Here is a 57,671-nt window from a genome sequence, read left to right on the forward strand (position 1 = left end):
GTCTGCCGTGTCAGTGAGGGCGCATTATAGGGAGTTCGTTTGGCTTGGCAAGTGCTTTTTATCAAAATATCTTTAAAAAACGCACAAGCGACCAATTATTGAACATCACTGTACGCGTTTTAATCAATCGATGTCTTTTCTCATATAAACGCATAAGCATCGGCGAACATCCGCTCGCTGATTGCTTGTTTATGTTGGGTAAATTGATCTCTCGCTGCACCCGCCATATCAAATCTACCTGCTATATAGATATCAAATTCTGCTAATGAGTCAAAATCTGCCATCACCGCTTGTAATACATTGCCAATTTTGCCTGACCATTCTGCCGGTGCTTTTTCAACAACAGGAACAAAGTGAACATGGGCATATTGATCTGTTATCGTTTGTAGCTCTTGCAAAGCATAGAGCTGCGCTTCATCTCTGGCTCCCCAATAAAGATAAATCGGTGTGATATTGCCCAGTGCTAGACAGCGATCTAAAATCGAGCGAACATAACTAAATCCTGTGCCGCCTGCGATCAAGAGTAATGGTCGTTGCGCATCTTCTTGTAACCATGCCTCTCCGTGAGGCGCATCGATCGTTACTTCGCCTTGCTGTTCAAGTACTTGTTGCATAACCTGCACCACTTCCTGTGCGTAAGCATTATGTTCGGCAGCGCCAATATGAAGTTCCAGCTCTCCATTATCACGGCATGGACTACTGGCTATTGAGAAAGGCCGCTTATCTTTTTCACCCATTACCACCATAAGGTACTGGCCGGCTTTAAAAGCAACTGGTGTAGTCGGTTGCAGTAAAATCTGATAGGTATGATTGGCCAAAGGCTGAATCAACTTCACTTTACATTGAATGGTCATGACTTCCTCTTCCTTACTTAACCAAAGTAAGTGCTATATGACGTAAAAAGACTGAGCCAGTAACCTTTTACCCCAGCGACCTTTTCTTGGTAGGCATCCTTGCTGAGGTGATGACTGACTTCACCGATAAAAATAATGAATGTTTGATAACCAGACCTGACAAATACGCAGGCGATAGGTTAATCGATCTTTAACAAAGGCCACATTTGATCGACTTTAGCAACTAACTGAGGATCCTTCTTAATCGGAGTCCCCCATTCACGCTCGACTTCTCCAGCAAATTTATTAGTGGCATCGAAACCTAACTGACTGACAAAGGTATTGTGATTCTTATCGCTCACCGTATCACGTGCAGGATCCATACGGGTGGTAATCGCCCAGATAACATCATTCCAATCACGAACATTAACATCATCATCACAAAGTACCACAAATTTAACGTGAGCAAACTGAGATAAAAACTGCCATACCGCTTCAAGTATCCGTTGAGATTGTCCAGCTTGGGCTTTTTCCATTGCCACGAGCGCAAATTGATTGTGAGCACTTTCAGGCAAATACAGATCGATCACTTGTGGATACTGCTCTTTGAAGACCGTAATGTCCTGTTCTGTTAACGATGCAAAGGTATTGGATGGATTGGGTTTATCACTGACTGATTCTGCTGGCCATTTACGAGTAGCATCTAAGCCCATTTTAGAACCCAATCCCACCACCGGCGAAGCAAAATCTAGCGAATCGATGGGGGTATTTTCAATCATCAAACTGTCGCGAACCGGATCCATATGCTCACACATCGCTTGAATGACCGACGACCAATTTCGAGCATCAACGCTTTCATCACAGACAATCACAAACTTCGTATACATAAATTGACGGAGAAAGGACCAAACTCCCATCATTACTCGCTTAGCATGACCTGGATATTGTTTTTTAATCGTGACTATCGCCATGCGATACGAGCAACCTTCCGGAGGCAAATAGAAATCAACAATTTCAGGAAACTGTTTTTGTAGTATCGGGACAAACACCTCATTTAATGCAACCCCTAGCACGGCAGGCTCATCAGGTGGGCGCCCGGTGTAAGTACTGTGATAAATCGGTTGTTGGCGCATGGTTACATGAGTAACCGTAAAGACGTGATGACGCTCAACTTCATTGTAATAACCGGTATGGTCACCATAAGGTCCTTCGTCAGCAAACTCATTAGGGTCAATATAACCTTCAAGGACAATTTCAGCACTCGCAGGGACCTCTAAGTCATTACTCACCGATTTAACCACTTCTGTTTTGCTACCACGTAATAAACCAGCAAAAGCATATTCAGATAGCGTATCAGGCACCGGAGTAACCGCACCAAGAATCGTTGCAGGATCAGCGCCAAAAGCGACCGAAATAGGGAAAGGCTCTCCCGGATGTGTTTCCATCCAATCTCGCAGATCGAGTGCACCACCACGATGCGCTAACCAACGCATAATAACTTTATTTTTAGCAATTTTTTGTTGACGGTAAATGCCTAAGTTCTGACGTTTTTTATTGGGGCCACGAGTAATAGTTAACCCCCAAGTTAATAAAGGAGCAACGTCATTAGGCCAACAGCTCATTACCGGAATATTATCTAAATTAACCTGTTCACCCTGCCAGATGATTTGTTGGCATGGTGCTTTTCGTAAACGCTTAACGGGCATATTAAGTACTTGCCGGAAAACGGGCAGCTTATCTAAGGCATCTTTAAAACCACGCGGAGGCTCAGGCTCTTTAAGATAAGCGAGCAATTTACCAACCTCACGCAAATCCTGTACACTTTCTCGGCCCATCCCCATGGCAACACGTTCGGGAGTACCAAATAAATTGGTCAATACTGGCAAGTCATAGCCAATTGGATTTTCAAATAACAGCGCGGGTCCGCCCGCTCGCAGTGTACGGTCACTGATTTCGGTCATTTCATAATGAGGATCAACCGGATGAGCAACGCGTTTTAACTCACCACGCTGTTCAAGATAGTCAATAAAATCACGTAAATCCTTAAAATTCATAAGCTTTCTTGTCGTTGATTACCTTGAACTTAGTATAACAAAAAAGCGCTTTATTTCAGCGCTCTTTCCACCATCTCTTTGTCTATTTAGTTAAAATCAGCTTACGAGGTTGGATTTTTCCAAAAAAAAACACCACGCTAATAGTGTGGTGTTTTAGAGGATTTTACTTCACTTTATTGACGGCGCATCGCATCAAAGAATTCATCGTTGGTTTTGGTCATTGCCAACTTATCAATCAGGAATTCCATCGCATCAGTTTCACCCATTGGATGAACAATCTTACGTAGAATCCACATTTTTTGCAGCTCATCCGTCTTCGTGAGCAACTCTTCGCGGCGCGTACCTGAACGGTTAAAATCTATCGCTGGGAAGACGCGTTTTTCAGCAATTTTACGATTAAGGTGCAGTTCCATGTTACCTGTCCCTTTAAATTCTTCGTAAATCACTTCATCCATTTTTGAGCCTGTATCGACAAGAGCGGTAGCAATAATGGTTAAGCTGCCTCCCTCTTCAACATTACGCGCTGCACCAAAGAAACGTTTAGGACGATGCAAAGCGTTAGCGTCAACACCACCCGTCAGTACTTTACCTGATGAAGGGACAACCGTATTGTAAGCACGAGCTAAACGGGTAATGGAGTCGAGTAAGATAACGACATCTTTTTTATGCTCAACCAAACGCTTGGCTTTTTCGATTACCATATCAGCCACTTGTACGTGACGCGATGCTGGTTCATCAAAGGTAGAAGCAATCACTTCACCTTTAACAAGGCGTTGCATTTCCGTGACTTCTTCTGGGCGTTCATCAATCAGTAATACCATCAAAACACACTCAGGGTGATTGTTAGCAATACTCTGGGCAATATTTTGCAATAACATGGTCTTACCCGCTTTTGGCGGAGCAACAATCAAACCACGTTGTCCTTTACCAATCGGAGCGGCAAGATCAAGAACTCGAGCAGTAATGTCTTCCGTAGAACCATTACCACGTTCCATCACCATGCGTTCATTAGCATGTAAAGGTGTTAAGTTTTCGAAAAGAATTTTGTTGCGGGCGTTGTCAGGTTTGTCGTGGTTAACCGTATTCACTTTAAGCAGTGCGAAGTAACGTTCACCTTCTTTGGGTGGACGGATTTTCCCAGCAATCGAGTCACCCGTGCGCAAGTTAAAGCGACGAATTTGGCTCGGTGACACATAGATGTCGTCAGGGCCAGCCAAGTAGGAGCTGTCTGCACTGCGTAAGAAACCAAAACCGTCTTGAAGAATTTCCAAGACCCCGTCGCCAAAAATATCTTCACCGCCTTTTGCATGTGCTTTAAGGATAGCGAAGATGATGTCTTGTTTTCTTAGACGCGCGAGGTTTTCAAGGCCTAGGCTCTCACCAAGTTTCACAAGATCAGACACAGGTCTGCTCTTCAATTCTGTTAGATTCATTGTGGTGGATACTTGTTTAGTCAAAATAGGATCTATTTTCTAGTTAAGATGGATTTGGTCTCAGGATTGACCAAGAAGTGAACACTTGTTTAATTAACGTGCGATAAACTAACACTAAAAATAAGCGTAGTCTAGAAAATGTTTTTTGCAAAAGAAAACCGCACGTGAGGTGCGGTTTTACACTTTGCGCTACAGATTGGCGTCCAAAAACTCTTTCAATTGAGTTTTAGACAACGCGCCAACTTTAGTTGCTGCAACACTACCATCTTTGAATAAAAGAAGGGTAGGAATACCGCGAATACCGAACTTAGGTGGCGTTCCTGCATTGTGGTCGATATTCAATTTACCGATAGTGAGTTTGCCTTGGTACTCTTCAGCGATTTCATCAAGAATCGGGGCGATCATTTTACATGGTCCGCACCATTCTGCCCAAAAATCGACTAGAACCGGGCCTGCAGCTTTGATCACATCGTTCTCAAAACTTTCATCAGAAAGCTGCAAAATTTTATCACTCATCTTCCACTCCAATGTGTTTTTCTGAACTGATTGCATAACAACCAGTAAATTAGATGCTCTATTGGAATGTATTTACTTCCGTATTGCAAGTGTAAGCTGATATTCTATAGCAATGAAAAAGACACACATCACAGAGCAAAAGTTCGCCGACTTCGGTTTACACCCGCAAGTCATTGAAGGATTGGATAAAAAAGGGTTTGAATATTGTACCCCGATCCAAGCCTTGGCGTTGCCGGTCCTGCTCACCGGCCAAGACATTGCAGGCCAGGCCCAAACGGGCACTGGTAAAACCCTTGCGTTTCTTACTGCTACCTTCAATCACTTACTGACGACCCCTGAAGCGGAAGGACGAAAACCTAACCAGCCTCGCGCCATCATCATGGCCCCGACGCGTGAATTAGCGATTCAAATTTATAACGATGCAGAATCATTAATTGCTACCACGGGCATAAAAACCGCGCTAGCGTATGGTGGTGAAAGCTACGATAAGCAACTGGCTAAAATTCAAGAAGGCGTCGATGTATTAATCGGTACCACCGGACGTATCATCGATTTCTATAAACAAAAAGCGTTCAACCTTAACCATATTCAAGCCGTTGTGTTGGACGAAGCCGATCGGATGTTTGATTTAGGCTTTATTAAAGATATCCGTTTCTTATTCCGCCGTATGCCCGAGCCTAAAGAACGTCTCAATATGCTCTTTTCTGCCACGTTGTCTTATCGTGTTCAGGAACTGGCCTTTGAGCACATGCATAATCCAGAGCATGTGGTCGTGGAAGCGACCCAAAAAACCGGTCACCGCATTAAAGAAGAGCTGTTCTACCCTTCAAATGAACATAAAATGGCCCTTTTACAAACCATTATTGAAGAAGAATGGCCAGATAAAGCGATTGTTTTTGCCAATACTAAACATCGCTGTGAACAGGTTTGGGGAAGTTTAGCCGCTGACGGACATCGAGTGGGTCTACTGACTGGTGATGTACCCCAGAAAAAACGTGAACGTATCTTAGAACAATTTACCCAAGGTGAATTAGACATTTTGGTCGCTACCGATGTTGCTGCTCGTGGATTGCATATTCCTTTAGTAACTCATGTTTTTAACTATGATTTACCTGATGATAGCGAAGATTATGTCCACCGTATTGGCCGGACAGGTCGAGCGGGAGAAAGTGGTTCTTCGATCAGTTTTGCCTGTGAAGAGTACGCCGTCAATCTACCTGCGATTGAAGAGTATATTGAGCACTCGATTCCGATGTCGGATTACGATCCAACCGCGCTATTGACTGATTTACCCAAGCCATTAACTCTGCGTTCTTCATCGCAGCAACGTCGGACTAACACCACAGGATCACGTTCAGGTAACCGAAAGCCACAACGTCGTCCACGTGCACCACGACCGAAAAAGGATTCGTAATTTATCTATGAGTCACCACACTTCTTCACCGCTCTATGCGGCTATCGACCTAGGTTCTAACAGCTTTCATATGTTGGTGGTTCGTCACGTCGATGGCAGTGTGCAAACCCTAGCGAAAATTAAACGCAAGGTTCGCTTAGCTGCTGGATTGGATGAACAGAATGCATTAAGTCAAGAAGCGATGCAGCGTGGCTGGGATTGTTTAAGTTTGTTTGCCGAACGCCTACAAGACATTCCTGCACCACACATTAAGATTGTTGGTACCGCGACGCTACGTACGGCCATCAATGCTGAACAATTCTTGCAAAAAGCAAATGCTATTTTAGGTCATCCTATCGAAGTCATTACCGGGGAAGAAGAAGCGGCAACCATTTATAAAGGTGTAGCTCATACCTCTGGAGGAATGGGTCGGCGATTAGTGGTTGATATTGGTGGTGCTAGCACAGAGTTGATTATTGGTGAAGGGTTTGAAGCTAATGCGTTAACTAGCTTAAAAATGGGCTGTGTCACGTGGCTAGAGCGACATTTTAAAGATCGCCAACTCAATACCAGTAACTTTAACAATGCCATTTATGCGGCAAAGCAAATGCTAGACCCCATATTGGATACTTATCGCCAATTGGGTTGGAATGTCTGCGTCGGAGCCAGCGGTACCGTTCAAGCGCTACAAGAGATCATGTTGGCGCAAGGGATGGATGAGATCATCACCCTCCCGAAACTCAAACGCTTGCAAAAGCAGGCGATGCTAGCGGATCACCTTGAAGAATTGGATATTGAAGGTTTAACTTTAGAACGTGCTTTAGTCTTTCCGAGCGGCTTATCGATCTTAATCGCTATTTTTGAGTCACTCAATATTGAAGCCATGACACTGGCCGGTGGCGCGTTACGTGAAGGGTTAGTCTATGAGATGGTCGAGACTCTTCGTCAAGAGGACATCCGCGCTCGCACCATTCAAAGCATCCAAAAACGCTATCAGATTGACCGTCAATACGCTCAACAGGTGGCCACTCTCGCCAGTCGACTGCTTGCCCAGTGTGGCGGAGAGAGCTGGGCTCCTGAACCACAAGCGGAAATGTTATTACGCAGTGCTGCACAATTGCATGAAATTGGTTTATCGATTGATTTTCGCAAAGGGGGCGAGCACAGCGCGTACTTGCTACAACATCTCGATTTACCCGGTTACACCCGTGCGCAAAAACAATATTTAGCCGAGCTCACCCGTCGTTACCGAGAACAACTGACCTCACTACCCGAGCAGCATGCTCTTTCTGGAACCACGGGAAAACGTTTATTACGTTTGTTGCGTTTGGCGGTGCTGCTCAGCCACCGACGTCATCCGGCCTTAGAGCCTGAAGTGCTGCTTGAGGCGCAAGGCGATAATTTAACGTTAACCATCAATCAACAGTGGTTACAAGACAATCCGCTCACTCGTAGTGAATTGGAACTGGAAGCTAACCGTCAAACCGACATTGGTTGGCCATTAACGATCAATAGCGACCAGTAGCGCGAGCACTCCGTCAACTCATCCTACCCCCGACGACTCAGGGGTAGGATGATTTATCGGCACTGATTCAATAAAGCACGCAATTTCAAAGGTTTGATTGGCTTAGCCATAAAACTAAAACCTCCAGCTTGAATGCCTTCGACAATGTCTGGGTTACGATCAGCACTGATGATCACCCCAAAAAAACAATCGCCTAACCTTAAGCGGCACTGTTGCAAAACTTCTAAGCCGGTTCGGCCATGATCGAGTCGATAGTCGGATAAAATAACATCAGGAACCCATTGCTGTTCTAATGCTTGCAAGCTTGACAACAAATCAACGGCGGTTTTTACCTCACAGCCCCAACGCTCTAATAATTGTCGCATCCCGACTAAAATATCCGGCTCATTATCAACGCATAACACTCGCAGATAGCTCAGATCAGATAACGTTTCCGTCGCTTTCAGCCTAGGCGTTGGTACAGAGATCGCTTGCGAACGAGGTAAAGTAAGCGAGAAAACGCTGCCTTTACCTGGCCAAGAACGCATGGTAATAGCATGATCTAATGCCTGAGCAATGCCTTTTGATATCGCTAAACCTAAGCCGAGACCTTGATCAGAACGAATCTGCCCACCGCGATTAAACTCTTCAAAAATTTCCTGCTGTTTATCTTCAGCAATCCCAAAACCATTATCCCATACTTCAATACGCACCATGGTTTGACTGCGACGCACCCCAAGTACGACTCGCCCTTGCGGACTATAGCGAAAAGCATTAGTGAGAAAATTTTGAATGACGCGACGCAGTAACTTCGGATCCGACTGAACATATAACGAAGACGGCACCATATGAAATTGTACCTGCTGTTGCTTAGCCAACGCACTAAACTCGGCCTGTAAATGAGTTAACATGCTATGGATTGGAAACGTATGCTGATGAATATCTAACTTACCCGACTCCAAACGTGAGATATCCAGTAAATCACCAATTAAATCTTCCGCAGCGCTAAGTGCGCTTTCGATATGATGCGCTAACCGTTGAGACTCTTGCTCTTTAGCCACTTCAGATAAAGACGATGCAAATAAACGAGCCGCATTTAATGGCTGCATTAAATCATGGCTCACCGCGGCTAAGAAACGCGATTTCGATTGTGATTCACGCTCTGCTTTTTGAGTGGCGACAACCAACTGTTGGTTTAGTTTTTCTAACTCTCGCGTCCGCTCAACCACTCGCTCTTCCAAGTGTTCGTTGGCCTCTTTTAAGTTACGTTCAGCATTGCGAAATACCGTGATATCACTAAAGCTCATCACAAACCCACCACCGGGCATCGGATTGCCTTGCACTTCAATCACTCGCCCATCACTGCGCATTCTAGATGAGGTATGTCTTGAACCTTGTTGTAAATACTCGACGCGCTTTCGAACATGATCTTCAGGATCACCCGGCCCACATAATCCCTGTTGAGCATTATGACGAATAATATCGGCAATCGGCCGCCCAACCTGGATTAACCCTGCAGGAAAATGAAACAACTCTAAATAACGTTGGTTCCAAGCCACTAGCCTAAGCTGTTTATCGACTACCGCAATCCCTTGTCCGATATGCTCAATCGCGCCTTGTAGCAAACCCCGACTAAAATCATACAGCTCAGAGGCTTCATCAACGATGGTCGCCACTTCTTCCAACTGCATTTTTCGGCCCTGTAGAGCCGAAGTCAGGACTAACTTAGCCGAAGAAGCACCAAAAACCCCCGCTAGCACACGTTCTGTATGGCGAATCAATCCTGCGGGCGCTTGTTGATTAGGCATTAAACTGACGTTTTGCTGAGCCCAAAACTGAGCAAAAGCACTGCGCACCCGGGAACGTCCGACAAAACGCGCCGCAAGCATTTCTAACTCAGCCACCGTAACCCGACTTTGGTAGAGGCTCATGTTTTCATTTTCAGGCAGTGGCGTGCCAATAAATGAAGCCGCTTGTAAGCGCTCACTTAAGCTTGAGCGAGTCACTAACGATACGACAACATAACACAGCGTATTGAGTGATACGCTGAGTAGCATTCCCCAATCGACGCGACTCATTCCCAGCTCATATAACCATGAAGGCGGAGTGATCAACCATAATAAAACGTTATTTTGCGCATCCCCAGCGAGCATTTGTGTTGCGCTCATGAGAGTGATAAGCCACAAGGTGAACCCAACCGCTAACCCCACATAAACGCCTTTGCGATTGCCATCTCGCCAGTACATTCCCCCAAGCAAAGCTGGGGCAAATTGGGTAATCGCCGAAAAAGAAAGAAAGCCAATCGCAGACAGAGAAGGAATGCTATCGAGGGCAAGATAAAATCCCCACGCGCCCAATAGCAATAATAAAATCAGTGTGCGACGAATAATCACCAATAAACCAGAGAAATGACGGTGGTTGCGATGTGTTAAGCGCATGCGGCGTAACAACAGAGGCATAACAAGATCATTCGAAACCATGATCGCCAACGCTATCGTCGACACAATCACCATCCCCGACGCAGCCGAAGTACCGCCTAAAAAAGCCAATAAGGCAATCTGCTCAGCCCCGACGTGCATCGGAATACTCAGCACTAACATATCAGCAGGAGCATTAGGTAGTAGCGCTTGACCAACCCAAGCTATCGGTAAAACAAATAACCCCATCAACATTAAATACAGAGGAAAAAGCCAGCGGGCGGTGTGCAGATCTTGCGGTCGCTCATTTTCTACCACCATGGTATGAAATTGGCGTGGTAGGCAGATAATCGCCAGCATGGTTAACAGAGTATGGACCAATAATGTGGGCCAATTGGGGGCTTGATACGTTTGCTCGGCAATCGCCAACACGTCGATGCTGTGATCAGCAAAAATCACATAACCAACAAACAACCCCACCGCCAAAAAGGCCACCAATTTCACTATCGATTCAAACGCAATTGCCATCATCATGCCACGATGATGCTCGGTATTATCAATATGGCGCGTACCAAACAACATGGTAAATAACGCCAACGCCAAAACCACAAACCACAAACCAAGAAATATGGTCATCTTGATAGCCAAATTGAGCGTACAAATCCGGAGCAACCACATTCAGTCCCATGGTGATGCCACGTAACTGCAAAGCGATATAAGGCAAGATTCCGGCAACCGCGATTAAGGTCACCGTGACGGCTAACCCTTGCGACTTGCCGTAACGTGCACCGATAAAATCGGCAATCGAGGTAATGTGCTCACGTTTAGCAATCAAGATCAGCCGCGCTAATACCCGCCAACCGAAAATAAACACCAGCATCGGTGCAAGATAGATAGGTAAAAAAGACCAAGGATTGGCGCTGGCTTGACCGACCGTGCCATAAAAGGTCCATGAAGTGCAATACACCGCAATCGATAGACTGTAAATCCAGGGCCGCCAGTGCGCTAACCAACGCGTTTGTCTATCGCCATACCAGGCAATCAAAAATAGTACGCCTAAATACATCAGCGAAACTGGGATTACTATCCATCCATGCATTGGCTACCCTTTTTCCTGCGCCTATAAAAACCTCTCCATAAGGAGAGGTTATTTAACAAAGGATAGACTCACAACTCAATCACTGAGCATCAATTCTGTGCTTCAGGCTCGGCTTTAAGCGTTTGTCCATCTTGTAAGACTGAGCTCGGCAGCTCGACTTTAATCAAGAGTGCTACAGCCCCCATTGCTGCCATTACCCAAAACACTCCCGCTCCAAAGTGATCGTATCCCCAGCCACTGAGCGTGGTTAGCAACGCAATAACCGCACCAAGTGGAATAGCGTTGTACAGCGCTTGTAAAGCAACCATTTTATTTTGAGGCGAATGTTGAATATATTGAATCGCGGCAATATGCGCCATCGCAAACGTGACGCCATGCAGCAACTGAATCGCGACTAACGCGATGATCGCCGTTGTCGACGCGGTCAGTCCCCAACGCAACATGACCCCAAGTGCAGCAACCACGAACAAGGCTCGTAGACTCCATCCGGCAAATAAACGCTTACTTAAGGCGAACACCAGAACCTCAGCGACCACACCCAAGCTCCATAAATAGCCGATGATCGCTTCCGAGTGCCCAGCTTGCTTCCAATGAATAGCACTAAAACTGTAGTAGGCAGCGTGACTACCTTGAATCAAGGCCATTAATAACAAAAACTTAATCACGGGCAATTCACGCAGTAACTGCGTTAATTTAGGGCGCACAGCGTGAGCGTGACTTTCAGTAACAGGCATCACCTGCGGGTTACGTAAACTGAACAGCAAAGTGATTGCCGCACCAAATAAGGCGGTATAGAGGATCATGCTACTGCCGTATAACGCCACCAAATAGCCAACCACCGTGGATCCAGCAATAAAAGCCACCGAGCCCCATAAGCGAGAACGTCCGTAATCGAGCAATTGATGTTTCGCGTAAAAATTAGCCATTGCATCAGAAAGCGGAACAATCGGCCCACAACAGAGGTTAAATAACACCGTTGCTAAGGCCATTAGCCAAAAACTGCCGCCAGTAAAAAAGTGAAACGCGATAAATAGTAACGCTGCCAAACTAAGCCAGCGTAAAGCAGGTAACAAATGTTCGACTTTATGGATCCGCGGAGTAAACAGTAAATTCGCCACACAGCGGGTTGCAAAACCAATCCCGACTAATACGCCAATATCCGTCGCCGACACACCTTGATCGGCAAACCACAATGACCAAAACGGTAAATAAACCCCGTAAGCAAAAAAGAAACCAATAAAGTATTGGGATATCCACCCAAAAGGGGAAGGGTTCAACATAACAGATCCTAAATAATTCATCGCCCAAAGCGCAGGGGCCCTGCCAACGCGTCACTCGCCGCTAACCGCACTGAACATCACCCACAGAGAAAGCACATCGGACACCGATAATAACCGGCGATTATGCAATAAGTCCCTAAAACTAAAAAGGGATCTTTCATCGTCTTGTCGATTTCCCTGTTGTTTGACGAACGCTAAGAGATGAATGATTAGGGTCTCAGAGGAGAAAAAGAGATAACTGTCGATAGTCCATCGATTGTCGCCAATTCGATTGCACTAACATTAGACCAAAGTCGTCTGGAGAGCTTGAGAAAAGCAGCCACACTTATCGATAAGTGCGGCGGATTGATTCGCGTCGTAAAGCAGACAGAACAACGAGCAAGCATCCCACTTATCAAGGTGAGTTAACTATGCCGGACAAATTTAACATGCTCTCGCCTCCCTTTAACAGCTTAACCGAGGCCCAACAACAGCGATTGCGCGCCGCTTTAGATATTGCTTACTATCGTGAGCACGACGTGTTGATCCAACAAGGACAAGCGTGTAATCAACTGTGGATTTTGATCAAAGGCACAGTAGAAGAGCGTTCTGTGGACGGTAAAACGCTCTATGCTCACTACACTAATGAAGATATGTTTGACGTGCGTGCGCTGTTTGAAACCTCCGCCAAACATCAATACATCGCATTAGAAGACACCTTAAGTTATCTGTTGCCAAAAAAAGTTTTTTTGACTCTGTGCCGTGAAAATAGCCAATTTTCGGCGTATTTCGAAACCAACTTGGCCAAACGTCAAGAGCTGATTGAAATCGCTCAGCAGCAGAAAAATCTTGCTGAGTTTATTCTGACCAAAATAGAACCTGAGCTCTACCTTGCGCCAACGTTGGTCAAACCCGAGCAGACCTTAGCTGCAGTCACTCAAGAGATGAAAAGTCGCCGCGTGGATGCGGCCTTAGTCGAATGGCCAAAGGGCGATTCGCGTGCTGAAGCAGCAGACACGCCTCCTTATGGTATCGTCACCCGCAGTAATCTTTTGCATGCGATTATGCTAGAAGGGTACACGCCGGATACGAAAGTCGGCGAAATAGCGGCCTTCCCCGTGCTGCATATCCAACAAGGCGATTTCCTGTTTAACGCAATGATCAGCATGACGAGGCACAAGGTCAAACGCTTGGTGGTCTGTGAAGGACGTAAAGCCGTAGGTATTTTATCGATGGTGCAAATCTTAAGTGCTTTTTCGACCCACTCCCACGTTTTAACGCTCACCATTGCTCGCGCCACGAGCATTGATGAGTTGGCTTTTGCGGCGAACAAGCAGCAGCAACTGGTCGAAAGCCTACTCAACCGAGGAATAAGAACCCGCTTTATCATGGAACTGATCGCGGCAGTTAATGAGCAGATCATCGAAAAAGCCTTCCAACTGATCGTACCCAGTGAAGCGCAACAGCAGTGCTGCTTTGTGGTCTTAGGCTCAGAAGGGCGCGGTGAGCAGATCCTCAAAACCGATCAAGACAATGCATTAATCATCGCCGATGAGGCTCAATGGTCTCACTCTACACCATGGCTAGAAACGCTCACCCACACTTTAGTCCAGCTTGGCTACCCGCTCTGTCCGGGTAAAGTCATGGTCAATAATCCTCACTGGGTACAATCACAAACCGATTGGCAAACGACCATCAGCCATTGGATTCAGACAAGACGACCCGAGCACATGCTCAACCTCGCTATCTTTGCTGATGCCTATCCTGTAGCAGGAAATAAAGCCTTACTCGCACCAGTGAAAGACCATTTACAGACCAGCGTCTACGGACAATATGCAGTGTTGGCTGAGTTTACTCGTCCGGCACTGAATTTTTCGCTACCCCTGACCTTATTTGGCCATCTTAAATCGAGTAAATCCGGCTTGGATATTAAGAAAGGCGGTATTTTTCCTATTGTTCATGGCGTGCGGGCGCTAAGTCTTGAATATCAAATCAGCAGCACGAATACCTTTCAACGCATTGAAGCACTGCAGGCACAACAAGCATTAGAAAAACAGACCGCTGATAACCTAAGAGAAGCGCTAAAACTGTTTTTAAAATTACGTTTAGCGCAACAAATCACTAACCAACATCACGCCAACCACATTCAGCTTGGTCAACTTGAACGCACTGAAAGAGACTTACTGCGTCACAGCCTGCATGTCGTGAAAAAGTTTAAGCAATGGTTGAGTTATCATTACCAAATTAGGGAGTAACGCTGATGAACTGGCTAGCGAGATATTATTGGCACCACAAATTAGCGGGGTCGCCTTATCAAGATCTGTTTACTGCGCCACTCAAAACCGAACTGATCTCTTTGGACTGTGAAACTACCAGCCTTGATCCACAACGTGCAGAGCTAGTCAGTATCGCCGCAACAAAAATCATCGATAATCGAATTCTCACCAGCCAAGCTTTCCATATTCGTCTCGCCGCTCCGCCGTCCTTAGATTCGGGCTCGGTGCGCATTCATCAGCTACGTCATCAAGATCTCGCTTATGGCTTGTCCGAGCCGCAAGCCTTACAGCAGTTGCTCGCGTTTATCGGTAATCGTCCATTGGTCGGTTATCACATTCGTTATGATAAAACGATTCTTGATATCGCCTGTCGTAAACAACTGGGCTTCCCACTACCTAATCCACTGATCGAAGTCAGCCAGCTTTATCATCAACAGTTGGAAAAACAGTTACCCAATGCCTACTTTGATCTGAGCCTCGCGGCAATTTGTCATCATCTCGACTTGCCAATGCAAGACAAGCACGATGCTTTGCAAGATGCGATTACCGCTGCATTAGTCTTTGTTCGCCTCAGTAAAGGCGGATTACCGAAGCTAAAAAGCCCTTATCAGCATAGCCCGGCTCTTAGCTAATCTAGGCCTCATCCTAAAGTCTAATTGTGTAAATCTTGCTGGTGACTAACAGTTAAAGGCATAAAAAGCTTCCCATTAATGATGTTCAACCAGCCAGTTAAAGCGCTTTGATCAAACGACAGCACAGATCCTCAAGTTGGTCTCAGAGCACAAGGGAATTTACCGCTTACACAAGGAGAGTTAGTCATGAGTGATGCCCATATTTATCCGGTCAAAGAGAGTGTCAAAGCGTGTACCCATGCCGACAACGACACTTATCTAGCTATGTATCAACAATCTGTTACCGATCCGGAAGGATTCTGGTGTGAACATGGCAAAATTGTTGATTGGATAAAACCCTTTAGCGTAGTGAAAAACACCTCGTTTGATACCGGACACGTCGACATTCGTTGGTTTGAAGATGGCACCTTGAATGTCTCGGCGAACTGCCTTGACCGTCATTTAGCAGAGCGTGGCGATCAGGTTGCCATTATTTGGGAAGGCGATGATCCAGCAAATGATACAACCCTGACTTATCGCCAGCTCCATCAACAAGTTTGCCGATTTGCTAACGTATTAAAAGCTCAAGGAGTACGTAAAGGCGATGTGGTGTGTTTATACATGCCCATGGTGCCGGAAGCGGCTGTGGCGATGTTAGCCTGTACCCGAATTGGTGCCGTACATACTGTAGTCTTTGGCGGTTTTTCGCCGGAAGCTCTCTCTGGACGGATCATCGACTCCGATGCCACCTTAGTGATCACCGCCGACGAAGGCGTACGAGCTGGCCGCGCTGTCCCCTTGAAGAAAAACGTCGATGAAGCGCTGACTCATCCTGAGATTAAAACCATTAATAAGGTGATTGTTTTCCAACGCACAGGCGGTCAAGTCGACTGGCACGAGCATCGAGATGTCTGGTGGCATGAAGCCATGGCTCACGTCTCTGATCACTGCCCAGCAGAAGAGATGAAAGCCGAAGACCCACTGTTTATTCTCTATACTTCAGGCTCGACAGGAAAACCAAAAGGTGTATTGCATACCACTGGTGGCTATTTGGTGTATGCGGCGATGACCTTTAAATACATCTTTGATTATCAACCCCAAGAAACTTTCTGGTGCACCGCGGATGTGGGTTGGATAACTGGCCACACTTATCTCCTCTATGGTCCATTAGCCAATGGTGCCAAAACCCTTTTATTTGAGGGTGTGCCGAATTATCCCGACACTAATCGTATGAGCCAAGTGGTCGATAAACACCAAGTCAATATCCTCTATACGGCACCAACTGCGATTCGTGCTTTGATGGCAAAAGGTGATGAGGCCATTAAAGGGACGCACCGTAGCAGCTTACGCATCATGGGCTCAGTAGGTGAACCGATTAACCCCGAAGCTTGGCAGTGGTATTACAAAACCATTGGTAACGAGCAATCTCCGATTGTCGATACTTGGTGGCAAACAGAAACAGGTGGCATTTTGATCAGTCCTCTGCCTGGCGCGACCGCTTTAAAACCGGGTTCAGCTACACGTCCCTTCTTTGGTGTTCAACCCGCATTAGTAGACAACATGGGTAACCTTATCGAGGGGGCAAGTGAAGGTAACTTAGTGATCCTCGATTCATGGCCAGGGCAGATGCGCACCGTCTACGGCGATCATGAACGCTTTGAACAAACCTACTTCTCTACTTTCCAAGGTATGTACTTTACTAGTGATGGCGCACGCCGTGACGAGGATGGCTATTATTGGATAACCGGACAAGTCGATGATGTCTTGAACGTCTCTGGCCACCGGATGGGTACCGCAGAAATCGAATCGGCCCTAGTTGCGTTTGATAAAATTGCCGAAGCGGCGATTGTGGGTATCCCGCACGATATTAAAGGACAAGCCATTTACGCTTACATTACCCTTAATCATGGCGTCTACCCTAGCGCTGAGCTACACAAAGAAGTCAAAGATTGGGTGCGTAAAGAGATTGGCCCTATCGCCACGCCCGATGTACTGCATTGGACCGACTCGCTGCCGAAAACTCGTTCAGGTAAAATCATGCGCCGTATTTTGCGTAAAATTGCTACCGGTGATACCAGCAACTTAGGCGATACCTCAACGCTTGCCGATCCAAGCGTGGTCGATAAGTTGATTGCCGAGAAAGCGCAGCTTTAGGTTCTAGGTTCTAGGTTCTAGGTTCTAGGTTCTAGGTCCTAGGTCCTAGGTCCTAGGTTCTTTGGCTCTTTAGGTTTGGAGTTTTGGGTTCTGGTGTTGTTTTTCCCCTAGGATCTAGGACCTGCTCTTCCCTAGAACCTTGATCTTAATCTTTTTTTCCTAGGACCTAGGACCTGCTTTCCCCTAGGACCTAGTTCTTGATTTCCCTAGAACCTGCCTTTCCTAGACCCAGCCCTTTCCAAAGTTCTAAATTCCAGTCTCAGCCAGCAATAGTCGTTCAAAAAAACACCCGCCATAGTCATTAGACCAGTAAATTGCTGCCATTTGCGACGAATTAGCTATAATCGTGGTCAATTTCATAAAAACAGCGAACTTTTGACAAAAAAAGTAGGTCGAAAGTGCCATAATATGAAATTATCAGGTTACATCTCACGATAGAGGACGATAGCTACATAATGACCGCGAAATTACGCATTCTTGTCCTTAATGGTCCAAACTTAAACCTGCTGGGTTTACGTGAACCGGAACATTACGGCGCACAAACACTCAACCAGATCATCGATAAGTTGCGCCAACAAGCGGCACAAGCCGATGTAGCGTTAGATCACCTGCAATCGAACCGTGAGTATGAATTGATTGAAGCGATTCACCAAGCGCACAATAAGGTGGATTTCATCATTATCAATCCAGCCGCTTTTACCCATACCAGTGTGGCACTCCGTGATGCCTTACTGGGTGTTGCTATACCATTTATCGAAGTGCATCTCTCTAACGTGCATGCACGCGAACCGTTTCGTCATCATTCCTATTTGTCTGATAAGGCACAAGGTGTGATCTGTGGTCTAGGTGCACAAGGCTATGAATTTGCTCTGTCGGCAGCGATTCACGCACTGCAAACAAAGTAACGCACAACATTCTACAGTCCTAATAGGGCTGTCTTACTCACAAGATAAAAGAGAAAGAACCAATGGATATTCGCAAAATAAAGAAATTGATTGAATTAGTGGAAGAGTCTGGCATTTCTGAGTTAGAAATCTCTGAAGGCGAAGAGTCGGTACGCATCAGCCGTCACAGCCCAGCCCCAACCACTCAAGTTCATTATGCTGCAGCACCGGCTGCTCCTGTCGCAGCACCAGTAGCGGCTCCCGTTGCAACGGCTGAAGCGGCTCCTGTCGCCAAAGCACCAACGGGTCATCAAGTATTGTCACCAATGGTTGGTACCTTCTACCGCTCACCAAGCCCAGAGTCAAAAAGCTTTATTGAAGTCGGCCAAAGTGTTTCCGCGGGTGATACCTTGTGTATCGTTGAAGCGATGAAAATGATGAACCAAATCGAAGCAGATAAATCTGGCGTCGTTACCGCAATTCTTGTCGAAGATGGTCAACCCGTTGAATTTGATCAACCTCTTGTCGTCATCGAATAATCGAGGCCAATGGTTATGCTAGATAAATTAGTTATCGCGAACCGAGGCGAAATTGCGCTTCGTATTCTTCGCGCTTGTAAAGAATTAGGGATTAAAACGGTCGCGGTTCACTCCACCGCAGACCGTGACCTAAAACACGTTCTCCTTGCGGATGAAACGGTCTGTATCGGCCCAGCAAAAGGCATCGATAGCTACCTCAATATCCCACGCATTATTTCTGCCGCAGAAGTGACGGGGGCGGTTGCCATTCATCCCGGTTACGGATTTCTGTCTGAAAACGCCGACTTTGCTGAGCAAGTCGAGCGCAGTGGTTTTATCTTTGTCGGCCCAAGAGCAGAAACCATCCGTTTAATGGGTGATAAAGTATCAGCCATTAACGCCATGAAAAAAGCAGGGGTACCTTGTGTCCCAGGATCGGATGGTCCTCTCGATGGTGACGAAGCAAAAAATAAAGCCCACGCGAAACGCATCGGCTATCCCGTGATCATCAAAGCCTCTGGCGGCGGCGGCGGTCGAGGCATGCGCGTGGTACGCTCAGAAGCCGAGTTGATCACCGCGATCAACATGACTCGTGCAGAAGCCAAAGGTGCCTTTAATAATGACATGGTTTATATGGAGAAATTCCTCGAAAACCCACGTCATATTGAGGTTCAAGTACTGGCCGATGGTCAAGGTAATGCGATTCATCTTGGTGAACGCGATTGCTCAATGCAACGTCGTCACCAAAAAGTGGTCGAAGAAGCGCCAGCACCGGGCATCAATGAAGAAGTACGTAAATACATTGGTGAACGCTGTACGCGTGCTTGTATTGAAATTGGCTATCGCGGCGCTGGTACTTTTGAATTTCTGTATGAAAACGGCGAGTTCTACTTCATTGAAATGAACACCCGAATTCAGGTTGAACATCCCGTAACCGAAATGATCACTGGGGTTGATTTGATCAAAGAGCAATTACGTATTGCCGCTGGCCAACCACTCTCCTTTACGCAAGACGATATTAAGATCCGCGGCCATGCCGTCGAATGTCGTATTAACGCTGAAGATCCGGAGCGATTCTTGCCTTCTCCGGGCACGATCACTCGTTTCCATTCTCCAGGTGGCATGGGCGTTCGTTGGGAATCGCACATTTACGCAGGTTATACCGTACCGCCTTACTACGATTCGATGGTCGGCAAACTGATCACCTATGGTGAAAACCGTAATGTCGCGCTAGCCCGCATGCGTAATGCGCTCGATGAAATGATTATTGAAGGGATTAAAACCAATATTCCTTTGCAAGAAATCATTATGAATGACGAAAACTTCCAAAATGGTGGCACCAACATCCACTATCTTGAGAAGAAACTCGGTATGAAATAATAGCCTCGCGCCTCAATTGCTATCATGCCCACTTCGGTGGGCATTTTTTTTTGCAGGCTACCACCCTCTTATCTCCCCTCGTAGGATGCTCATCAGTCCCGTCCTTTCCGTCGAGATAACTTCAGGTAGGAAGCGAACCGACAAACCTGCTAAACTCTGCGCCAATAACCGCGAATAAAAGAGAGCCCATGCCATGCCTTGGATTCAAATCAAACTGAATGCCACTAATGAAAATGCTGAAGCGATCAGCGATATGTTAATGGAAGAGACCGGTGCTTTATCGGTGACCTTACTCGATGCAAAAGATACCCCTGTCTTTGAACCGCTACCGGGTGAGACTCGTTTGTGGGGCGATACTGACCTATTAGCCTTGTATGACGCCGAAGTCGATACCCCAAGTATCCTTGCTCAAATCCGTGACAGCCAACTACTTGCCGACGACTTCTCGTACAAAATCGAGCAAATAGAAGACAAAGATTGGGAGCGGGAATGGATGGATAACTTCCATCCGATGAAGTTTGGTGAACGGTTATGGATCTGCCCAAGCTGGCGCGACATCCCCGATCCTAACGCCGTCAATGTCCTACTTGACCCAGGCTTGGCGTTTGGTACCGGTACACACCCAACAACCGCACTGTGTTTACAATGGCTTGATTCACTCGATCTGAGTGGCAAAACCGTGATCGACTTTGGCTGTGGCTCCGGCATTCTTGCGATTGCTGCGATTAAACTCGGTGCCGCGAAAGTGATCGGTATTGATATCGATCCGCAAGCACTGCAAGCATCCAGAGACAACGCCGAGCGCAATGGCGTCGCCGATAAAATTGAGGTTTACCTACCGCAAAATCAACCAGAGAATTTAGTCGCTGATGTCCTAGTTGCCAATATTTTAGCGGGCCCATTACGTGAGCTTTCTGCGGTAATTAAAAGCTTAATTAAACCAGGTGGTCTGTTGGCAATGTCTGGCGTGCTGAATACGCAAGCCGAAGACGTGGCGACCTATTATCGTGATCAATTAGACATAGACCCAATTATTGAGCAAGAAGAGTGGTGTCGGATTACTGGTCGCAAGCAAGATTAATGAAGAGTTTATCAGTTAATTGATTGAAATATGGACAATTTACAAAAACAATTGTCCAATGCTCAAATATTAGTCTTTTCACACCGTGAAAAAATGCGTAAAATGCGCGCCCTTACTGGTATGAAGCTGTGAAGACGTTTTGAAAATCGGAAATCATCAACTTAACAATAACCTCATCGTGGCTCCGATGGCTGGAGTCACCGATAGGCCGTTTCGTGAGTTGTGTCTCCGTTATGGTGCAGGAATGGCCGTCAGTGAAATGATGTCCTCCAATCCCGCACTATGGAAAACCGATAAATCGAAAAACCGCATGGTGCATCAAGGCGAATCGGGCATTCGCTCAGTACAAATTGCAGGTAGCGATCCACAGCAGATGGCAGAAGCCGCTCAGTTCAGTGTTGAAAACGGTGCGCAAATCATCGATATCAATATGGGCTGTCCGGCAAAAAAAGTGAATAAAAAGCTCGCGGGTTCTGCATTACTCCGTTATCCGGATGTGATTGAACACATTCTTAAAGCGGTCGTCGATGCAGTCAAGGTTCCTGTCACCCTCAAAACCCGAACGGGCTGGGACACAGACAATAAAAACTGTGTTTATATCGCTCAATTAGCCGAAAACTGCGGCATACAGGCGTTTGCGCTTCATGGGCGAACTCGTACCTGTATGTACAAAGGAGAGGCAGAATACGACAGCATTAAAGCCGTTAAACAGGCGATCAGCATTCCTGTCATCGCGAACGGAGACATTGATTCTCCGCAAAAAGCGAAACAGGTGTTGGATTATACCGGTGCTGACGCTTTAATGATTGGTCGGCCTGCCCAAGGTCGTCCATGGATTTTTCAGGAAATCCAACACTATTTGGAAAGCGGTACCACCATGCCTGAACTTCCGGCTCAGGAAGTAAAAGACATTTTGCTTGGTCATGTGCACGCTCTCCATCAGTTTTATGGTGAGTATTTAGGGCCTAGAATTGTGCGTAAGCACGTAGGCTGGTACCTAAAAGAACATGAACAAGCCAGTGAGTTTCGCCGTATCTTCAATGCGCTTGAAGCAGCTCCGCTGCAGATAGAAGCACTTGAAGGTTATTTTGATAACGTTGCATCATAATTAAGAGAAGAGCTAGACCGAATATGTTCGAACAAAATCTGACTTCAGAAGCTTTAACCGTAACTACCGTAACTTCACAAGATCAAATCACGCAAAAACCATTGCGCGACTCCGTTAAAGCGTCTCTTAAAAACTATCTTGCCCAGTTAAATGGTCAGGAAGTGACTGAACTCTACGAATTAGTTCTAGCCGAAGTTGAACAGCCACTATTAGACATCATCATGCAATACACTCGCGGTAACCAAACTCGCGCAGCAACCATGATGGGTATCAACCGCGGCACTCTTCGTAAGAAACTGAAAAAATACGGCATGAATTAATTTCAGCATCAGGCTACAAAATTCATCAAGGCTTACCACGGTAAGCCTTTTTTATTGATTCTTCACTTGCTCTGATAAGATAAATATTGTTATAACAATCCCTTATCTATATAACTGAAAAGCATGCCACTAGCTGGCATGTCCGATGATACAGCCGAGTCAACCTCAGGAGATCACCCATGAAATTACAGCAACTGCGCTACATCCGAGAGATACAGCGCAATGGCTATAATATCTCGTTAACCTCAGAAAAACTGTTTACCTCACAGCCGGGGATCAGTAAACAGGTGGCATTACTAGAGGGAGAACTCGGCGTACAAATTTTTGAGCGGCAAGGTAAGCATCTATCAGGCGCAACCGAAATTGGCCAACAAATCATTCAAGAAGCGAGCAAAATGCTCGAAATTGAAGAGAAAATCAAAGCTATCTCTGCTAGCGTTACCGCGCCCGACCGCGGAAGAATGAACATTCATACCACCAACGCTATCGCGAAATTTTTACTGCCCGAAACTGTGCGCTACTTTATGAATAAATATCCTAAAGTCTCGCTGCACATGGGCACCATCGAACCTGATAGCCGTGGTAATACCCTACCAACAGGCCCGTATGACTTCTCTGTCGTTGCCCAAGAAATTGACGAACAAGCCGATTTAACCGTGCTACCCGCCTATAAATGGTCACTGAGCTTAATTTTGCCACTCAACCACCCTCTAGCGAACGTTGAAAACATTACTCTTGAGCAACTGGCTCAAGAAAAATTAATCAGCTACGAATTAAAATCAACCGGCCGTATGGCCATCGATGACGCATTTGCCAAGCGCGGACTGACTCCGACGTACATCGTTACCGCTATGGATGCTGAGGTGATCAAAGAGTACGTTAGACTGGGCGTGGGAGTGGGACTTATCGCCTCTGTTGCCACCCACACGATGAGTGATAGTATTGTCGTTCGCTCTCTCGAAGGCTTAGTACCAGACTGCTATGCTTGGTTGTGCTATAGCAAAAACCTGTTTTTACAGCAATACATGTATGATTTTATTGCTAAATTCGCCCCTCATTTGACTCGAACAATGATCGAGCAAACCGCACACCTTTCCAAAGCTGAGCTGACTAAATGGTTTGAAGATATGAATCTGATGACCTACCGCTAATGTTTATCTGAATAACACCGTTCGGTGGTATCGGCGCAAGATGCCACCGGATGTCGATATCATTGCCGCTTGATCATCACTCCCTCCTTGTCATTCATACATCGCTCGTATCAATTGAGTCGCAAAGATAAATTAACACTTGAAATGTGAATAATAACAATTATTATTCACATCCTTGTTATTAACCCGTTGATCATTACTCTTACACTACGTCGATAACTCATGATGCTAATGGTTAGCGAGTCACCCTCACTAGTCGTCAATGAAGTGGGTAAGAGATAAACAACTTTTTAGTCAGTACTTATATGCATTTTTTCTCTCATCCTCTTCGCCCAAGCTTGCTGTGCCTTGCTATCGTCTCGACGTTCACGCAAGCGGACACTCAACCTGAAACCATAACGATTACCAGTCAAAGTAGTCAACATCCCATAGTATCAACGGCGACGCGTACAGAAACCCCCGCTAAGTTGATACCACAGACCATCAATAGTGTATCTGCCGAGCAACTCACCGCCTTTGCACCCGCCTCGTTAAGTACCGCACTGGTTGGTACTCCTGGTATTGATGCGGTCAACGATACTCGTTTTGATAGCGTAATGATTCGCGGCTTTGGCGCCAGTAACGATTTTTATCTCGATGGTTTTCGTGATGATATGCAATACACCCGAGATTTAGGCAATATTGAAAGTGTGGAAATTCTTAAAGGGCCAGCCGCGGTACTCTATGGTCGAGGCAGTAGTGGCGGCATCATTAATCGGGTCAGTAAAACACCACAAAAAGGCCAAAAGTCCAGTATCCATGCTCGGATCGGTAGCCATGATTATCAACGTTTAGCCGTCGATTTAAACGGTGAGTGGCATGATGACGTACAAGTGCGTTTAAACATGGCGCAAGAAGATAACAACAGCTTTCGTGATGGCGTCAACAGCAAACGCACGCTATTTGCTCCTTCGTTGGCTTGGACCATCAACGACGATCTTAACTGGTTAATCCAATATGAGCGCAACGCTCATGACCGAACGCCAGATCGCGGCATTCCTAGTGTTAATGGTCGCCCAGCAGAGGTCGCTAACAGTGCCGTATACAGTGATACCTCACGTGACTTTATTAACGACGTTAGTGAAGCGACTCGTTCACGTTTAACCTGGCAGATCAACGATAGTTGGCAACTGCGCCAGCAACTCAGTTACATTAAGCTCGATAGTGAATTTGATAACACCTATGTCGTGCAAGTCAAAGGCGATCAAGTGGTGAGAAACCGCTGGCAACAATTTCTCAAGGCGAACACCTTAACCAACCAACTCGAGATGGAAGGCCAATTTACGACAGGGCCAATCCGTCACCGTCTATTAACGGGTATTGAGCACAGTTGGCAAGAACGCACACCGACACTCTATCGTAATAAGCAATCCATTCCCGCTGGCGATCTCTACCAACCGGATCAATTGCCCACTTACCAAGGAGAGATGGCCTTATCGAGTGATGCTAAGCACAAGGTTCGTACCAGTGGCGTGTATGTGCAAGATCAGCTCAGTATCAATGACTGGCACCTATTAATGGGCCTGCGCTACGATGAGTTTTACGTCAATACTCAGCGTATTGACACCAACAAACAAGAGACCCAAACCTCTTATACACTCAGCCCTCGCTTGGGTTTGGTATGGAATCCCGTCGCCGATCACGCCCTGTACGTCTCTTACAGTAAAACCTTCTCACCGGTTGGCGGCGGATTGATTGGTATTACTCCGGGTAACCCAGCCAATGAACTCGATCCAGAGAACAGTCGCTTGTATGAAACGGGAGTAAAAAGTGATTGGCTCAATGGCCGAATCGCCACCACGTTATCGGTATATCGTTTAGAAATGTACAATCGGCGCATGAAAGATCCACTCGATCCTGAAGTGACCATCCTCACCGGTTTACAACGCACTGATGGCGTCGAGTTAGACATCAAAGCTTATCTTAACGACCAATGGTCACTGCGCGGCGGGATCGGTTGGCAAGATGCCAAAATCATCAAATCAGAGGCCAATACCCAAGGTAATCGCCCAAGTGCCGTATCCAAACTTAATGGTCAGCTTTTCCTTGCTTACCAACATGGACAAGGTTGGTTTGGTGAAACGGGCATAACGGCAGTAGGCGATCGTTTTGCCGATAGCAATAACACCACCACGCTGCCCGGTTACGCCCGCCTTGATGCACGCATTGGTTATCAATGGCAAGATTGGAAAACTCAGTTGAGTGTCGAAAACCTATTGGATAAGGACTACTACGTCAGTGCCACCGGAGCAACGCAAATTATGCCCGGCGCGCCACGAGAGTTTTACTTAAGTGCTCAATACACTTTTTAATCACCCGAAATAACGCACTAACTCCGCCCCTATTGCACGGCTAATTATGCAATGGGGGCAACCCAACAAGCCTACGACCACACCATAAAACGGATATGGATAAAGCTGGGGAAGAGCGCAGAAAGCGTTTATGATAAACTCTCCAACCATCACTATTGAGGTAAAGAGAGTGAAGATTATCGCGGTAACCGCATGCCCCACAGGAATAGCTCACACTTACATGGCAGCTGAAGCACTGCATAAAGAAGCCACGAAACGCAACATCACCATCAAAATCGAAACCCAAGGTGCAATGGGCATTGAAAACCCCCTCACCCTTCATGACATCATGCATGCCGATCGTCGACTGATCGTCTCTGATATTGATATTGACGAAAAAGAACGTTTCAAAGGCTGTGAAACCCTGACATTTTCAATTGAAGAAGTGCTGACCAATGTGCAACTTGTTATCGATCAGTGTCTAAAGTCTTAATGATGGTCAGTCGGATTAGTTTCATCCTTGAGGGAAATGGCTTTACGGCTTGGCAGCTCCATCAAATCAAGCAATTAACAAGTTACTTTCGCTCAATATTTGTTTTATACAATATCACTCGCGATCAACAAGCAACGCTGAGTGATACTCTTCATGTATTAAGTATTGGCAGTTGTCGACATGATGTTTGCCAAATTGCGATTGAAGGGTTAGATGCCGAACTGGCTTGTTTAGTTCTCACGGAATATCTCCGCCAACACGCAACGTTATTTGCTAGCTCACATACCAAAAACGCATCGGCAGAAGCCATCTTGGCTAACCATCCGGCCTTTAGCTTACCCTTTACCATACAATGGCACAGCTTATTAAAGGCTGAATTCGCCAATCAAAAAGACTGCTTACACTATATTGCCCAGCAAGCCAATTCTGCCGATGAGCCAGCGCTAATCCGTCAGCTACTTGCCAGAGAAGCAATTGCCGCCACGACACTACCGCCCAGTATTGCGCTACCTCACGTCATTAGCGAACACATATCAACACCTTGCCTTTGTGTACTCACGTTAGCTCAAGCGATTAATTGGGGTAGCACACAGGCAGAGACCCGATTCATTATTGGTTTAATTTTACCGAAGCGGAATCCCATCAAAAAAGAAGAAATCATGGCCGCCACTCGATTAACACGCTGGCTGATTGAGAGTCACCACCAGCAATTGCTTTTTCAGCAACCCAACGAAGCCCATTTAAAAGGTCTTTTATTACATATCATGGCTCATTGAATACGCGCCCGATATTGAGAGGGTGTCATCCCTGTACGCTCTTTAAAGACCCGGAAAAAATAGTTCACATCTTGAAAGCCACACCGAGTGGCAACTTCATTAAGCCGGAAATGATATTTTTTAAGCATAAATTTCGCGCGCTCCATACGTACCCAAGTCAAATAATCCACTAACGTCATATGACCTTGCTGTCGAAAAAGGCGCGATAAATGGTTGGGGGAAATATTAAACCGCAGGGCAATACTATCGCGCGTTATCGTGCGGTGAAAATTCTCTTGGATATAGATGCAGATACCCTGATAAAGATCTTCTCCACGCTTTTTCGGCGCACTTTGTGAAGGCTCAAGAATCCGTAACGTATAGGCAAGCAGAGCACATAACAAATGTTCATCCATCGGCGATTTTTTAGGTTCTCTTGCGATGGCATTTAAGCTTTCTAAAATATTGTCCATCGCATAGCCAGTCCGAGTTTTGATACTGAATTTTTGGACATCGTAAAATCCGCTCTCTCCTTGACGTTTAGCAACAAAGCTAAAGCCTAATTGTCGTCGACCAAATAATAGACTTAACACTGAGCACTCTTCTTGCCAATCGGGTTTATTCCAACAATTGGGCGGAATATAAAGTGCCTCTCCTGTAAAAATATCCACAGAGTCAATACCGTGTACGTCGTCTTCGATCTGATTACGATAACACCCTTTCAGCACGAGCTCTAAGCGAGGGAAATTGACCTGATAGCTAAACGCAGGCGGCGTGTGATGATCGCCAGCAAACCAAATTCTCTGGCCATGCTCCCTCTCCGCTAAAATGGCTTCAATAATGTGACTGAATACCTGACTCATAGGCTACTCGAATAATGAAACAATAATCCTATTGTTTAGTTTGTTCGCTTCGTTGAACGTAGTAAAGATTTTTAAAAATTGAGTAAGAAAACAAATTAAATAACTGTTTTAAAATGAATTTATCTTAATAAATAGTAATCACACCAACACCAATAAATATCGATTTAGATCACACTTAACCGATAAGGTTACAATAATCCAGTAAATGTATTTTTAGGAGACTATGGCTAACGGCTATCTGGGTGCAGAATGTGGATAATAAAACAACACTTAAGTAAGGGAACACCATGATCACTGAACTGATTAATCAACAGTTGATTAAGCTCGACCTTTCTGCCACCGATAAAAATGGCGTGCTAGAAGAGCTGGTCGAGATACTGGCGTCACAAGGACGCCTATCTGATAAACAGCAATTTCTAGCTGATATCCATGCCCGAGAAGCACTCGGTAATACAGGATTTGAAGAAGGCGTGGCTATCCCACACGCGAAAAGTGCAGCAGTAATCCATCCTGCATTAGTGATCGGGGTTAGTCGTCAAGGGATCGATTATGGCGCAGAAGATGGCCTGCCCTCACAATTGTTTTTTATGATTGCCTCCCCTGATGGCGGTGATAATCACCATATTGAGGTGCTCGCTGAACTGTCCTCAAAACTGATTGAAGAGGGATTTATTGAGCGCTTTCTCGATGCTAAAACCGAGCAACAAGCCCTTGAACTGCTACTCGCCAAATCTCAACCTACCACCAGCATAACCGCCGATAAAGGCTTTCTGATTGGAGTCACTGGCTGCCCAGCCGGCGTTGCTCATACCTATTTGGCGGCCGAAGCGTTGGAAAAAGGTGCAGCCGAATTAGGCTATACAATTAAAGTTGAAACCAACGGTTCGATAGGGGTTAAAAATAGCCCATCAGCAGAGGAGATCGCTCGCGCAGAGGCGATCATTGTCGCTTGCGATAAGCAGGTCGATCTTTTGCGTTTTGCTGGTAAAAAACTGATTGAAACCGGTGTAAAAGAGCCGATTCGTAATAGCAAAGCCTTGATTGAGCGAGCCTTAGAAGCCCCTGATTATCAAGCGGATACTCGCAGTAATCCTTCTCAAGACAATAAGAGTAAAGCATCGCAAGCACGCTCCGATCTGTATCGTTATTTAATGAATGGGGTATCACACATGATTCCCTTTGTCGTCACGGGCGGTCTATTGATCGCATTATCGTTAGCGATTGGTGGCCAACCTACCGAAGCTGGCATGGCTATTCCTGCCGATAGCATGTGGAATAAGGTGCTGGATGTCGGCGTTGTCGCCTTCACTTTAATGATCCCTATTTTAGCGGGTTATATCGCCTATGCGATTGCCGATCGCCCTGCGTTAACGCCCGGTTTGATTGGTGGCTGGATCGCCAATAATGGTTCTTTTTATGGCGCAGAAGCGGGTACTGGCTTTATTGGAGCGATTATTGCGGGCTTATTAGTTGGTTACTTTGTGAAATGGCTCACCAGCATTCACTACCATAAGTTTATTCAACCTTTAGTACCCATCATGATCGCCCCCATCGTCGGTTCCTTATTCATTTCGGGTCTATTTATTTTTATCATTGGTGCCCCTATCGCCAGTTTGATGGACAGCTTAACGGCGCTTTTAACCTCCATGAGTACAGGTAACGTCGTATTATTGGGTATTGTTCTTGGCGGCATGGCAGGTTTTGATATGGGTGGGCCTTTTAATAAAGTGGCTTTCCTCTTCTCCGTGGGAATGATCGCCAGTGGTCAAACGCAATTTATGGGCGCAATGGCTTGTGCGATTCCGGTTGCACCACTGGGTATGGGCCTTGCAACCGTATTAGGACGTAAATTGAATCTATTTGAAGCGTCTGAAATTGAAGCCGGAAAAGCGGCAGGCGCAATGGGTTTGGTTGGCATCTCTGAAGGGGCGATTCCTTTTGCTGCGCAAGATCCGATGTCGGTGATCCCAGCCAATGTGATCGGTTCTATGGTTGCTGCCGTGATGGCCTTTTCTTTTGGCATCACCAATAGCGTTGCACATGGTGGCCCCGTTGTTGCGCTACTCGGCGCCATGAATAAGCCACTACTCGCGATCATTTGCATGCTAGCTGGTACACTGGTCACCGCGATTGTCTGCCTTAGCCTGAAAAAAATGCGTCATTCTCAACGCTTAGCAACGGCCTAACGCTTTTGAATACAGCACCAGCATAGCCACTGATCAATGATAGAATGTGGTTATACCCAAACAACTTGGAGCTGCAGGTCAGTGGTCAGTGAGTGACTCTCCATGAACATAGACAGACTATGGGATTGGGGTGAACGAATCTAGCCAACACCCCTGCAGCTTCAAGCAGTAAAGGGGCAATGCGTTTAAGCACTCTCATCGTGATGTAAATGATCAGCAAAGCCACACCATTCGTTGTCCTCCTGCGTTATATCAGGAGTTTTTTATCATAGGATTCAAACCAATGAGTGATATCAAAACCAAACCCTTCTTTTTAATGAGTAATACCATTCAGAACTATGCCTGGGGGAGTATTGATTCATTCTCACAACTTTTTGATATAGCTAACCCTCAGCAGCAACCGCAAGCTGAACTATGGATGGGAGCACATCCTAACGGTTGTTCACAAGTAGACTACCAAGGCCAAAAAATACGACTTAGCGACTTAATTGCTAGCGATCCAGCACATTTTTTATCCGCTAACACCGCGCAAACCTTTGGTGAACTTCCCTATCTGTTTAAAATACTCGCCGCAGAACAAGCACTCTCCATTCAAGTTCACCCGAGTAAATCAGAAGCTGAACAAGGATTTGCTAAAGAAAATGCGGCGCAAATACCACTCACCGCCGCTAACCGTAATTACAAGGATCCCAATCATAAACCTGAATTGGTGTACGCACTGACCGATTATCAAGCGATGAACGGCTTTCGGCCGATAAACGAGATTGTTGAACATTTTCAACGGTTAGCGATTGTCCCTTTGCAGCCTTTGCTTGAGCACCTACAACAACAGCAAACGGAAGTCGGATTAAAAAGCTTCTTTACCGAGCTGCTATCGTTTTCAGGTTCGGAAAAACAAGTGGCTATCGAACAACTCATCGCCTATGCGCATCGCCATCAGGAGCAGGCGCTTTTCCAGCTCATTCTCACCTTGGCAGAAACTTATCCTCACGATATTGGTTTATTTGCCCCATTAATACTGAATGTTCTCACCTTAAAACCTGGACAAGCGATGTATCTTGACGCTCGAACCCCTCATGCGTACCTGAAAGGCACGGGATTAGAGATTATGGCTAACTCAGATAATGTATTGCGAGCCGGATTGACCCCTAAACATATCGATATTACAGAGTTAGCGAAATGCACACGATTTGCCGAAAAGCCAGCATCCACATTACTCCTAACCCCAAAAATTACCGATGATGCCTTACTTTTTCCGGTACCCGTCACCGACTTTAAATTTGCCATTTATCCGCAGCCAAAGCAGTGCCGAGTCAATGTATCAAGTGCGCAGATTCTGCTTGCGATTGACCATGACGCCACCTTAACCGCTGCTGATGGGCAAACTGTCACCATCCATAAAGGAGAATCGGTATTTATCCCTGCTCATACCGAGCACTACCAGTTAAGCTCTTTAGGCCGAGTAGCTAAAGCGTATAATTAAAGCAAAAAAATAACCAAGAGCCTGAAAAGACTCTTGGTTATATAAAAAGCCCCCCTTAGTGGCTAGTGACTGCATTCACCGTTAATAGCCAGCAAGGCATAAAGCTAGCTCACTAGGCTTTTAATACTTTCACCGTGTAAGTACCGTCTTTTTGACGATACAGACCATGAATATCGGTATCAAACCCGGGATAATGGGCACCAATTTCACAGAGCATTTCCAAAAACTCTAAAACTGGACGAGAGTCTTCTGTCACCATCTCACCAGGCAGCACCAAAGGCACACCAGGAGGATAAGGCAGGATCATATTGGCGCTAATCCGACCGACCATCTCATTAAGCAAAATCTCTTCCGTTTGACCGCGTAACTCTTGTTGCCATGCCGCGTGAGGCGTCAATTTCATTTCTGGTAAAACATCAAACGCCTTGTACATCAATTCTGGTAGTGAGTATTTATGGATCAAATGATGAATGCCTTGAGCCAATTCTTGGATACGCATTCCTTCATAAAAACTCGGGTCCTCTTGATACAATGCAGGCAAAATCGAGCGAATGGTTAAATTCAAATCATAACCACGTTTAAACTCAGTTAACGCACGTAACAGTTGCATCGCCTTCGATTTATCGATACCAATAGAAAATAAGAAGAGCAGGTTATACGGGCCCGTTTTCTCAACTACAATGCCGCGTTCATCAAGAAACTTAGCCACTAAGGCCGCTGGAATCCCTGAGGCTTCAAGCTCACCTTGCTGGTTCATTCCCGGGGTTAACAACGTAATTTTAATGGGATCAAGGTACATATGATCATCATCAATACCTTTAAAACCATGCCAGTTATCGTTAGGGTCTAGCTTCCAACATTCTGTCGTATCAATGTTTTCTGGCTGCCATACATCGAAGAACCAGCTATCACTTTCACCTTTTAACCGTTTGATCTCTTTACGAAAACGTACCGCTCGATCAATAGAATCTTGCATCAACTTACGGCCTGTGTTGCCACGCATCATCGCCGCTGCAGTTTCGGTTGACGCCACAATTCCGTATTGAGGTGAGGTCGAGGTGTGCATCATAAAGGCTTCATTAAATGACTCTTTATCAAACTCACCTTTGATGTGAATCATCGAAGCCTGTGAAAATGCGGCCAGCAGCTTATGGGTTGACTGCGTTTCATAGAACACTTTACCCGGCATCGCCTGCCCACTCATACCACACTTGCCGTCATAAATAGGGTTAAAGTTAGTGTAAGGCACCCAAGCACTGTCGAAGTGGATGTGTTTACAATCTAACGATTCTTTGATGAATTGCGTGTTATAGAGCAAGCCATCATAAGTGGAGTTGGTAATAACAGCGTAGCTCGGCGCGCTTGCACCCGGAGTCTTCGCCACTTTTTCTGCGATCACTTCGCGGCTAAATTCGCGTTGTGGAATACCGCCTAAAATACCGTAAGCATTACGGGTCGGACGGAAATAAATCGGCGTGACATCGGTCATCATCATCAAATGGGTCAGAGACTTATGACAGTTACGATCCACCAACACCGTACTTCCTGCTGGTGCAGAATACATACCCACGATTTTGTTCGATGTTGACGTTCCGTTCGTCACTATGTATGAGCTATCGGCATTAAAGGTACGAGCGATATACTCTTCGGCTTCTTTATGTGGGCCAGAGTGATCCAATAGCGAGCCAAGTTCAGGCATCGAAATAGAGACATCCGCCTTAAAGGTATTCGGGCCATAAAAATCGTAGAAAATGCTGCCCGCAGGGCTTTTTTGAAATGCCGTTCCGCCCATATGTCCCGGAGTACAGAAGGTATATTTCCCTTCTTCGACGTATTTAAACAGCGCTTTGGTAAACGGAGGCATAATGGCGTCTTTGTATTCTTGCGTCGCCTGATTAATTTTGATCGCAATATCATCAGCCATGCCTAGTGCGTACTCAAAAAAGCTGACATTCAAACGCAAATCCGTCAGTGAAATATCCAAGGTGGATTGTTCGTTAGCAAAAGCGTGCACAGGCAGTTTTTCATTGACGTCGCTGATCCGCTCACAAAGCTCTAGAGAGTATTTATCCCAGTCAAATAGCACCCCACAAATTCGAGGATTCATCTCAATCAATTTGATCAGATCTTTATCATCAACCGGATAAACCACGTCATAACCAGCCTTTTCTAAAGCCGCATGCAGCTGACGAACTGGCTCTTCTTTAAAGAACACACCCATGTGGTTCAAAATAGCAAAAATATTCATTTGGACATCTCCAAGACGAAGAAAGGCGCTCCCTATCCATTGCGATAGTGAGGAGAAGAAGCACCAAGGGGTAAATGAACGCTAGCGGTGCATGTTAACCATGCCCTAGCGAGGGAAATTAAGCCGCTGACACGGGCTGATCGTTTTTATGTAATTCCATGTACTGAGCCAGCCCTGCTTTTTTGCTGTAGAACATCAAAATCACTAATGACATGATAAAGGTGGCAGTTAACGTTGTTCCTTCCGCTCCGGCTAACGCCACCATACAAAATGCGCAAGCCACACCGGAGAACAACATCACAAAGCCATTGCGAGTCGTCATACCTTCAAAACGAATCAAGTTAATGCTGGAATAGAAATACGGCAGCATGGTGAGTAACACCGCATCGGTTGTGAGTTGACTAAAGATATCGGCAGCGTGAGCCGTTTGAGAACTAAAGGTCATTAATACACACATCAGAGCCGTCATCTTAATTGATGCGAGAATTAAGCCTTTCTTCGGCACACCATTGTTATCAGTATCACCGTAAATTTTCGGGAAGTTGCCATCACTCGCGGCGCGTTTTCCCGCTTCGCCAACCAACATCATCCAAGAACCTAATGACGTAAAACAAGCTAATGCGGTAAACGCAGAAACAAATGGCGCAGACCAACTGCCGAAGAGTGCTGTCGTGGCAAGCGCAAAAGGAGCACCGGATGCAGCCACTTCAGCAGCGGGGAACATACCACTGATCATTTGTGTAGAGAGAATATAAATAACCCCTGCTAACGCCGTACCCAACATGGTCGCTAATGGCACAGTGCGTTTAGGATTATGGACCATACCCGATGACACCGCCGCCGATTCGACACCGACAAAAGACCACAAACAAATCAGCACCGCACTAATAATGGCATGGTTATCGCTGCCAGCAGAGACGTTCCAGTTCTGTTGATAGGTTGCCATATCAAAGTGAGTCCAGCCCAGTAACGCCGTTCCTAATACGGGAACTAGAATTAATGCCAAACCAAAGGTACATAAACGGCTAACCCAGCTCCCGCCTAATAGATTCACTAAGGTAAATAACCATACTGCAGCAATGGTCGCTAGACCGGCAGGAACAGGGTTGTTCAAAACGGGGAAGAAAACGGAAAGATAAGAGACCCCAGTGATGGCAATCGCTAAATTACCAATCCAGTTTGCATGGTAATAAAGCACCCCAGCTTGAAAACCAAACACCGGTGAGACTTCACCTGCATAGGCAATCGGACCACCTTGTTGTGGGTTTTTGGTCGCTAAGCGAGCAAACACAAACGCCAAACTCAGCGCACCAATAATACAAATGATCCAACTGAATAAAGAAATAGAGCCAACCGTAGCAAGACTTGAGGGTAACAAGGCAATACCACTGCCCATCATGTTACCCGCTACTACCCCGGTACAGGCGATGACGCCAATTTTTTTGGTATTCGATGACATAACGTCTCCCGATATTTTCTACGAGCGATGAGCTCAAACCATAATGAGCAAGAGTCGTGATTGGCGAATAAGCCACTGCAACGCCTTACTGAATTTGGCTGCAGCTTACGCCGAAAAGTCGCAGAAAAAATAAGGATATCGTTATCAATAAAACAATGACTGAATCCGTATGTTTTTAGATAAAGACAAGAAAAATAAAAATAAAAATCTATATTTTTCAAATAGATAATCACAATAACAACCAAGCCTCACAAAAGGTAAAAAGATAAAGATCAGGATAAAGGTCTTGCGCTACTGAGATAAGTTGACGTGATCAAGCGATTGAAAGGACAAAAAGGAAAATCATGTTCACCAAAACAAAACCGAACCGCGTTTTTCTGATGAGCATGATTTAGCGAAGAGAGATTAAGAGATAAGAGATAAGAGATAAGAGATAAGAGATAAGAGATAAGAGATAAGAGATAAGAGATAAGAGATAAGAGATAAAAGATAAAAGATAAAAGATAAAAGATAAAAGATAAAAGATAAAAGATAAAAGATAAGAACAAAGTAGAGAAAGGACAGCCGACGCCATCCCTAGGGTCTGTTGACCTTTCGCGATTAAATCGACGGTTTATCTGCGTTCGCCAATAATGGCCTCGCCGTAAAATCAACCGCCGAAAGCTCGGCAAATGCCTCTTGAGCCGGAATAATTTGCAGCTCCCATTCTCCACACTGCGCAGTGGCTTTTAAAACACGATAAACCGCATGATTACACAGCTCGAATGATTTCACAGGATCATGATTATTCAGATAATGCCCAGTAAACAGCGATGTGATTAAATCACCCACACCAACGGGTTGACGGGCAAAGTCCAGCAACGGCCGAGTAACAATAAACAATCCATCCGCACAGCCCATCAACATCGTAAATTCATCTTCTGATGCACTATGCAGATGTTTGACTAAGACAATTTTCGGTCCCATGGTCAAAGCGCGTTGACACGCCTTGATCGCCGATGGCAAATCGCTAATTTCAATTCCAGTAAAATGGGTTAACTCAAACTGATTAGGTACAATAATATCCGCTTGTTTCATGATCCGCTCACAGAGCGCTTCCGTTACCTCAGGACTGACAACACAGCCCTTTAACGGATCACCCATGACGGGATCGCAGATATACAAGGCGTGAGGATTGGCCGCTTTCACACGCTCAACGGTCTCTAAAATTTCATCAGCCTGCGTGCCGCTTCCCATATAACCAGAAATGATCGCTTTCACGTCGCGCGGCACATCAATACTGATTAATCCATTAATAAGCTCCGTGATGCTGCCCAATGGCATCACCTGTCCTGTCCAGCTCTGCGCGTATTGGGTGTGGTTGGAAAATTGAACCGTATGAATCGGCCAGACAATATGCCCTAAGCGTTGCAAAGGAAACACCGCCGAACTGTTACCGGCGCAGCCATAGACCACATGAGATTGGATAGAAAGAATACCTTGCATCATCGCCTCAAAAAGAGCACATCGCTCCTAATATAAATACATCAACATCACAATATACGTACTGACAACAGTGGCGATAAAGTCATTATTCATTGTGTTACTTAAATCTATGCCTTGCGTTTATAGCACCGTCGTCACCGAAGGATGCACCGCACGATAAAGCGCATAATCTATCGATTTAAGGTTGCTATAAAAAGCTAAATTTTCACATAACAGGTACGTTTCGAGCGAAATATCCATATAAAATGCTTCACTGTAAGCTTCACTGGCACGCTCGGTATCGCCTTGTAATTCAGCGAGCTTACCCAATAACACATTACCCAACACCGACTCACGAACACTGAGCGCTTGTTGCAAATACGCATCGGCCTGCTGTGGATTGTCGCGGATAATTTCATGTAATGCTAAAGCTTCAAAAATACGTGGTTGCGGCAAAGGGTGGCCCTGATCGACAGCAAGTAGTAACTGTTGGGTTAATTGATTAGCACGGTCAACACTCAGTGATTGTCTAGGGTCGAGGGCCGTTTGTACGTAATAGGCAACCAATAATTCCGCTTGTAAATAGTGATTGATTGGTTCCATTTGCAACGCCTCTTCCAGTAGTCGGATTCCCTCTTTAAAAGACGAAGGTTGAGAAACGTTGAAATAATGATGCGCACGAACAAGCTTCAGCAATACTTGCTGGTTCTCAGGCATCGCCGCCATCAATAACGATGCTTTATTCTCTGCATCGGGTACAGCCAAAGCCTGCATTAATTCCGATGAGGCTTTCTCTATCACCTGCTTGATTTGCGGTAAAATCAATGGATATTGACGACTAAAAAGCGTAGTCCCTGACGCATTATTTCGATACTCCACATCCAGATAAGTATGCCCAGCCTGATCCTGAATCTTCACCGTTACGGTCTTACCCGGTAAAACGCCCGCCACAAAACGAGCCTTACTCAGTCGCACTCGATAATGACTCGCCTGCGCAATATCAGCCGCGAGTTTTTGAACTAAACCATCCGATAACTCGATATGGTCTTGATCCTGAATCAACGTCTCTTGGAAAGTAAACTCAATTAAGTGAGTATCTATTGCTTGAGTGATGTTGGTTTCGGATTGGTAGTAAATAAATACCCCAAAAGAAATAATTAAGGCGCTGATCCAAAGTACATCAAAGGCCATTGATTTCCAGCGACGAATCTCAATCTTATCTCGCCGAGTGGCGGGCTTGCGGCTGTTTAATGCTCGAGTTAATGGCCCTGCAGGAAAGATCATATCCGTAGATGCCGTGTCCATCTCTTGATGCTGATGCGGTTCGACATGACGCTCTAAGTCATCATCCACAAGGGTATGATTGGCGTCAACACTCGGCTCTGGGGCTATCTCAGTGACGCAGGCAACCAGTTTATAACCACGTTTGGGAACCGTGATCAAATAGTGAATACTTTCTTCACGACCATCACGCAATAGTTTTCTTAACTCAAAAATCGATTGCGTGACCACCTGATCGGTCACAATTGCACCGCCCCAGACATGCTCTATTAACTGTTCACGACAAAAAACTTCTCCTGGATTTTTTGCAAGAAAATACAGAAGGTTAATTAATCTTGGCTCGACCGAAACTTCCCTATCTTGGCGATACAATTTATTTTCATCAACGTTTAATATCCAATCGTTGATTTGAAAATGCATTCCAACCATGTGTGTACCATGAAGTATCAGTATCCCCTTCCAACTTGACGTTGCTGAGCTGTTGACCACGGCAGCACAACGACGACATCAAGTCATGGAGGGATAGGCAATGATTAAGTGATATTTATATCACTTAATCAAGAAGGGCTGGATTATATAAAGATTTAGATCAACCGACTAATTATCCGGCAAACTAAAAATGCAAACTAAGGTTGATTATTCCAACGCCGCTAAAATGGAACAGTGACTGGCATCATCATCGGTGTCACCACAGCAGGCGTCATTGATCTTTTTTAATGCGATGCGAATACGCGTTAACTCAGCAATTTTCTCATCAATTAACGTCAGTTTCGCGCTGGTGATCGATTTCACTTCAGCACAGCTGTGTTCGGTCGCTTCAAGCTTAATTTCCAGTAATTCTTTAATTTCGTCCAAACTCAAGCCCAGTGCTTTGGCTTTTAAAATAAAGCTTACTTGGCGCTGATTAGCCTCACTGTACAAGCGATAACCCGATTCGCTACGCCCCGCAGGTTTGATTAAACCGTTTTTCTCATAAAAACGTAGGGTATCGCTCGATACGCCACAACGCTTAGCTAACTCGCCGATCTGAAACATTGATTTTCCTCCGTAAAGCCAATGGAGTTTTTACTTGAAAAAATGACTTTTAACGATTATTTTCCTCACGCCAAACGATTGCGCAAGACCTTTAACCAGAATTTGGCTAGAATATGCGCCATCTTCACACAAGAACAACGCTCATCATCGGCGCATTACATTACCGTGCTTGGGATGAGAAGACGCTTTGTGGTAAAACATTTTGATTATACCCAAGTCATCCGTGATTGCTTGGGCCAAATACACTCCATCAATGAAAGGAAAGTGGAAGCATGAACAACGCTCGCCCTATTCGCCGCGCTCTGATCAGCGTCTCTGATAAAACGGGTATTCTTGAATTCGCGCAAGCACTTGCAGAACGTGACGTAGAACTTCTCTCAACGGGTGGCACCGCTCGCCTTTTAGCCGATCATGGCCTCACGGTGACAGAAGTATCTGATTATACTGGCTTTCCAGAAATGATGGATGGACGAGTAAAAACCCTGCACCCGAAAGTGCATGGCGGAATCTTAGGCCGTCGAGGTCAAGATGATGCCATCATGACAGAACATGGTATTCAACCAATCGATATGGTGGTGGTAAACCTGTATCCCTTTGCTGATACCGTGGCGAAAGCCGGTTGTACATTAGCGGATGCGGTTGAGAACATCGATATCGGTGGGCCAACCATGGTGCGTTCTGCGGCGAAAAATCATAAAGACGTGACGATAGTGGTGAATGCGCACGACTACTCACGTGTGATTGCAGAAATGGATGCCAATGGCAACGCTCTGACCCTAGATACGCGTTTTGACCTTGCTATTGCTGCTTTTGAACATACCGCCGCTTACGATGGCATGATAGCCAACTACTTCGGCACGCTAGTTCCCTCTTATGGCGACAATAAAGAAGGGGATGAGGAATCCAAGTTCCCAAGAACTTTTAATGCACAATTCATCAAAAAACAAGACATGCGTTATGGCGAAAACAGCCATCAAGCGGCGGCGTTTTATGTAGAAGCTCACCCAGAAGAAGCCTCAGTAGCGACCGCGCGTCAAATTCAAGGCAAAGCATTATCGTACAACAACATTGCCGATACCGACGCTGCGCTTGAATGCGTGAAAGAATTTACTGAACCAGCCTGTGTGATCGTCAAACACGCGAATCCATGTGGCGTCGCCTTAGGCAGCGATATTCTTCAAGCCTACCAGCGCGCTTACCAAACCGACCCAACCTCAGCCTTTGGTGGCATTATTGCTTTTAACCGTGAGCTCGATGCGGCGACTGCAACAGCGATTATTGAACGCCAATTTGTCGAAGTGATTATTGCCCCTGCGGTTTCTGAACAAGCGGCGAAGATTGTCGCCAGCAAGCAAAATGTTCGTTTGTTAGCGTGTGGTGAATGGTCGAGTAAAACCACTGGTTTCGACCTCAAACGAGTCAACGGTGGCTTGTTGGTGCAAGATCGCGACCAAGGTATGGTTACTGTTGATGATCTTAATGTCGTTACCACTCGTCAACCGACGGAAGAAGAACTTAAAGACGCGTTATTCTGCTGGAAAGTCGCGAAATACGTTAAATCGAACGCGATTGTCTACGCCAAAGGAGATATGACCATCGGTGTCGGCGCTGGGCAAATGAGCCGAGTGTATTCGGCTAAAATCGCCGGCATTAAAGCCGCCGACGAAGGTTTGCAAGTCGAAGGCTGCGTAATGGCTTCTGATGCTTTCTTCCCTTTCCGTGACGGAATCGATGCGGCCGCCCAAGCGGGCATTAAATGTGTTATTCAACCCGGTGGTTCAATGCGCGATGATGAAGTGATTGCCGCCGCCAATGAACATGGAATGGCGATGATCTTTACCGGAATGCGTCATTTCCGTCATTGATTTTGGTTCTAGGTCCTAGGGTCTTTAAAATTTAAGGAAATAATTATGCAAGTTCTCGTTATTGGTTCGGGTGGTCGTGAGCACGCTCTGGGTTGGAAAGTCGCACAGAATCCTCAAGTCGAAACCGTATTTATTGCTCCGGGTAATGCGGGTACCGCGCTTGAACCTAAACTAGAAAACGTCAATATTGCTGTGGAAGATATTGCTGGGTTAGTCGCTTTTGCCCAGCAAAAACAGATTGCCCTAACCATTGTTGGCCCTGAAATCCCCCTTGTGCTTGGCGTGGTTGATGCATTCCGTGACGCAGGATTGCCGATTTTTGGCCCGACTCAAGCGGCGGCACAGTTAGAAGGTTCTAAAGCCTTCACCAAAGATTTTCTCGCTCGTCATAACATTCCTACCGCTGCTTACGCTAACTTTACCGAGATTGAGCCAGCGCTGGCTTATGTACGTGAACAAGGCGCACCGATCGTCGTCAAAGCCGATGGTCTGGCGGCGGGTAAAGGAGTGATTGTTGCGATGACGCTACAAGAAGCTGAAGATGCCATTCAAGATATGTTGGCGGATAATAGCTTTGGCGAAGCGGGCAGCCGCGTCGTCATTGAAGAGTTTCTCGATGGCGAAGAAGCGAGTTTTATCGTTATGGTCGATGGTGAAAATGTACTGCCGATGGCGACTAGCCAAGATCATAAACGCGTTGGTGATGCCGATACTGGCCCTAATACGGGCGGAATGGGCGCTTACTCTCCTGCTCCAGTCGTTACTCAAGACGTACACGATCGTGTGATGCGTGAAGTGATTTATCCCACTGTGCGCGGCATGGCGGCGGAAGGTAACCCTTATACCGGTTTTCTCTACGCCGGATTGATGATTGATGCCCAAGGCACACCGAAAGTGATTGAATACAATTGCCGCTTTGGTGACCCTGAAACCCAACCGATTATGATGCGACTGCAATCAGATTTGGTTGAGCTGTGTTTAGCGGCGCTGGATGGCAAACTTGATCAAGTAGAATCGAAATGGGATCCACGTGCATCGATTGGTATTGTGCTTGCCGCTGGTGGTTACCCAGCCGATTATCGTAAAGGGGATGTGATTTCTGGTTTGCCGACGGAAGAAGTCGCTGGAGAGAAAGTCTTCCACGCTGGTACCAGTGATCAATCAGGTGCTGTCGTGACCAACGGGGGACGAGTATTATGCGCCACGGCATTAGGAGAAAGCGTCTTCCAAGCTCAGCAGCGCGCTTATCAACTCGCTAAGCAAATAGAGTGGCAAGGCATGTTCTATCGCCATGACATTGGCTACCGAGCGATTGCTCGTGAGCAAGCAAAATAGACGTTGCGACCATTACTGATGACCAAGTCATAATCAAAAAGCCGGATCACCGGCTTTTTGATTTTCTCGCGGCTATCTCAATCGAGCTTCTCTACCGCTTGTCTTATTTATCTTGTCTTGTTATCGAGCAATTTAATCGGCATCAATCAATGCTGGTTGAGTCATGCAAGCTCTGTCAGATTCTGCCACTAATAACACGCTGTCGACTTGCAACTGAGCACTGCTCACTCGACCCAACAAGGCAACATAATGAGGAGTTTTCAAACGTTCCATGACATGCTCTGGCGTAGTCAACGGCCAGATCACTTGCGAAAAACGACGTCCGGTACAGCTGGTTAAGCTTTGTCCGTCCCACACACCTTGATATAAAGACCAACCTTGACGAGCTTGCTGCTTGCTCATTGCTACCAGTTGCTGCGCTTGCTGCAAATACTCACTACGCTGCTCTAAGTTTAATGGCAACACTTTACCATCAACACGAAATTGCTGATAAACCGCTTCCCCTTGTTGGTTAAAGCGCACATGCACGCGGTAAGGGACCAATTGCGCGCCTCTTAGCTGCATGCCTTCACGCACCACTTCACGCACAGAACCAGACTCCCAGCGATAATTGGTTTGATACCAGCCGTAGTCGCCCATTAGTACCTGATCAGCACCATGAGCCGGACGATTTTGATATTCGGTATACCAATAGAAATGCGTCGCATCGCCCATCGTTTGACCACCGACATAGTCATTACGTTGATCAAGATTGGCATGAGGAACCGAAGAAGCACAGCCGATAAGAAGCAGGGTAAGAAGAAGTGAGAGGAATTTTTTCATGGTAGAGACGCCGAGATAGAATATCTCGGCGTAGTATAAATTACTTCAATGAATCTTTCAGTGCTTTCCCGGCAACAAATGCTGGAACATTAGCGGCTGAAATTTGGATCTCTTCACCGGTTTTTGGATTACGGCCAGTACGCGCCGCACGGTGATTAACTTTAAATGTACCAAAACCAATTAGTTGAACTTGGTCGCCCTCTTTAAGTGCACCTTCAACCGCACCAAGAGTCGCTTCAAGAGCAGCTTTAGCCTGTACTTTAGAAAGATCTGCTTTCTCTGCAATAAAGTCGATTAATTGGGTCTTGTTCATTAGGTTTCCCTTCTTATAGGTTATCAAATCGAACCCACTCTAAAACATAAATGCCCTATCTGGCAAAGGTTTGTCGTATCCGTTGTGCTTCTCTGACGTACTTTTAACCATAATATGAGTATTCACTCACAATTTACTGTATTTTCAAGCCTCGCCTGACCTTGTTTTAACCCACCAGCGCCTTTATTTATAGACAAAGACGATCAAACTCTCTACTGATTAGATACCCATAACTTGGAATAGTCAGCCAGTAGCAATGAACGAGAATCTTGACCTTGAAGTGAACAAGTATAGCGATATAGAGTAGCTATACTGTGTCAATAATCCGGAAAATGAACCTATTATTAAGGCTGTTATGCTGCTATTAAGCTTATACGTGACTATCGCGATTGGCGTTTCTTTTATTTGCTCCGTATTAGAGGCTGTACTGCTCAGTATCACTCCAAGCTACCTAGCTCAATTACGACAGCAAGATCACCCAAGTGCTGAAAAACTCTCGCTGATAAAAGCAGATATTGATCGCCCGTTAGCTTCAATCCTCACTTTAAATACCATCGCCCACACCGTCGGTGCAGCAAGTGCTGGTGCTCAGGCAAGCCTTGTTTTTGGTAACCAGTGGCTGGGATTATTTTCGGCATTGCTAACCTTAGCTATCTTAGTCTTATCTGAGATTATCCCCAAAACCTTGGGTGCCACCTATTGGCGTCAATTAGCACCTATCTCTGCCAATGTATTGCATTGGATGATTTGGGCTTTAAGCCCCTTCATTTGGTTTTCACAACAGATCACGAAACGTTTAGCCCCTCAACAACCATCGATAAAATTGCGTGATGAACTCTCCGCGATGGCATTAATGGCTAATGAAAGTGGCGAGTTAGCCGAAGGAGAGTCGAAAATACTCAACAATCTGCTCTCCATTAGCGATGTTCCCGTCACTCAAGTCATGACACCGCGAACGGTACTTTTCAGAGTCAGTGCCGATATGAGCATTGATGAGTTTTTGCATGAACACAGTGACACGCCATTTTCACGACCACTGATTTATAGCGGAGAGACGGATAATGTGATTGGTTTTGTGCATAGACTAGAGCTATTCAAATGGCAACAAAACCATCAAGGCGCTCAAAAGCTCGGTAATGTGATGCGCCCGTTGCATGTTGTGCTTAACACACAAACCTTACCGAAAGCGTTTGATCAGATGATGAAAAAACGTCAGCAGCTCGCGTTAGTCGTCGATGAATATGGCAGCGTGCAAGGCTTGCTAACCCTAGAAGATGTGTTTGAACACCTTGTTGGTGAAGAGATCTTGGACGAAGCAGACAAAGTCACCGACATGCAGCAACTAGCCACTGAACGCTGGGAGCAATGGAAAGAGGCACATGGCGTAATTGAAAGCCGAGATGAGGATGAGTCAGATCGTCGATAATGTCTCATCCTCTGACGGCTAAGCTCGATGATGTGATCTTGGCCTTAGGGTGCTTTTTGCCATTGGCGGAAATCGTTGCCCGTCGGAGCTTGGGATACGCGCAGACCAAATTCGGGTAAGACCGCATAAAGGTGATCAAAAATATCCGACTGAATGCGCTCATACTCAACCCAAACGGTCGTGGCAGTAAAACAGTACAGCTCTAAGGCGATGCCTTCATGGGTCGGTGCAAGCTGACGGACCATCAAGGTCATATGCTGATGAATCTCTGGATGAGCCCGTAAGTAACGCTCTAAGTAAGCGCGAAAACTGCCTAAGTTCGTTAATCTTCGGCCATTAATAGGGCTACTTTCATCAACGTGATGCTCACGATTATAAACGGTAATTTCTTGTACTTTTTGCTTAATATACGGTTCTAATAACTGGGCATGAGTTAAGCGCTCAATAGCCTGTTCCGTTAAAAACTGAACACTCGTCGCATCCACTAAAACACTGCGCTTAATGCGTCGACCACCAGCCTCACGCATCCCCTTCCAGTTCTTAAAAGAGTCAGAGATCAACGCATAAGTTGGAATAGTGGTGATGGTACGATCCCAGTTTTGCACTTTGACCGTGGTTAAGCTGATGTCAATCACATCGCCATCTGCGCCATATTTAGGCATCTCTAACCAATCACCGACACTGAGCATTTTATTGGCTGATAACTGCACCCCCGCCACTAAGCCCAAGATCGGATCTTTAAACACCAACATGATCACCGCGGTCATGGCACCGACACCACTGAGAAGCAGTACCGGCGACTTACCGATTAATATCGAAGTGACTAATAACGTGGCAATAATAAATAAAATGATTTTGAGGCTTTGGTTTAACCCTCGTAATGGCATCGTGCGGCCAACGGCGGTTCTCGATAGCAAGATTTCCAACACATTAAGCAACGAGTAAAAGGCTAACAGCCCATATACCACCACCCATAACGCCACCAAGGTCAGTATCACCTCACGTAAAGCACTGTCTTGTGATAACCACAGTTGGGTTTGAACACCGATGACCGCGCCTTGGATCAATAAAGCAATGCGACTGAATAAATTGCCAGCAAACAGCACATGTCGCCAAGAGGCTTGAGAGTCATCGGCATGTTGTTTTAACCATCTCACCACCCCCCGATGAAGGAAAACATGAATCGCAACAGCAATCAGTACAATCAATCCCAAAGCCTCAGCAATAGGGATAATTCTTGATAGTTCAATATCATACTGACTCAGCCATTGAGCCATTGATTCCAGCATGGGGCACTCCTTAAAATTGAGGTTGGATGATGAATATCGCTCGCAATACTCAAACGACGTAGCGCCGTAAATAAACAGAGTATCGGGGGTAACTAGCCTAACGTTAAGCCAATATTGCTCATACAGTCATCACGTAGTTCATGGCGCAGGTCTTTAATCAACTCAATATCTCGCTCGGTAACTTCACGCAAGGGTCTAAAAATCGCCCATTGCACATCCCATTCAGCGCACACCGCTTCATTGCTCTTTTGGTTGTCATTGGTGATCACTTCACCGGTTTGCGCCTCTTCTAACTGAGCCACCGTACGCACCGAAATTTGACTGACTTTTTGCATCGATTCATAGAGGTCATCTCGGTCAAGCAAACCATGCAATAACGTCGCCAGCGCTTCACAAGCGTCAATCGCTGGATAGACTAAATACAGCTCAAACGCTTCCGTCGTTGGGATCAATTCTTCGAGCTTCTCTAGCTGACGATCAAAGTCAATCTTGGCATTTTTAACGGTCATTAATTCCCAAACGCTATCCAAAATATCACGATAACGACGCGCATCCGCAAATTCTGTTTGCTGACAAAATAGAGCGTAATTAGGATACATGCGCTCACAAAGGCAAGCCATAAAGGTAATCTGTTGCCAAGGTTCAAACTTCTCAAGACGAAGCTGCAAAGGGTTCTGTAACATAGTCACTCTAATGATTGAGGAAAAAAGACCTTGAAAGTGTACTGGATAACGAGAGGGGAAAGCAACAAAGCGGCGAGGATGGTAGAAAAAACCGAGAGCCGGAATACAGAGAAGCCCAGGCTTATTACCTCTATATTCCAAAGTACAAATCTACACAAACAAACTCTAAAGCTTTTGAAAATCTGCCTACCTCATCGGTTCCAAACGCAATCCGCAGGGGGATAATAAATATTAAATTGGCTGATAGAGCGCTATTCTTGATGAAACTTTCTGTAAATAATGCTTAGTCTCATCATAAGGCAATTGATTGATTAACCGTTGATATACCTGTTCAGGTGTCAACCGATTGATAATCAAGGCTGCTTGACGAATATTAGTTGAACGCTCAGGGTTAAAGGTACGGGCCACATTACCAGCACCAGTATTATAGGCGGCAATCATACAATATAAACGACTTTGCTCGTCGGTGATGTCTTTTAAATAACGGCTATTCAATATATTCAAATAAGCTGTTCCTGTTTCAACATTAATATCAGGATGATATAAATCAGCTTCTGTCATCGGAACATCGATATTACGCAGCAACCGATTTACATCATGCCCTGCCGTGCTGGGGACGATTTGCATTAAACCGAATGCAGGTATATGAGATTTAGCTTGAGGGCGAAACGCAGATTCACTATGCATGATAGCCATCACTAAAGCTGGATCTAACGACCACTTATCACTCTCTTTGATTGCCAACGGTTGATAGATTTTTGCCCTAGTTTCTAAGCTATTATTCGGTAAATTCACTTTATAACTAATGATTTTTTTCGATGCTTCTTGAGCCGTTATACTCTTATCCGTTACCTGAACTGTGGAATGATTAGTAAGCTGTTGACGATGAGCTTGATATTGCTGACTAATAGTCGCGATTCGAGCTTTCGCTTCATCAAGTAACGCCATTTTTTTTCGATAGGCGCGCTGGTAAATAAAATCATCACCCACCCCGATATTAGCATCAATAAGTCTATCGGCTTGAATATCATATTCATTCATTTGCGAGTACGTTTGCTCAATGACAAATTGCTTCTCTTTTTGCTCTTGGGTCACGGAATAGTCAAGCTTTTCGGTAGAGACTTCCGCTTGAGTCAAATCTAAAGTTTCACCATCGGAAAGTTGTGCTTGCGCTTCGATAAGCTTACTGATCTGAGCTTTATCCATCGAAGGGTCAACTAATACCGATACTACTGCGGTATTATTTTCATAATCGACCACCCTTTTGACCGCATTGCTCTCACTGTAAGTCACCTCGGTGTACGAATCGGAGAGTTCCGCGCTTCCCCAACGATCAATCAAGGCCAGACGCTGTTGATCAAGTTGAGTGATATACGCGTCTCGCCACGTTTCATACTCATCTAGCCGTGCATCAACATACCGCTCAAATTCTTGATATTGCCTCTGTTTACTCTGTTTTACCTGCTCGGTTGCTTGGGTGAGTTCAGCAAACGCCGCCTCTGAATTGGCCACACTAACTGAAGATAACGTACTCAATAACAATACCAAGAGGGGCTTTTTTGTGCCTTTCATCGTTTATCCCTGATAAAAAAGGCAGGGGTAAACACCCTGCCTGATAAAACCATCATTAACTCGTTCAATCCAAATTAAATCATAACGCTTTCAATGAATTGAGCGCTTCCGTTAAATCCTGAGCCGCTTTTTCACTATTAAACTGAGCCCATAACTTTGACTCTTTACTCGCTTCATTTACCACTTGGTTGACGTTTTCTTGATAGGCTTCTTTATCCATACCTACCAATACATAAAGACCGCCAGCAGGGCTTACTTGGCTCACAATCAGCTTACTATTTGATAAGCTGCGTGTGACTACGTTTTTTGTGACGTTCTCAAACGTTTCTACCACATTTTCTAGCTGACCATCATTACTTGTTTCAACAGAACGTTGTACAGCTTGTTTAAACATATTGTTGACATCCGTTTGAAACTGAGAGGCTAGCTGAACTCGTGCTTCATTAATTGCTACATTACGCATCACACCCATACCTGCAGCGCTTTTCTTCGCATACCCTGTGGCACCTGCTGCCAGATCTTTTGGCATTACATCACAGATCCACGCTGGCGCTTCAACCGCTGGTGAATCTGGAAATGTGCATTGAGCAAACTGCTGAGCTTGTTCAACGGTTTGAGTACTGCTACACGCTGCCACAGATAGCGCAAGCACACTCATTACTATTGTTTTTTTCATCATTCATTCCATATTATTGAACAGTCAAAACACGATTATAAGTTCTTAAATTTGCACTCAAGATCTAACCAGCTCTTACAAGGGTCAAGTACAACCTGAGCTTGATCTCCTTTGCGGATCTTCAGCGCAGTCTCCTCATCAATCGTCACCCATGAGAACTTAGCCTTAATACCATGCTCTGGGTTATTGACAATGGTTCCCTTACCGACACCAAAAGTTTCTAGCTCACCATCTTCACTTTTCATAATTTTAGAGAAGGCAATTTCATCTTTCGGCTGGATATTTTTATCTGACCCAACGCCAATCTTAACCATGCTACCACTTTCACATTGGCGTAATTCTAACACCGAAGTCCTAGCCGCGAGTAATGACTTCAATTCTGCACTGTGTTCTACCGCTTCAGCCGCCGCCTTACTCGCTAAGCCTTGATAAGCTGCATCATTGATTGGGCAGCTTGAATTACGCGTCTCGGTAGAAGCATACTCATCGCCTTTAATGTCAATACGTTTCACTAAAGCCATGTCAGGAAGTGAAACGACTTTGACAATACCAGCAACTTCCATTTTGTAACTGCATTTTGCTGGCACATGCACGGTTTCGCCTTTTTTATTTTTATAGCTACGCGCTTCACTAAAAGACTTCGAAAAATCCAGATTCGTTACTTCAGTCAACACGGCATAATCGGCAATCGGTACACCTTTGGTGTTATAGCGACCACTTTGCTCTGCCAGCTTAATTTCACCTTTTAGTTTATTCGCCAATTTACGGTCAACCAGCTCGGTGCCAGTTTCAACGATTTGGCTTTCCAGAGAATTACGAATCACCGATTGCACACGATCTTGCGCCACATCTTTAAAGTTGACATCCACCGGTAACACAATCGCTTTAACATCTTGGCTGGATTTAGCGGGAACCTCTGACTCCAAAAGAGGGACAGACGTATCTGGTGTACAAATAGGTACAGGCCCCATCGAAATACAGCCAGAAAGTAAAGCAGACACACCTAGCGCCACTGCAGTTTGTTTAAACATTAGATAACTCCATCGTTTTTTTTATTTGAATCCCAGTGAAGACCATAAACCTTGTTGTTCAATCAACTCCATCAAATGACGCTGAGCAGCCTCTTGTGAAAGAGCATAATTGGATAAGGAATTGCCACTAGAGATAATTTCATTACTGGCGAGAATAGTTCCGTCCTTCGCTTGGAGTGTAAGCGATGTGAACAGAGTAGAAATGTAAGCATCCCCCACCCGACTTTGCCGAAGCTCTGAGGTCAAGACAAGCGAATGAGTCCGCTGTGTAGACTGGTTAAAACTGGTTTTTAAACGTTGAGTGGAAAGTTTATCAGCTAATAACTCGGCACTTTTGTTATTATTTGCAGCAGCAATCATTTGAATCAGGATGGATGACTGCGCCTGAGCGACTTGCTTCTCTAATTGCTCAATCTGTGGTGCCGCTGGTGCTGATGCGCCAAGCGAGCGAAGCATTGCTTGGCGTACTGCAACATGATTTATCTCACTTAATAAATGACGACTTTCTAACCACCAAGGAAGCACATCTTGATGTACACGTTTACTGATCTGCGCGTTTGCTTGGCGATCACTGTGTTGAATATCGGCTTGCAACTGAGCGATCACGGTTGCTCGGCTCACTTGAGCTTGCACGTAATACGCAATATCGTTTTTTTCTACTCTCGGATATTCAATCCCCGTTAATGTCACCGTTGCCGTTTTACTATTGACCTTATTATCCACTAGAGAACTACTGGAGGTATTGGCATTTTGACTTTGAAAAATATCACGAGAAGAGAAAGAAGAATCGATCTGAGTCCATAACTGAGCATTGATCTGACTCAGGGCCATTTGTTTCGCTTGCTCTAAACTACGCCCTTGCCCAACAGTAATCAGATAAACGGGGTGATTAATTTGCGGCTGTTGATACCAATCTGGAGGGATAGTTACAGTAGATTGACAAGCCGATAACACCCATAAACACCAAGAGAAAAACAGCACTTTCTTGACAATAATCATAAGAAAAATTAGCTAAAACCTGACACAAAAGAATAATTGGCAAATATAACTGCAATTTATAGCATGTGAATCAACTTTGCGGAAAAGATCACACTTTTATGATGGCGATCATATATTTGAAATATTGATTAACACTTTTTAACCAAAATTCTTATAAAAAACACCCAACTCAATAAAAATGAGTTGGGTGTCAAATTAAAACTGCAAGCGATAATTGATTACAACCTAAAGCGGTTAATCTCGCTTTGTAGTTCTTTAGATAACTTCGATAGCAGCGACGCTTGATGCGATGCTTCTTTTGCTTCATTGGCGAGACCATCAGAGACATCACGAATAGCTTGTGTATTACGGGTAATTTCTTCCGTAACAGAGGCTTGTTCTTCTGCCGCGGTAGCTATCTGGGTCGCCATATCGCTGATCGTTCCGACAGAAGCGCTGATTTGCGCCAAACTTTGCGCAGCAACATTGGCATCTTCGACACTACTTTCCGATAGCTTACTACTGTCATTCATGATGCCCACCGCTTGGGCTGTCGTTTTCTGTAACGTCTCAATGGTTTTCTGGATTTCTTGGGTTGAGTCATGAGTTCTTTGGCTCAGTACTCGAACTTCATCTGCTACCACTGCAAAGCCACGACCTTGCTCACCCGCCCTTGCCGCTTCAATTGCCGCATTCAGTGCCAACAAGTTGGTTTGCTCAGCAATACCTTGAATCGCCGACAATATGGCATTGATGTTTTGCGCATGTTGATTGAGGTTTTCAATGACACCTTTCGCCACCAAGACTTCTTTAGAAAGATTGCCAATCGACGCTTGCGTATGCTCAACTTGCTCTGCGCCATGCTGAGATATTTTCACTGTATCCAATGCGGTAGCCGCAGTATTATCCGCATTACTGGCGATTTCTTGAGTGGCTGCCGCCATTTCATTAATCGCTGTCGCAACCATGTTAATCTCGTCTTGTTGCACAGTGATCCGTAAGCTTCGCTCATGAGCTTGTTCTGCCGTACTCTCCGCTTGTAAATTTAAGCCACGCGATACCTCTTGTAATCGGGTGATCATGCTATGCATGTTATTAACAAATTTATTAAAGTTATTGGCTAATGCACCGACTTCATCCTGATAACGAGGCTCAATACGCTGAGTTAAATCCGCATCCCCTCCAGCGATTTCGGCCAAAGCACTCGATACGCGGTTAAGATCTCGAAACAGGAAACCGACTAACCATGCAACAAGGACGGCCACCAAACCGGTAATAATAACGGCCGTGATGATCAATTGACGCATTAAGCTACTCATCGTGGCCAGTTCAACGGACTTATCAAGTTCAATGCCCAATAACCACTCGGTACCCGGTACTTTCGAAAAAAAGAAGAACTTATCAACGCCACCGACCTTCACTTCTTGAACCTGATTATCCTTAACCGATTGGTTAATCACCGCCATGGTTAAATTCGAGCTGTAAGTGTTGAGCGGTTTTAAAATCAAATCGGCATTACGGTGAGCAATAATATTGCCTGTATTGCCATTAACCAATAACGCCGACGATTTTGCTCCTGCGTCGATGGCAATCACATCTTTAACCAATTGTTCAATCAATACATCGGCACCAATTACCCCAAATAGACGTCCATTACGAGAAATAGGTTCAGCAATTGTGACCATTAATTGACGAGTAATCGCATCGGCATAAACGTTAGTCAGTATTTGTCGATTCTGCGCTTTTGCATCGCGGTACCAACCACGTGTACGCGGGTCATAACTGGTATCAGAAGCACCGCGTTCAGGAATCGAGCGGTGCATGCTGCCTTGCTCAGTCCCAAAATAGAGTAAATCAAATCCGCCCGCTTGTTGGCCTTGCTGTAAAAAAGGTAAAAAATTCTCCTGTCCTGTATGCGGAATCACCGAGGTGACAATGCTGCCACGAATGGTTAACCACTGGTTAATTGCGCTAGTGGCCGATTTGGCGATGCCATGAACTCTAGCCTGTAAACTATAGTTGGTTTCATTTTTTAATTGGTTGACAGATAGTGTCGTCAGCACCAGCGCCATAAAGGCGACCGCGAAAACGCTGGTGCCAATCAGTTTACTTTTTAACGACAGACTCACAATTCACCTCCTTGGTGAACAAACGACTTTCTAAATGTAGGAGAACAACGATTACGGTATTTATGTGGTTCTTATAACCGTAGGCTATTTTTAAAACCACCGGAGCTTTTTGTCTCTTTTAATTTAAAAATTTAGCCTAATTCTCAAATTGGTTTTCTGTTTGCAGTCTGATATTCAAGAAAATTGGCAGCAAGTGAATGGACATACTCAAACAACTTGGAGTTGCAGGTAGGCGGCAAGTGAGTGAATCCCCATGAGCATAGGCAAGCTCTATGATTGGGGTGAACGAACGTAGCCAACACAGCTACAGCTTCAAATAGGAAGAGTATAGAAGTGTTTATTTTGGGTAACATAGAGATAGTATTTGCTAAAAAAGGGCAATCAGATGATTACCCTTTTTCTTACGGATTAGCTGATTGAAGACGACTTAGGAAGTAAAAAGAGTCCACTGGCATTAATGCTAAGATAAGCATGATGAATCAACTGCTCATTAAACTGCGCAGAGTTTAATTGTAACAGTAACTCCTCTCCATGCCAGTTAACCATAACTTCATACATCGACCCCATATAAACGACTTTTTTTACATCGCATAACTGGCTCATTTCGCCGTGGTCTTGCAATAAAATCGCTTCTGGACGCACCCCAATTTGATATTCACCGGGCTCTTTATTAGCCGTCACCACTTTGTCTGCTGTGATGGCATAACCATGAATCGAGATGTTTTCACCATCAAAGTGCCCTTGGAAGATATTCGCCTCGCCCATGAAGTTTGCCATGAACATTGAGGTCGGTGCTTTATATAGCTCTTGAGGCGCTCCAATTTGCATAATATCACCGTCTTTCATAACGATAACCGTATCTGAAACCGCAAATGCCTCAGCTTGATCATGGGTTACATACAATGAGGTAATATCAAAACGTTGCTGCAGTTCACGAATGGTTTCACGCATGCTACGACGCAAGTTAGCATCTAAATTACTCAATGGTTCATCAAACAATAACACTTTAGGCTTTAACACTAACGCACGCGCCAAAGCCACTCGCTGTTGTTGCCCTCCTGATATTTGGTCAACATAACGATCGCCCATCGCTTCTAAGCCAACAATTTTTAACGCCTCTTCAACGCGTTGACGAATCTCACTACTCGGCAACTTAAGCATTTTTAAGCCATAAGCGACATTGTCATATAAGGACATATGAGGAAACAGTGCGTAAGACTGAAATACCATACAAATATCGCGTTGTTGAATCGAACGCTCAGTAACGTCCTCTCCATCGATAAAAATTTGCCCAGAAGTCGGCTTTTCTAAACCAGCCACGAGTCGCAAAACCGTCGTTTTACCACACCCAGAAGGACCCAATAAGGTGACAAGGGTGCCTTTTTTAATCGCCAGATCGAGATTACCAATGACCGTATTATCGCCAAAGCGTTTGCAGACATTTTTGAGTACAACAAAATTTTCTTTTTCCATGGTCACTCTCCACTAGGATTCTTGGTTATTCGAGCGTGAGCGAGCGACACGCGCCTCACCAACCCAAAAGTCAAACAGTAAGATAATTGCCAACATCACAACGATCAGAACAGAGCCATACGCAATCGCTATCCCATATTCACCATCTTCGACACGGTTTAAAATATACGATGTCGCGACCCGAGTTTCTGGTGTCACCAAAAAGATAATCGCGCTCACCGTGGTCATTGCACGGACAAAGCTATACACCAATGTCGATAAAATCGCGGGCCTTAATAGCGGTAAAATAATATATCGAATAGTCTGCCAAGAACTCGCACGTAAACTTAACGAGGCCTCATCTAACGATTTATCGAGCTGTCCTAAACCTGCGATACCTGAACGAATGCCCACAGGCACATTGCGCATGACCATAGATATAACAACTATCGCTGCCGTACCGGTTAAATAGATGGGAGCATTATTGAACGCCAAGATATAAGAAACACCAGCGACCGTTCCCGGAACAGCAAAACAGAGCATGGTGGAAAATTCGATCACTTTCTTACCATAAAACTGCTGACGAACCACAACATAAGCAATCAACAAACCAAATAAGGCGGTCATCGGTGCCGCAATACCCGCGTAGATCATCGTGGTGATTAAAGAGGGCCACGCACCATCCGACATCCCATTACCGAATAAATTAATATAATTATTAAGAGTCAATGTGTAATCGACGCCCCAATTAACGGTAAAGCTGCCAAAGAAAATGCTGCCATACAGTAAAATATTAAAGAACATCCATCCATACAACACTACCGTGACAAACCATTTCAATGAGGTAGGGATCGCCTGCACATCACCACGATAAGACTTACCCGAAATCGTCACGTATGAACGCTGACCAATCCATAAATACTGAATAACAAAAATACCCAAAGAAAAAACTAAAAGTATCGAACCGAGCGTACTTGCTGAAGCGTAATCAAGCTGGGCACCAACAATATAGAAATAGATTTGGGTCGCGAGGACATCAAAACTTCCCCCTAGCACTAACGGGTTACTAAAGTCAGCCAACGATTGCACAAAAATAATCAGAAATGAGTTTGCCAAAGCCGGTTTTAGTAATGGCAAAATGACTTGAAAAAACGTTTGATAGCGGTTGGCACGCAAACTATAGGAGGCTTCCTCTAAAGAAGGATGAAGTGACTTCATCGCGCCATCGAGAATCATAAACGACATGGGAGCAAAAGCCAGAACTTGAGCTAACCATATTCCCGAAAAGCCATATAGCCAGTTGGTTTGCTGTAATCCAAACCAATCCACCATCCATTCCGTCACGTAGCCGGAGCGACCTAACATTAATGTTACCCCTAAGCCAACAATAAAAGGTGGAGTCACAATGGGTAAGATAGAAAAAATACGGGCAATGAATGCTGAGCGTTTAGCTATACGTGTCGTGTAAATAGCAAACAACAAACCAAAAAAGGTAGCGCCGACGCCAACGGCAATCCCAAGTAAAATTGAGTTACGAATAATATTTAAAATATGAGATTGCGAGAGAATATCCCAAAACTGCCAAGCCACCCACTGTCCACTGCTATTTTGAAACATAGGAATAAAAATCGCTATGCTTGGGAAAATAATAAAAGCTGCGATCAACAGAACAATGGTAATTAATGCGCTGATCACAAAATAATCGCCGCCTAAATATTCTAATCGAGCAAAAGCTAACGTCATCACAGCAATAAATACGATAAAAAGTGGGATAGTGGCATAACCTAATCCTTGATAAGTTAACCAAGAAGAAAGCAAGATAACCCCCATACTGGCTAAACTGTAGCCGATATCGACATAGTGACGAATGACTTGACTGCGCTTCGGTACCCCCCACCCCCTAACTAATAGCCCAAGTGGTAAAACAAACCATAACCAAGCGATGCTTGGCTGACTCCATCCCATCGCTTCGTAAAACTCATCTGAGGTTGAATCAAACAAACCATAATCAAGAGCAAAAGAAGGGAGCAATATAAATGCCGCTATGGCTAAACCGATCCAATAAAAAACAGGATCCGTGTTATGAATAGCACCCGTATTTTGCTTCATGGACGTAATATTCTCAGTCATAACTCTACTCCGAGAAAAAAGATGATCGACCACCTAGTATTTAGGCAGCACAACATTAACCGGCACTGGATGACGGTAAAATAAATCGATTGATAGAATTAGGCAGCTCGGATTCAATCACCGAGCTGCGAGGGGAGATTAATTACCCATTTTGACATCACTGACCCATTTCGTGATCAGTCGCTTACGCTCATCTGCCGAACCATAGGTTTCCATATCATAGTCAATTAAGGTCAATGCCTTCGGATCGAGCGCTGCAGGAGACTGTTCTGCTAAGGTATTGGTTAAAATTTGGTAAGACTGCCCTTCTTTCCAAGCCAATTCCTGACCTTCTTTTGATAGTACCCAGTCAACAAAGCGCTTAGCATTGTCAAGATTACGT

At 45.3% G+C, this 57,671-nt stretch carries 43 protein-coding genes and 1 pseudogene (1 of these 44 running past the window's edge); 20 read left to right on the plus strand and 24 right to left on the minus strand.

Annotated elements, in window-relative coordinates; translation table 11 throughout:
• Positions 1-140 precede the first annotated feature (140 nt).
• The 4 genes from fre to trxA form a co-directional block, all read right to left on the minus strand.
• The gene (gene fre / locus VIB_RS15495) at positions 141-854 is read right to left on the minus strand and encodes an NAD(P)H-flavin reductase (RefSeq protein ID WP_004397302.1); all 714 of its coding nucleotides are present in this window, start codon (positions 852-854) and stop codon (positions 141-143) included.
• A gap of 179 nt (positions 855-1,033) precedes the next feature.
• The gene (ubiD, locus tag VIB_RS15500; protein ID WP_004397305.1) at positions 1,034-2,887 is read right to left on the minus strand and encodes a 4-hydroxy-3-polyprenylbenzoate decarboxylase; all 1,854 of its coding nucleotides are present in this window, start codon (positions 2,885-2,887) and stop codon (positions 1,034-1,036) included.
• 173 nt (positions 2,888-3,060) lie between these two features.
• On the minus strand, positions 3,061-4,320 hold the full coding sequence (gene rho, locus VIB_RS15505) for a transcription termination factor Rho (protein WP_040905638.1): 1,260 nt from the start codon (positions 4,318-4,320) through the stop codon (positions 3,061-3,063).
• Between the two features lie 189 nt (positions 4,321-4,509).
• Positions 4,510-4,836 carry a thioredoxin TrxA gene (gene trxA, locus VIB_RS15510; RefSeq protein ID WP_004397310.1) on the minus strand — a complete coding sequence of 109 codons (327 nt, stop codon included), beginning with the start codon at positions 4,834-4,836 and terminating at the stop codon, positions 4,510-4,512.
• A 112-nt stretch (positions 4,837-4,948) separates the two neighbouring features.
• Here trxA and rhlB point away from each other — a divergent pair, with 112 nt between their 5' ends.
• Positions 4,949-6,250: an ATP-dependent RNA helicase RhlB gene (gene rhlB / locus VIB_RS15515; RefSeq protein ID WP_004397313.1), complete on the plus strand. Its 1,302-nt coding sequence runs from the start codon at positions 4,949-4,951 to the stop codon at positions 6,248-6,250.
• A 7-nt stretch (positions 6,251-6,257) separates the two neighbouring features.
• Entirely contained in the window at positions 6,258-7,754 is a 1,497-nt protein-coding gene (gene gppA / locus VIB_RS15520; RefSeq protein WP_040905641.1) for a guanosine-5'-triphosphate,3'-diphosphate diphosphatase, read from the plus strand.
• Between the two features lie 53 nt (positions 7,755-7,807).
• Here gppA and VIB_RS15525 read toward each other — a convergent pair.
• Together VIB_RS15525 and VIB_RS15530 are read right to left on the minus strand one after the other, a co-directional pair.
• Positions 7,808-11,249, minus strand: a pseudogene (locus VIB_RS15525) (hybrid sensor histidine kinase/response regulator).
• Positions 11,250-11,338: 89 nt separating this feature from the next.
• Entirely contained in the window at positions 11,339-12,529 is a 1,191-nt protein-coding gene (locus VIB_RS15530) for a 3-phenylpropionate MFS transporter (protein ID WP_004397317.1), read from the minus strand.
• Positions 12,530-12,939: 410 nt separating this feature from the next.
• On the opposite strand from VIB_RS15530, the gene VIB_RS15535 reads away from it, so the two are divergent.
• The 13 genes from VIB_RS15535 (at position 12,940) to VIB_RS15595 (ending at position 27,590) form a co-directional block, all read left to right on the plus strand.
• Positions 12,940-14,763, plus strand: coding sequence for a DUF294 nucleotidyltransferase-like domain-containing protein (locus VIB_RS15535; protein WP_004397319.1), 1,824 nt, complete (start codon positions 12,940-12,942; stop codon positions 14,761-14,763).
• 5 nt (positions 14,764-14,768) lie between these two features.
• On the plus strand, positions 14,769-15,416 hold the full coding sequence (locus tag VIB_RS15540) for a 3'-5' exonuclease (protein WP_004397321.1): 648 nt from the start codon (positions 14,769-14,771) through the stop codon (positions 15,414-15,416).
• Between the two features lie 186 nt (positions 15,417-15,602).
• A complete protein-coding gene (gene acs, locus VIB_RS15545) occupies positions 15,603-17,549 on the plus strand; it encodes an acetate--CoA ligase (RefSeq protein ID WP_004397323.1) in 1,947 nt (648 codons plus the stop codon).
• Between the two features lie 455 nt (positions 17,550-18,004).
• The gene (gene aroQ / locus VIB_RS15550) at positions 18,005-18,454 is read left to right on the plus strand and encodes a type II 3-dehydroquinate dehydratase (RefSeq protein WP_004397326.1); all 450 of its coding nucleotides are present in this window, start codon (positions 18,005-18,007) and stop codon (positions 18,452-18,454) included.
• Positions 18,455-18,516: 62 nt separating this feature from the next.
• Positions 18,517-18,972, plus strand: a complete 456-nt coding sequence (accB, locus tag VIB_RS15555) for an acetyl-CoA carboxylase biotin carboxyl carrier protein (RefSeq protein ID WP_004397328.1) — start codon at positions 18,517-18,519, stop codon at positions 18,970-18,972.
• Positions 18,973-18,987: 15 nt separating this feature from the next.
• A complete protein-coding gene (gene accC / locus VIB_RS15560) occupies positions 18,988-20,331 on the plus strand; it encodes an acetyl-CoA carboxylase biotin carboxylase subunit (protein ID WP_040905716.1) in 1,344 nt (447 codons plus the stop codon).
• A gap of 193 nt (positions 20,332-20,524) precedes the next feature.
• A complete protein-coding gene (gene prmA / locus VIB_RS15565; protein ID WP_004397330.1) occupies positions 20,525-21,412 on the plus strand; it encodes a 50S ribosomal protein L11 methyltransferase in 888 nt (295 codons plus the stop codon).
• Positions 21,413-21,551: 139 nt separating this feature from the next.
• Positions 21,552-22,520 (plus strand): tRNA dihydrouridine synthase DusB, encoded by a 969-nt coding sequence (gene dusB, locus VIB_RS15570; RefSeq protein WP_040905646.1) that lies wholly within the window; start codon positions 21,552-21,554, stop codon positions 22,518-22,520.
• Between the two features lie 23 nt (positions 22,521-22,543).
• Positions 22,544-22,840: a DNA-binding transcriptional regulator Fis gene (fis, locus tag VIB_RS15575; protein WP_004397332.1), complete on the plus strand. Its 297-nt coding sequence runs from the start codon at positions 22,544-22,546 to the stop codon at positions 22,838-22,840.
• Between the two features lie 179 nt (positions 22,841-23,019).
• Positions 23,020-23,991 (plus strand): LysR substrate-binding domain-containing protein, encoded by a 972-nt coding sequence (locus tag VIB_RS15580; protein ID WP_004397333.1) that lies wholly within the window; start codon positions 23,020-23,022, stop codon positions 23,989-23,991.
• 305 nt (positions 23,992-24,296) lie between these two features.
• A complete protein-coding gene (locus VIB_RS15585; RefSeq protein ID WP_004397334.1) occupies positions 24,297-26,342 on the plus strand; it encodes a TonB-dependent receptor in 2,046 nt (681 codons plus the stop codon).
• 169 nt (positions 26,343-26,511) lie between these two features.
• A complete protein-coding gene (locus tag VIB_RS15590) occupies positions 26,512-26,814 on the plus strand; it encodes a PTS fructose transporter subunit IIB (RefSeq protein WP_040905649.1) in 303 nt (100 codons plus the stop codon).
• The gene (locus tag VIB_RS15595) at positions 26,799-27,590 is read left to right on the plus strand and encodes a PTS sugar transporter subunit IIA (RefSeq protein WP_147280975.1); all 792 of its coding nucleotides are present in this window, start codon (positions 26,799-26,801) and stop codon (positions 27,588-27,590) included. The genes VIB_RS15590 and VIB_RS15595 overlap by 16 nt, the downstream gene beginning before the upstream one ends.
• On the opposite strand, the gene VIB_RS15600 is transcribed toward VIB_RS15595, so the two are convergent.
• A complete protein-coding gene (locus VIB_RS15600) occupies positions 27,584-28,432 on the minus strand; it encodes a helix-turn-helix transcriptional regulator (RefSeq protein WP_004397337.1) in 849 nt (282 codons plus the stop codon). The genes VIB_RS15595 and VIB_RS15600 overlap by 7 nt on opposite strands.
• Positions 28,433-28,719: 287 nt before the next feature.
• Between VIB_RS15600 and VIB_RS15605 the strand changes: the two genes are divergently transcribed.
• Positions 28,720-30,618 carry a PTS fructose transporter subunit IIABC gene (locus VIB_RS15605; protein WP_004397338.1) on the plus strand — a complete coding sequence of 633 codons (1,899 nt, stop codon included), beginning with the start codon at positions 28,720-28,722 and terminating at the stop codon, positions 30,616-30,618.
• 283 nt (positions 30,619-30,901) lie between these two features.
• The gene (manA, locus tag VIB_RS15610) at positions 30,902-32,101 is read left to right on the plus strand and encodes a mannose-6-phosphate isomerase, class I (protein ID WP_004397339.1); all 1,200 of its coding nucleotides are present in this window, start codon (positions 30,902-30,904) and stop codon (positions 32,099-32,101) included.
• A 112-nt stretch (positions 32,102-32,213) separates the two neighbouring features.
• On the opposite strand, the gene VIB_RS15615 is transcribed toward manA, so the two are convergent.
• From VIB_RS15615 to zntR, 5 genes are all read right to left on the minus strand, one after another.
• Complete coding sequence (locus VIB_RS15615) at positions 32,214-34,349, minus strand: lysine decarboxylase CadA (RefSeq protein ID WP_004397340.1); 2,136 nt, start codon at positions 34,347-34,349, stop codon at positions 32,214-32,216.
• 118 nt (positions 34,350-34,467) lie between these two features.
• Positions 34,468-35,808, minus strand: a complete 1,341-nt coding sequence (gene cadB / locus VIB_RS15620; protein ID WP_004397344.1) for a cadaverine/lysine antiporter — start codon at positions 35,806-35,808, stop codon at positions 34,468-34,470.
• Between the two features lie 600 nt (positions 35,809-36,408).
• On the minus strand, positions 36,409-37,293 hold the full coding sequence (gene pdxY, locus VIB_RS15625; protein ID WP_004397349.1) for a pyridoxal kinase PdxY: 885 nt from the start codon (positions 37,291-37,293) through the stop codon (positions 36,409-36,411).
• Between the two features lie 120 nt (positions 37,294-37,413).
• Complete coding sequence (cadC, locus tag VIB_RS15630; protein WP_004397351.1) at positions 37,414-38,982, minus strand: lysine decarboxylation/transport transcriptional activator CadC; 1,569 nt, start codon at positions 38,980-38,982, stop codon at positions 37,414-37,416.
• Between the two features lie 207 nt (positions 38,983-39,189).
• Entirely contained in the window at positions 39,190-39,588 is a 399-nt protein-coding gene (gene zntR / locus VIB_RS15635; protein WP_004397353.1) for a Zn(2+)-responsive transcriptional regulator, read from the minus strand.
• A gap of 272 nt (positions 39,589-39,860) precedes the next feature.
• Here zntR and purH point away from each other — a divergent pair, with 272 nt between their 5' ends.
• Entirely contained in the window at positions 39,861-41,453 is a 1,593-nt protein-coding gene (gene purH, locus VIB_RS15640; RefSeq protein WP_004397355.1) for a bifunctional phosphoribosylaminoimidazolecarboxamide formyltransferase/IMP cyclohydrolase, read from the plus strand.
• 45 nt (positions 41,454-41,498) lie between these two features.
• Complete coding sequence (gene purD, locus VIB_RS15645; RefSeq protein ID WP_004397359.1) at positions 41,499-42,788, plus strand: phosphoribosylamine--glycine ligase; 1,290 nt, start codon at positions 41,499-41,501, stop codon at positions 42,786-42,788.
• Positions 42,789-42,920: 132 nt separating this feature from the next.
• On the opposite strand, the gene VIB_RS15650 is transcribed toward purD, so the two are convergent.
• Positions 42,921-43,610, minus strand: coding sequence for a DUF1481 domain-containing protein (locus VIB_RS15650; protein ID WP_004397368.1), 690 nt, complete (start codon positions 43,608-43,610; stop codon positions 42,921-42,923).
• Between the two features lie 40 nt (positions 43,611-43,650).
• Positions 43,651-43,923, minus strand: a complete 273-nt coding sequence (hupA, locus tag VIB_RS15655; protein WP_004397369.1) for a nucleoid-associated protein HU-alpha — start codon at positions 43,921-43,923, stop codon at positions 43,651-43,653.
• Between the two features lie 355 nt (positions 43,924-44,278).
• Here hupA and VIB_RS15660 point away from each other — a divergent pair, with 355 nt between their 5' ends.
• The gene (locus VIB_RS15660; RefSeq protein ID WP_004397370.1) at positions 44,279-45,349 is read left to right on the plus strand and encodes a CNNM domain-containing protein; all 1,071 of its coding nucleotides are present in this window, start codon (positions 44,279-44,281) and stop codon (positions 45,347-45,349) included.
• 44 nt (positions 45,350-45,393) lie between these two features.
• Here the strand turns inward: VIB_RS15660 and VIB_RS15665 are convergent, their stop codons facing one another.
• From VIB_RS15665 to VIB_RS15710, 10 genes are all read right to left on the minus strand, one after another.
• Positions 45,394-46,638 (minus strand): mechanosensitive ion channel family protein, encoded by a 1,245-nt coding sequence (locus VIB_RS15665; protein WP_004397371.1) that lies wholly within the window; start codon positions 46,636-46,638, stop codon positions 45,394-45,396.
• 92 nt (positions 46,639-46,730) lie between these two features.
• Positions 46,731-47,321 carry a YjaG family protein gene (locus VIB_RS15670; protein ID WP_004397372.1) on the minus strand — a complete coding sequence of 197 codons (591 nt, stop codon included), beginning with the start codon at positions 47,319-47,321 and terminating at the stop codon, positions 46,731-46,733.
• Between the two features lie 231 nt (positions 47,322-47,552).
• A complete protein-coding gene (locus VIB_RS15675) occupies positions 47,553-48,893 on the minus strand; it encodes a transglycosylase SLT domain-containing protein (RefSeq protein ID WP_004397373.1) in 1,341 nt (446 codons plus the stop codon).
• Between the two features lie 79 nt (positions 48,894-48,972).
• Positions 48,973-49,569 carry an LPP20 family lipoprotein gene (locus tag VIB_RS15680; protein ID WP_040905654.1) on the minus strand — a complete coding sequence of 199 codons (597 nt, stop codon included), beginning with the start codon at positions 49,567-49,569 and terminating at the stop codon, positions 48,973-48,975.
• Positions 49,570-49,604: 35 nt separating this feature from the next.
• Positions 49,605-50,600, minus strand: a complete 996-nt coding sequence (locus VIB_RS15685; RefSeq protein ID WP_004397375.1) for a hypothetical protein — start codon at positions 50,598-50,600, stop codon at positions 49,605-49,607.
• A 21-nt stretch (positions 50,601-50,621) separates the two neighbouring features.
• Positions 50,622-51,599 carry an LPP20 family lipoprotein gene (locus tag VIB_RS15690; RefSeq protein ID WP_004397376.1) on the minus strand — a complete coding sequence of 326 codons (978 nt, stop codon included), beginning with the start codon at positions 51,597-51,599 and terminating at the stop codon, positions 50,622-50,624.
• Between the two features lie 218 nt (positions 51,600-51,817).
• Entirely contained in the window at positions 51,818-53,707 is a 1,890-nt protein-coding gene (locus tag VIB_RS15695) for a methyl-accepting chemotaxis protein (RefSeq protein ID WP_040905657.1), read from the minus strand.
• Between the two features lie 408 nt (positions 53,708-54,115).
• Positions 54,116-55,180, minus strand: a complete 1,065-nt coding sequence (gene fbpC, locus VIB_RS15700) for a ferric ABC transporter ATP-binding protein (RefSeq protein WP_004397380.1) — start codon at positions 55,178-55,180, stop codon at positions 54,116-54,118.
• A 12-nt stretch (positions 55,181-55,192) separates the two neighbouring features.
• On the minus strand, positions 55,193-57,289 hold the full coding sequence (locus VIB_RS15705) for an ABC transporter permease (protein WP_004397383.1): 2,097 nt from the start codon (positions 57,287-57,289) through the stop codon (positions 55,193-55,195).
• 138 nt (positions 57,290-57,427) lie between these two features.
• A protein-coding gene (locus VIB_RS15710; RefSeq protein WP_040905659.1) for an ABC transporter substrate-binding protein crosses the window boundary here: on the minus strand, positions 57,428-57,671 show its 3' end. 791 nt of this gene lie beyond the right edge of the window; the window shows 244 of its 1,035 coding nt (coding positions 792-1,035); the start codon falls outside the window, past its right edge; its stop codon occupies positions 57,428-57,430.

Origin of the sequence: Vibrio metschnikovii CIP 69.14 (assembly GCF_000176155.1) — a bacterium.
Lineage (GTDB): Bacteria > Pseudomonadota > Gammaproteobacteria > Enterobacterales > Vibrionaceae > Vibrio > Vibrio metschnikovii.

What these genes read in the sequence shown, in the direction of transcription:
- fre (WP_004397302.1), bottom strand. Translation starts at nt 854, where the DNA reads ATGACCATTCAATGTAAAGTGAAGTTGATTCAGCCTTTGGCCAATCAT.
- ubiD (WP_004397305.1), bottom strand. Translation starts at nt 2,887, where the DNA reads ATGAATTTTAAGGATTTACGTGATTTTATTGACTATCTTGAACAGCGT.
- rho (WP_040905638.1), bottom strand. Translation starts at nt 4,320, where the DNA reads ATGAATCTAACAGAATTGAAGAGCAGACCTGTGTCTGATCTTGTGAAA.
- trxA (WP_004397310.1), bottom strand. Translation starts at nt 4,836, where the DNA reads ATGAGTGATAAAATTTTGCAGCTTTCTGATGAAAGTTTTGAGAACGAT.
- rhlB (WP_004397313.1), top strand. Translation starts at nt 4,949, where the DNA reads ATGAAAAAGACACACATCACAGAGCAAAAGTTCGCCGACTTCGGTTTA.
- gppA (WP_040905641.1), top strand. Translation starts at nt 6,258, where the DNA reads ATGAGTCACCACACTTCTTCACCGCTCTATGCGGCTATCGACCTAGGT.
- VIB_RS15530 (WP_004397317.1), bottom strand. Translation starts at nt 12,529, where the DNA reads ATGTTGAACCCTTCCCCTTTTGGGTGGATATCCCAATACTTTATTGGT.
- VIB_RS15535 (WP_004397319.1), top strand. Translation starts at nt 12,940, where the DNA reads ATGCCGGACAAATTTAACATGCTCTCGCCTCCCTTTAACAGCTTAACC.
- VIB_RS15540 (WP_004397321.1), top strand. Translation starts at nt 14,769, where the DNA reads ATGAACTGGCTAGCGAGATATTATTGGCACCACAAATTAGCGGGGTCG.
- acs (WP_004397323.1), top strand. Translation starts at nt 15,603, where the DNA reads ATGAGTGATGCCCATATTTATCCGGTCAAAGAGAGTGTCAAAGCGTGT.
- aroQ (WP_004397326.1), top strand. Translation starts at nt 18,005, where the DNA reads ATGACCGCGAAATTACGCATTCTTGTCCTTAATGGTCCAAACTTAAAC.
- accB (WP_004397328.1), top strand. Translation starts at nt 18,517, where the DNA reads ATGGATATTCGCAAAATAAAGAAATTGATTGAATTAGTGGAAGAGTCT.
- accC (WP_040905716.1), top strand. Translation starts at nt 18,988, where the DNA reads ATGCTAGATAAATTAGTTATCGCGAACCGAGGCGAAATTGCGCTTCGT.
- prmA (WP_004397330.1), top strand. Translation starts at nt 20,525, where the DNA reads ATGCCTTGGATTCAAATCAAACTGAATGCCACTAATGAAAATGCTGAA.
- fis (WP_004397332.1), top strand. Translation starts at nt 22,544, where the DNA reads ATGTTCGAACAAAATCTGACTTCAGAAGCTTTAACCGTAACTACCGTA.
- VIB_RS15580 (WP_004397333.1), top strand. Translation starts at nt 23,020, where the DNA reads ATGAAATTACAGCAACTGCGCTACATCCGAGAGATACAGCGCAATGGC.
- VIB_RS15585 (WP_004397334.1), top strand. Translation starts at nt 24,297, where the DNA reads ATGCATTTTTTCTCTCATCCTCTTCGCCCAAGCTTGCTGTGCCTTGCT.
- VIB_RS15600 (WP_004397337.1), bottom strand. Translation starts at nt 28,432, where the DNA reads ATGAGTCAGGTATTCAGTCACATTATTGAAGCCATTTTAGCGGAGAGG.
- VIB_RS15605 (WP_004397338.1), top strand. Translation starts at nt 28,720, where the DNA reads ATGATCACTGAACTGATTAATCAACAGTTGATTAAGCTCGACCTTTCT.
- manA (WP_004397339.1), top strand. Translation starts at nt 30,902, where the DNA reads ATGAGTGATATCAAAACCAAACCCTTCTTTTTAATGAGTAATACCATT.
- VIB_RS15615 (WP_004397340.1), bottom strand. Translation starts at nt 34,349, where the DNA reads ATGAATATTTTTGCTATTTTGAACCACATGGGTGTGTTCTTTAAAGAA.
- cadB (WP_004397344.1), bottom strand. Translation starts at nt 35,808, where the DNA reads ATGTCATCGAATACCAAAAAAATTGGCGTCATCGCCTGTACCGGGGTA.
- pdxY (WP_004397349.1), bottom strand. Translation starts at nt 37,293, where the DNA reads ATGCAAGGTATTCTTTCTATCCAATCTCATGTGGTCTATGGCTGCGCC.
- cadC (WP_004397351.1), bottom strand. Translation starts at nt 38,982, where the DNA reads ATGGTTGGAATGCATTTTCAAATCAACGATTGGATATTAAACGTTGAT.
- zntR (WP_004397353.1), bottom strand. Translation starts at nt 39,588, where the DNA reads ATGTTTCAGATCGGCGAGTTAGCTAAGCGTTGTGGCGTATCGAGCGAT.
- purH (WP_004397355.1), top strand. Translation starts at nt 39,861, where the DNA reads ATGAACAACGCTCGCCCTATTCGCCGCGCTCTGATCAGCGTCTCTGAT.
- purD (WP_004397359.1), top strand. Translation starts at nt 41,499, where the DNA reads ATGCAAGTTCTCGTTATTGGTTCGGGTGGTCGTGAGCACGCTCTGGGT.
- VIB_RS15650 (WP_004397368.1), bottom strand. Translation starts at nt 43,610, where the DNA reads ATGAAAAAATTCCTCTCACTTCTTCTTACCCTGCTTCTTATCGGCTGT.
- hupA (WP_004397369.1), bottom strand. Translation starts at nt 43,923, where the DNA reads ATGAACAAGACCCAATTAATCGACTTTATTGCAGAGAAAGCAGATCTT.
- VIB_RS15660 (WP_004397370.1), top strand. Translation starts at nt 44,279, where the DNA reads ATGCTGCTATTAAGCTTATACGTGACTATCGCGATTGGCGTTTCTTTT.
- VIB_RS15665 (WP_004397371.1), bottom strand. Translation starts at nt 46,638, where the DNA reads ATGCTGGAATCAATGGCTCAATGGCTGAGTCAGTATGATATTGAACTA.
- VIB_RS15670 (WP_004397372.1), bottom strand. Translation starts at nt 47,321, where the DNA reads ATGTTACAGAACCCTTTGCAGCTTCGTCTTGAGAAGTTTGAACCTTGG.
- VIB_RS15675 (WP_004397373.1), bottom strand. Translation starts at nt 48,893, where the DNA reads ATGAAAGGCACAAAAAAGCCCCTCTTGGTATTGTTATTGAGTACGTTA.
- VIB_RS15680 (WP_040905654.1), bottom strand. Translation starts at nt 49,569, where the DNA reads ATGAAAAAAACAATAGTAATGAGTGTGCTTGCGCTATCTGTGGCAGCG.
- VIB_RS15685 (WP_004397375.1), bottom strand. Translation starts at nt 50,600, where the DNA reads ATGTTTAAACAAACTGCAGTGGCGCTAGGTGTGTCTGCTTTACTTTCT.
- VIB_RS15690 (WP_004397376.1), bottom strand. Translation starts at nt 51,599, where the DNA reads ATGATTATTGTCAAGAAAGTGCTGTTTTTCTCTTGGTGTTTATGGGTG.
- fbpC (WP_004397380.1), bottom strand. Translation starts at nt 55,180, where the DNA reads ATGGAAAAAGAAAATTTTGTTGTACTCAAAAATGTCTGCAAACGCTTT.
- VIB_RS15705 (WP_004397383.1), bottom strand. Translation starts at nt 57,289, where the DNA reads ATGACTGAGAATATTACGTCCATGAAGCAAAATACGGGTGCTATTCAT.